Raw genomic sequence first — 54,979 nt, 5'->3', positions numbered from 1 at the left:
GTCGGTCTCCTCCGACCAATGGGGGTTGCGCTCGAAGACCATCTGCTCGCCGTCGCCGGTGTTCTTCACCAGCTTGTACGGGCCCGAGGAGACCGGGTGCTCGGCGTACTTGACGCCGGTGTCCTTGTTCTTGGGCACGGGGGCGAACTGGGTCGAGGTGGCGAAGTAGGGGAAGTCGCCCTCGGACTTCTTCAGCTTGAAGACGATGGTCTTCTCGTCGGGCGTCTCGATGGAGTCGAGGCCCTTCTTCTCCTTGTACGGGCCCTGGTAGGTGTCGCCGCCGATCAGCCAGTCGCGCAAGTAGGGCGCACCGCCGGAGAGTTCGGGGGCGAAGGAGCGCTCGACGCCGTACTTGATGTCGGCGGCGGTGATGGGCGAGCCGTCCTCGTACGTGAGCCCGTCCTTGAGCTTGTACGTCCACGTCTTCGCGTCGTCGCTCGGCGTGCCGGTGTCGGTGGCGAGGTCGGGTACGACCTTGGTGCCCTCGGCGCCGTTCTCGCGGTGCCGGGTGGTGAGCGTGCGGTAGACGAGCGAGGGGAGGTTGCCGCCGCCGGAGGTGTAGAGGCGGGCGGGGTCGAACTGCTTCTGCGGCGCCCTGTTGAGGACGGTGAGCGTGCCGCCCTTCTTCGGGGCGGCGCCCGCGCCGCCACCGTTGCCGCCGCCCTCCTTCGGGCCGCAGGCGACCGCGCCGCCGATCAGGGCCGCACTGACGGCGGCCGCGGCCACGCTGCGGGATATGACGGACAGTTGACGCATGGCGGGTGATGCCTTTCGCGGGATGCGGGGAGGGGAGAGCAGCAGGCATCCACGGAAGGCGGTCGGGAAGAGAGAGCGCACGCATGCGCGCACCGCCCCCGGCGGACGCGGCGCTGTGACGGCGCGGAGTGCGGCGCGGGGAAAGGGCGGTGATCAGCGACAGAGGACGTCGGCAACCGCGTGCGCGGCCACGCCGATCAGCGCCAGCTCGAAGCCGGCGCTCGCGGGGGCGTGGTGGTGCGACATGCGCAGCAGCCTGAACGAATTTTCGCCCGGCGGCAAAGGCGTCTCACATACGAAGACGCCACGCCTCAGGATGTGGGATGCGCGTCCGGGAACGGCCAGGGGTTGGGGCGGCAGGTCCTGCCGTCCGTGGTGAGGAACTTCGTCTGCTGCATCATCACCGGCGCCAGGGCGCCCTCCGCGGAGCACGACTCGTGGTCGTGGCCCAGCCGGTGGCCCACCTCGTGGTTGATCAGCATCTGCCGGTAGGCGTGCATCTCGTCGCCGTAGGTCTGCGAACCCTGCGCCCAGCGATAGGCGTTGATCATCACGCGGTCGGTGGCCGCCGAGTCGCAGGAGACGTTGTCCTCGGTGGTGTCCAGGCCGGACTTGGCGCACCAGGCGGCGGTGGTGCGCGGGCTGGCGAGGGTGATCACGAAGTCCGCGTCGCCGGAGGAGACGCGCTCGAACGTGCGCTTGCCGTCCCGGCCCCAGCTGCGCTCGTCGTTGAGGGTGCGGTGCACGGCCGTGGCGAACAGCTCGCCGTCGAGCGGCAGCCCCTTCTCCACGTCAACGCGGTAACGCAGAAGATCACCCTTACCGGGGGCCTGCTCATGGCCCGGTACGGGCATGAACTCACCGGACGCCGCGGCCGAGGCGTCCAGGGGGTACTTCTTCGCCATCTGCTGCTCATAGCTCGCCGGGGCCACGGCGCCGCCGTTGGGCGTGGGGCGGCTGTCGGACCGGGAAGCGGCGTCCTGGCCCGTCCGCCCGACGTCCGCGGAGCGGGCCTCCGCCTTGTCGTCGGTGCCCTGGTGCACCTGGCTCGCGACGGTGACGGCGAGCACGGCGGTCACCACGGCGGCGGCCACTCCGGTGACCGTGCGGATCACGGCGCGGCCGCCCTTGCCGCGGGAGCCGGCGGCACGGCGGGGTGCCGTCCGCTGCGCGGGCAGGCGCGGCGGCGGGGTGGCGGGGACGGAGAGGTCGCCGGGGGTGAAGCCGGTGGTCGAGCGCGTCCGCCCGGCCGGAGCCGCGGGGGTGCCGGCCGTCTGGGCACGCTGGGCGCCGATGACACCCCAGCCGACCACGGGCTCGCGCAGGTGGGCGCCATGGGCACCGCAGGCGCCGGGGTCGACCTGGCCCGGGCCGGTGAAGCCGGGGTCGGCGGCCTCGCCCGGCTCCGGTCCCGCCGCGGTGAAGCGCGCGTCGAAGTCGGCGGCCAGGTCCACGGCCTCCTCGCCGGAGGCGGAGCCGCGCCTGCGCCCCGTGCCGGGGCCGGGCACCGGCGGGACGGCCTCGTGGTCGCGCGCGGTATGGCCGCGGCGGCGGCCCGTGCCGGGCACGGCGGAGCCGGCCCGGTCGGCACGTGCGCTGTGTTTACCCACGGGGCGGGGCGCTCCGTTCAGATGTCGTGGCGGGGTCCGCGAGCAGTTCCCGGAAGGCGCGGGCCACCGCGTCCGGGTCCTCCATCATGGCGACATGACCCGCCTCGAGCAGCGTCAGCAGCCGCGACTCGCGGAAGGCCCTGCTCGCGCGGCGGGCCATGCGGACGGAGACGAGCTGGTCGCGCATTCCGTACACGAGCAGCGTAGGGGCGAGCACCTTCTCCGCCTGCCGCCACAGCGAGTGCTGTCCCCCGAGGGTGTAGGCGTCGACGATGCCGCGCGCCGAGCGGGCCATCACCTCCCAGAAGTAGGGAAGCTCCAGTCTCCGCTCGTACTCGGCGACGGCCAGGGCGAATCCCTCCGGTGTCACCCGTGCGGGGTCGCCGTAGCAGAGGGCGAGCACCTCCCGGGTGCGCCGCTCGGGCGTCCATTCCTTCGTCATCCGGGCGAAGAGCGAGACGACCCCCGGCACGGCGAGCAGCCCGGTGGGCATCGCGGTGCGCTGCGGGCGCAGCTCGGGCAGCGCGGGCGAGATCAGGGTGAGGGTGCGGACCAGATCCGGCCGGACGGCCGCCACGCGGGTGACGACGGCGCCGCCCATGGAGTTGCCCACCAGGTGGACGGGGCCGCGCCCGGAGGCGTCGAGGTAGCGGATGACCGCGCGCGCAGAGCCGGTGATGGAGTAGTCGCCGTCCTCCGGCGGCGGTGCGTCACCGAAGCCGGGCAGATCCAGCGCCTCGCAGTCGGCCGTGTCCGCGACCCGCTCCATCAGCTCCGACCAGTTCTGCGAGGAGCCGCCGAGGCCGTGGACGCAGAGCGCGGGCGGCAGCCCGGCGCGGGCCGGCGGCCGGGAGCGCACGGTGAGCGTGAGCCCGGGCAGGGCCACGGTGCGCAGCTCCTCGCCGTCGCCCACCCGCGAGGCCCGCGCGGGCGGCACCACGGGCACGGCGTGGGAATCCGGCGACTCGGTCGAAGACATGCGGGCAATGTTACGAGACGATCACGCCCGAACCCTTGTGGCGGCGCTCACAGATCGCCTGGCGGTGCGGGACGGTGTCTCCTAGGCTTCATACCGAGGAGTACGAGGGCGCTCATCCGGATGCTGGGAAGGGATCCCGTATGCCTGTCGACCCGACCGACCCCGACACGTTCGAAGACGTCGAGGAGGCCGACACGATCACCATGGACGTCGAGGCCCCGGAAGCCGACGCCGCCGAGCAGCACACCGACCTCGCGCCGCACCGCGACGAGACGCTGACCCACATCGACCCGGACTCGGCGAACGAGGCCGACCGCGCCGAGCAGGCCCGGGTGGTGGAGCTGGACGAGGACGACTACCGGTGACTCCGTAAGCCCCCCGGAAGGCGGGCTGAGCGGCCTTACGGGCCGATTGCCGGGTATTTGTCGACTTCCCACATCGGCCGGTCCGTGAAATTCTCCGCTCCGACCACGCACGGCCCGGTTACCCAAAAGTACGATGGCGGGCGCGGTGCATACCGTGCAAGGAACAATCATGGAGGCGGCGTGACAGCCATCGAGCAGACCGAGGCGCGCCCGCGGGGCACGCGCCTGCCGCGCCGGGCCCGACGCAACCAGCTCCTGGGCGCGGCCCAGGAGGTCTTCGTCGCGCAGGGCTACCACGCCGCCGCGATGGACGACATCGCCGAGCGCGCGGGTGTCAGCAAGCCCGTGCTCTACCAGCACTTCCCCGGCAAGCTGGACCTCTACCTGGCCCTGCTGGACCAGCACTGCGAGAACCTGCTCCAGGCGGTGCGCACCGCGCTCGCCTCGACCTCCGAGAACAAGCAGCGCGTGGCGGCCACCATGGACGCCTACTTCGCCTACGTCGAGGACGAGGGCGGCGCCTTCCGCCTGGTCTTCGAGTCGGACCTCACCAACGAGCCGGCCGTGCGCGAGCGCGTCGAGCGGGTGTCGCTGGAGTGCGCGGAGGCGATCAGCGAGGTGGTCGCCGAGGACACCGGGCTGTCCAAGGACGAGGCCATGCTGCTGGCCGTGGGCCTGGGCGGCGTCTCCCAGGTCGTCGCCCGCTACTGGCTCGCCAGCGAGAGCGCGGTGCCGCGCGAGACGGCCGTCCAGCTGCTGACCTCGCTGGCCTGGCGGGGCATCGCGGGCTTCCCGAAGGTCGCGCCCGAGCAGCCCTGACCTGGCGTGCCGTGGCCGACACGCCGGCCGTGTTCGCTGCGAGCGTGCAGGGACCGGCCCGGCCCGGCCGTCCACCGGGCTAATGTGTCCAGCGTAGGGCGCGGTCGGCCGCGCACCCCTCCCCCTGGGCCACGCCCTGGGGGACCGCACACCTTCGGAGGGACAGTAGCCGTGGAGGTCAAGATCGGCGTGCAGCACGCCGCGCGCGAGATCGTTCTGGAGAGCGGGCAGTCCGCCGAGGAGATCGAGCGCGCCGTGGCCGACGCGCTCGCGGGCAAGGTCCAGCTGCTGAGCCTGACGGACGACCGCGGCCGCAAGGTCCTGGTCCCGGCCGAGCGCCTGGCCTATGTGGAGATCGGCGAGCCGGCCACCCGGAAGGTCGGCTTCGGCGCGATGTGACCCGCTTCGGGCACATGTCGACGGACGACGAACGGCGGGGCCCCGGTGGGGAATTCACCGGACCCCGCCGTCGTCGTATCCGGCACACCGATGATCGGAACGAGGGTTGCCCGGGCCGGTCATGGGGTAAGACCGCTACGACCGATTTGCACCCGCGTTTCGGCCACAGCACGGGAGGGAATGTCCAATGATCCTCTGGGAAGCGCTCGGCTCGGTCCTCATCGGCCTCGCCGTTTCCTATGGCGCCCTGCACTGGCTTCCCGCGCGCTTCGGGCAGTTCCGCTCCCGCCGCCTGGCGCTGTCCACCGGCCCCGGCGCGGCGCTGTTCGGCGCCCTGCTGACCCACTCGGTGCTGGGCCCCGGCCACACCCTGGCCACCCTGGGGGTGTCGCTGGGCGTGGCCGTCGCCCTGGTCTCCCTGCTGCTCCGGCCGGGCAACGGGGCGCGCCGATCAGCCACGGCCTGACCCGGCCCGCCGGGACACCGGTGGTGTGCCGTGTCGTCCGTGCCCTGCGCCCCGTACGCGCTCCGGTCAGGCCGCCAGACCCAGCGCGGCCATCCGCTTGGTGTGCGCCTCGGTGATCCGGGAGAACATCTTCCCGACCTCCGCGAGGTCGAAGCCGTCGGCCACGCCGCCCACCAGCATCGTCGACAGCGCGTCACGGTCGGCGACCACGCGCTGCGCCTGCGAGAGCGCCTCGCCCATCAGCCGCCGCGCCCACAGCGCCAGCCGCCCGCCGACCCGCGGCTCGGCCTCGATCGCGGCCCGCACCTTCTCGATCGCGAACGACGCGTGCCCGGTGTCGTCCAGCACGGTCAGCACCAGCGCGCGGGTGTCGGAGTCCAGCCGGGCCGCCACCTCGCGGTAGAAGTCACTGGCGATCGAGTCGCCCACATACGCCTTGACCAGGCCCTCCAGCCAGTCCGAGGGCGCGGTCTGGCGGTGGAACTCGTCCAGCGCCGCAGCGAAGGGCTCCATGGCCCCGGTCGGCTGCACGTCGATCGCCTCCAGCCGGTCGCGCAGCCGCTGGAAGTGCTGGAACTCGGCGGCGGCCATCTTGGCCAGCGCGGCCTTGTCGTCCAGCGTCGGCGCCAGCTTGGCGTCCTCCGCGAGCCGCTCGAAGGCGGCCAGCTCGCCGTAGGCGAGGGCGCCGAGCAGATCCACGACGGCTGCTCGGTACTGCGGGTCGGCGGATGCCTGGGCCCAGTCCTGGGCGGCGATCCCGGTGGGCTCGACGGGGTTCTCTGGCGTGTCGGACGTCTCCATGAAGCGAACGATAGCCCGCCACACGGCGCCGGGAACCCCCTGGTCAGGCACTCCCCACCGATCCGGACACAGGATTGTCCGGACACACATGCGCCTTTCCGGGGTACAGTGCTAAAGGACCAGTCGAGTATTCGACGGTCCGCACCCATGCTGTGTCTTCTGGAGGCGAGTCTCCAGGGCTCCAGCGGATGCCCGGTCGGTGGCCCGATCGGCTTCCACAAAACCGACCGCCCTCCGCAGCGGTACGTACGAGACGTATGCACCTGGAGGGATCCGCTCGTGGCACGTGTGCTCGAGCGAAGGCAGTGGTCCCGCGCCAACGGCCCCAGGCCGGCTCTACCGGCGCGGTCAGTACGTCCCCTTCGTACGACCCCCTTCGTTCGCCGCGCGCCACGTCTCACAGAAGAGGCAAGACTCTGTCCACTTTCCGAGACCTCGGGATTCTGTCCGAAACCGCCGAAGCCCTCGAAGCCGTCGGCATCGTGCACCCCTTCCCCATCCAGGAGATGACCCTCCCGGTCGCCCTCTCCGGCTCCGACGTCATCGGCCAGGCCAAGACCGGCACCGGAAAGACGCTGGGCTTCGGCCTGCCCCTGCTGGAGCGCGTCGTCGTCCCGGCGGACGTCGAGGCCGGCCGGGCCCGGCCCGAGCAGCTGACCGACGCCCCGCAGGCCCTGGTCGTCGTCCCCACCCGCGAGCTGTGCCAGCAGGTGACCAACGACCTGCTCACCGCCGGCAAGGTGCGGAACGTCCGCGTCCAGGCCATCTACGGCGGCCGCGCCTACGAGCCCCAGGTCGAGGCGCTCAAGAAGGGCGTCGACGTGATCGTCGGCACGCCCGGCCGCCTGCTCGACCTCGCCGGCCAGAAGAAGCTCAGCCTCGCGCACGTCAAGGCGCTCGTCCTCGACGAGGCCGACGAGATGCTGGACCTCGGCTTCCTCCCGGACGTCGAGCGCATCATCACGATGCTCCCGGCCAAGCGCCAGACCATGCTCTTCTCGGCCACCATGCCGGGCGCGGTCATCTCCCTGGCGCGCCGCTACATGTCGCAGCCCACGCACATCCGCGCCACCTCGCCGGACGACGAGGGCCAGACCCACGCCAACATCGCCCAGCACGTCTTCCGCGCCCACAACATGGACAAGCCGGAGATGGTCGCCCGCATTCTGCAGGCCGAGGGCCGCAACCGCGCGATGATCTTCTGCCGCACCAAGCGGACGGCCGCCGACATCGCCGAGCAGCTCACCCGCCGCGGCTTCGCCTCCGGCGCGGTCCACGGCGACCTCGGCCAGGGCGCCCGCGAGCAGGCGCTGCGCGCCTTCCGCAACGGCAAGGTCGACGTGCTCGTCTGCACCGACGTCGCCGCGCGCGGCATCGACGTCGACGACGTCACGCACGTCGTCAACTACCAGTCCCCCGAGGACGAGAAGACCTACCTGCACCGCATCGGCCGCACCGGCCGCGCGGGCAAGTCGGGCACGGCCGTCACGCTGGTCGACTGGGACGACATCCCGCGCTGGAAGCTCATCAACAAGGCGCTGGACCTGCCGTTCGACGAGCCGGAGGAGACGTACTCCACGTCCCCGCACCTGTACGAGGCGCTGAGCATCCCCGCCGGCACGAAGGGCATCCTGCCCCGCTCCGAGCGCACCCTCGCCGGCCTCGCGGCCGAGGAGATCGAGGACCTCGGCGAGCCGGGCGGCCGCGGGCGCGGCCGGGACGGCCGCCGCGGCGGCCGCTCCGCCGAGCGCGTGGAAGAGGAGCGTCCGGCCCGTACCCGCACCCCGCGCCAGCGGCGTCGCACGCGCGGCGGCGCGGCGATCGACCAGGCGGAGGGTGTGTCGGCTGCGCCTGCGGTTTCGGATGCGGCTTCCGAGGTCGTTTCCGGTGTGGCTTCCGAGGCCCCCGAGACGCCTGCGCGTCCGCGTCGCCGGCGCCGCACGCGTAGCGGTGCGAGCGCTGCGGCGGCTCCGGCCGTCACCGCTCCGGCGGTGGTGGAGCCGGAGGCTCCGGCTGCGGTTGCGGTTGCGGTCGTGACGGAGACGGTGGAGGCCGTGGAGGCCAAGCCGAAGCGCACGCGTACTGCGAAGAAGGCCGCGGCTGCTCCTGTCGCCGAGGTTGCCGAGGTCGCTGAGGTCGCGGAGACCAAGCCGAAGCGGACCCGGACCACGAAGAAGGCCGAAGCCGCGGTGGACACCGCCGAGGCCGCCGAGGTCAAGCCGAAGCGCACCCGCACTGCGAAGAAGGCCGCTGCCGCGCCTGCCGCCGAGGTTGCCGAGGTCGCTGAGGTCGCGGAGACCAAGCCGAAGCGGACCCGGACCACGAAGAAGGCCGAAGCCGCGGTGGACACCGCCGAGGCCGCCGAGGTCAAGCCGAAGCGCACCCGCACTGCGAAGAAGGCCGCTGCCGCGCCTGCCGCCGAGGTCGCCGAGACCGCTGAGGTCGCGGAGACCAAGCCCAAGCGCACCCGCACCACCAAGAAGGCCGAAACCGCGGTCGACACCGCCGAGGCCACGGAGGCGAAGCCGAAGCGCACCCGCACCGCCAAGAAGGCCGCTGCCGCGCCTGCCGACGCCGCGGACGCCGCCGAGGTGAAGCCGAAGCGCACGCGCACCACGAAGAAGGCCGCAGCCGCGGAGACCGAGGTCACCGAGGCGAAGCCCAAGCGGACCCGTACGGCCAAGAAGGCCGCAGCCGCGCCCGCCGAGGCGTAAGGGCTCACAGCCGACGGCCGGTCACCCCGTGAGGGATGGCCGGCCGTCGGCGTATGCGCTCACGGCGGACGTTAGCCTCATGGCATGAGCAGGCCGCCCTTCCTCACCTTGCCCGCGTGCGCCCGCGCACACCGTCTCACCACCGAGCGCGGGGAGTTCGCCGTCCACGAGGCACGCCCCGCCGCGACGCCGCGCGGCACCGCGCTGCTCGTGCCGGGGTTCACCGGCAGCAAGGAGGACTTCATCGCCCTGCTGGAACCGCTGGCGGCGGCCGGGTACCGGGTCGTGGCGGTGGACCAGCGGGGCCAGCACGAGAGCGCGGGGCCGCGCGAGGAGAGCGCGTACGGGCAGGCCGAGTTGGCCCGCGACATCCATGCGCAGACGGCGGCCCTCGGCGGGGACGTGCATCTGCTGGGGCACTCCTTCGGCGGGATGGTGGCCCGTGCGGCCGTGCTCGCCGACGCGTCGCCGTTCCGCTCGCTGACGCTGATGAGCAACGGCCGGGCAGCGATCTCCGATGGGCAGCAGGCCCGTACGCGCTTGCTGATCGAGGCACTCGGCGTGCTGGACATGGAGAGCGTGTGGCAGGAAATGCAGAAGCAGAACGGGGAGAACGCGGCCGATGCGGACGCGCCGCGGGAGCTGGCGGAGTTTCTGCACAACCGGTGGCTGAAGACGATGCCCGAGCAACTCGTGGCGGCGGGCCGTCAGTTGATCGAGGAGCCGGACCGGACGGCGGAACTGGCCCGGGTGCCGCTGGCGAAGCACGTCGTGTCCGGGGCGCTGGACTATGCGTGGCCGGTGCCGGAGATCGACGCGATGGCGAAGGAGCTTTCGGCGTGGCGGACGGTGGTGGAGGGGGCGGGGCACTCGCCCAACGCGGAGCGGCCGGAGGCGACGGCGGAGGCGCTGGTGCGGTTCTGGGAGACGGTGGGGTGACGGTGCGCTGACTTGGGGGGTTCCTTTCCCCACCCCGCCCCTTCCCGAAACTGGGGCTTCACCCCAGACCCCCGGCCCCTCGCGCTGCGCGCGGGGGCGAAGCTCGGGGGCTCTGCCCCCGGACCCCCGGTCCTCAAACTCCCCCAGCTACCGCTGGGAGGTGCCCCCGGACGGGCTGATTTTTCAGCCCGTCCGGCGTTTGAGGGGAAGGGGCGGGGTGGGGAACGAACCCCCTAACACGACGGCCGCTCCGTCACCGTGAACAGCCCGCCCTGCGAATCCCGCAGCGTCGCCTCCCGCCCCACCCGCGAGTGCGTCGGCTCCGTCACCACCGCCCCGCCCGCCGCCAGCGCCGACTCCACCGCCTTCTCCACGTCGTCCACGCGGAAGTACACATGCCAGCGGGGGCGGACCCGCGGGTCCGGGTCCGCCTCGACGCCCCCGCCCCGGATGGAGGCCACCGTCGCCCCACCCGACCGCACGTTCACCGCATCGTCCTCGTACTGGACTTCGCAGCCGTCCGGCCGGCCGCCGGCCCAGTCGAAGATCTCGCTGTAGAACATGGCCATCGCGAACGCGTCCCGCGTACGCAGCTCCAGCCAGGCCGGCGCCGCCTCGCCGCCGATGCGCCACCCGGGCAGGTTCGCGCCCTGCCAGAAGCCGAAGACGGCGCCCGCCGGATCGGCGGCCAGCACCACCCGGCCGCGGCCCACCGCCAGCGGGCCGACCGCCACCGTGCCGCCGCGCTCGCGGACCCGGGAGGCCACCAAATCCGCGTCGGAGACGGCGAAGTACGAGGTCCAGGAGACGGGCACGCCCATGCCGGTGGCGACGTCGCCCAGGCCCGCGACGGGCTTCCCGTCGTCCAGGGCCACGGAAAAGCCCTCGCCCAGGGAGCCCTTGCGGAAGGTCCAGCCCATGACGGCGCCGTAGAACTCCTGCGCCGCGGTGAGGTCACCGGTCAGCAGGCTCACCCAGCAGGGCGCCCCCAGCCCCGCCTGGTCCGTGACCGCCATGGCCGATCGCCTCGCTTCTGTTCCCAGGTTCCCGGGTCCCCGGGTCTCGGTCGGGAAGGCTGGCCCCCGGAGGTTCGTACGAGCATGCCGGGACCACCCCTGTTCAGGGTTTCACTCACGCCCCCCGCGCGCATTCCGGCACGCCCGGAAGCACCGGAACCGCTCCGCTCAGAACCGCGCCCGCAGGTGCTCCCAGAAGCCGTCGCGCAGCGCCCGGCGCAGGTCCGCGTGGCCCCGCAGGGACAGCCCCAGCAGGGCCTCGGCCTCCACCAGCAGCTCCTGGTCGACGGAGCCGGGCAGATAGGGGTGGCCGGGCAGCAGCTCCGCGAGGGAGGTGCGGCCGCGGGCGGCCAGCCACTGGGCCGCGACCCGGGCGCCCACGAACCGGACGTCGTCGCGGGAGGGCGCGGGCCCGGACTGGCTCCGCTCCTCGCCGAGCGGCTCGTACGCGGCCCGCCGCGTCACATACGGCTTGCAGAACTCGAGGTCGAAGGTGCGCTGGCTGTCGACCTCCCACAACAGCGGCTCGGCCTGGTTCCGTCCGCCGACGGCCTCGATGCCCCAGAGGTGGACCCGGGCGCCGTAGCCCTGGGCGGCCTCCACGGCCGAGACGAGGTCCTCGTCGCCGCCGATGAGCACCGCGTCGCTGATCGCGCGGTGCCGGGCCAGCGACTCGAGGTCGGTGCGGATGAGGGAGTCGACGCCCTTCTGCTGGTTGTTGGCGTTGAGGTTGCCGAGGCGGACCTTGACGTCGGGGAGTTCGGCGATGCTCTGCTGCTCGGTGGTGTGGATGCGGCGGCGGGCGCCGTCGTACCAGTAGACGCGGAGGAGCCGGCCGTCGGGGAAGACCGAGCGGGCCCGGTCGATGAACGCCTCGATCAGGCCCTCCGCGTCCAGCTCGAAGGCGCGCCGGTCCTCGGTCCCGGCCACGAGGCGGCCGGCCGCGGCGTAGACGTAGCCGGCGTCGGCGAAGATCGCATGGGTGGCGGGGGTGGTGGCCACCTCGGCCAGCACCCGGGTGAGCAGCTCGTTCGTACGCTCGATCCCGGCGGCGATCTCGGCGAGGTGCTGGGGGCCCGGGCCCGTCCCCCGGGCCGGGTCCACCGACCAGTAATTAGTCATGGCAACATTTTCTTTAGCGTAGGGAATGTTTTCCTCGGTCGCCTCGTTGGACACGTATGGACCGCGCGGCAACGTCGCCGCGCGCCTCACTGTTCATGGAGTTCTCCTCAGGAGGATCAGACGAAGGGAGAAGCCTTGCGCTTCGAAATCATGCGCCTGGACGACGTCAACGGCACCGCCGTCGACAGCACCGTCGTGGACGCCGCCTCCGTCAATCGGATCGTGCAGCAGGCCGCCTCCGTGGGCCAGCGCATCTACATCCGCCCGGCCGACTCCACGGCCCGGTAACGCCTACCGCAGACCACGTACAGAACACCCCCGCACGGACGGACCGTACGGGGGTGTTCTGTGTTGCGCCAGGGGGCGCACGGGGTCAGTGCTTGGTGATGACCTGGGTGATGCCGTTGATGATCTGCTGAACGGCGAGCGCGGAGAGCATCATGCCCGCGAGGCGCGTCACCAGGACGACGCCGCCGTCCTTGATCACACGGATGATGTGCAGCGAGTTCCGCATCACCAGCCACAGGACCAGGTGGATCGCGGCGATGGCGCACCACACCGAGGTCTGCGCGGCGAAGGAGTCCGCGCGCTGCACCGCGAGGATCACCGAGACGATCGCACCGGGGCCCGCCAGCAGCGGCATGCCCAGCGGCACGAGCGCGACGTTGACGTCCTTCGTCTGCTTGGGCTCCTCGGACTTCCCGGTCAGCAGGTCCAGCGCGATCAGCAGCAGGAGCAGGCCGCCCGCGATCATCAGCGCCGGGGTGGTGATGTGCAGGTAGTCGAGGATCTGCCGGCCGCAGACGCCGAAGACGGTGATCACGCCGAAGGCGACGGTGGCCGCCTGCCAGGCCATGCGCCGCTGGACCTTGGCGGGGCGGCCCGCGGTCAGAGCGAGGAAGATCGGCGTGATGCCGGGCGGGTCCATGATCACGAAGAGGGTGAGGAAGAGCGAACCGAAGACAGCGAAGTCGAACACAGTGAGGCCTTGCAGGAGTGGTGCGAGCTGAGAGCAGAAAGCGAGAAGAAGGAAGAGGAAGGAGCAATGGAGTGGAGCGGGGGCGCGGGGCCGTGTGCCACCGCACCCTGCACCGGCTCCGCGCCGGTACCGACGTACGAGCGGTACGGATGCAGCGGTGCCCGTGGGTGGACGGGCGTACGGCCCCGGAGCGCGGGGAGGTCAGCCGCCGGCGCCCGGGACGGGGAACGCGCCCGTCGCGCGGCGCGTGATCTCGCCGTAGATTTCCGGGTCGGTCGTGAACTCGCCGAGCACACAGGACTTGCGGCTGCCGTGGTAGTCGCTGGAGCCGGTGGTCAGCAGGCCCAGCTCGGCGGCGAGGCCGCGCAGCCGGGCGCGGGTGGCGGCGTCGTGGTCCATGTGGTCCACCTCGACCCCGTCCAGACCGGCCGAGGCCAGCTCGGCTATCGCGCCCTCGGACACACACCGGCCGCGCTTGAGGGCGAACGGGTGCGCCAGGACGGTGACCCCGCCGGCTGCCTTGACCAGGCGGATCGCCTCGAAGGGGTCGGTCTCGTGCTTCTCCACGTAGGCGCGCCCGTCACCCGCGAGCCACTCGGAGGTGAAGGCGTCGGAGACGCTGGGGACGACGCCCAGCTCGACCATGGCCGTCGCAATATGAGGTCGGCCAACCGCGACCTTGTTGCTTACCGCGTTTCTCCGCCCGGGAAGCGAAAGTGCCGGCTCGTCGGCCGTCTGCGGCCCGGCGGCTTCCCGTGCGTCGCTCGGGATCCCCGCGATCTCCCGCACGCGCTCCCACGTCACCGGCACGCCGAGCGCGTTGAGCTTGGCGACCATGGCCCGGGCGCGGGGGACGCGGTCGTCGCGCACCAGGTCGCGCTCGCGCGCGAACTCGGGCTCCGCCGGGTCGAAGAGGTAGGCGAGCAGGTGCAGGCTGATGCCGTTCAGCCGGCAGGACAGCTCGGCACCGGTCACCAGGGTGAGCCCGGCGGGGAGGGCCGCGATGGCCTCCGCGTGGCCGCCGACCCCGTCGTGGTCGGTCAGCGCGACGACGTCCAGCCCGGCGGCGGCCGCGTTGCGGACCAGCTCGGCGGGGGTGTCGGTGCCGTCCGAGGCCGTGGAGTGGGTGTGCAGGTCGATGCGCACGGCACGGGCTCCCAACGGCAGACGGAACGGACGGGACCGGTTCAGGATAACCGTCGTTCGAACATGACCCGGCTCGCTTGAGCGCGCCCGCCCGTCGGACACGTCCTAGGGCGAGAGGATGCGCGGCGAGAGCGCCCCGCACGGCACCAGGTCCACCTCGGCCCCCGCGTCGCGCAGGTCGGTGAGCACCAGCTCGTCGTACATCAGCAGACCCGAGCGCTCCGGCCAGACGACCGCCCACAGCCACAGCCCGCGGGCCTCGCCCGCGAACACGGCCCGGTCCTCGGGCGCGCCCTCCACGTGCCAGAGGGGAGTGGGACGGCCGGCCGCGTGGACCTTGGCGTCGGGCGAGCGGTTGACGCACATGTGAGGGCCGGGGTCGGGGCCGTCGATGCCGGCGTAGCGCGCGCCGAGGCCGACGCCCAGCTCCTCCGCCACCAGCAGCAGCTCGCCCGGGCCGCCCAGCGGGCTCGGCCCGGAGCAGGCGACCGCGGTGGCGCGCCCGCCGCTGCGGTCGTCCCCCGCGCAGACCACGCCGGTGAAGAGCCATCCGACGGGCAGGGGCCAGGGCATCCAGACCGGCACCCGGGCCCGCCGCACCGCGACGGCCAGTGCTTCCACGCTCGGCGGGACGACCGGCTGCAGAGGGTGCACCGTGCCGTGCACCCCGCACTGCCAGGAGTCGGCGAAGAGACCGGGCGCTCGCACCCGGCCACCGCACTTCGGGCAACTGGGTTCGCCCCTCATAGCCTCCAACAGTCCTACCAGGCCGCCCCCGCGTCAAGGACGATCACCCGTCCGGAGTCGGCACCCGTGCACCGATCCGGCCGCGGCCTCGGGGCACCCCCGGGCGTCAGTCGAGGGGCACTCCGGCGCGCAGCGGGTCGCGCAGGTCCGTGCCGTGCCGCAGCCAGCGCTCCTGGAGGGCGGCCGCTCCGTGGACGCGCTTCCAGGCGGCCTCGTTCGGGGTCATGGGAAGGAGGGGAAGGAAGCGGACGGGGTCCATCGGGTCGTCCAGCTCCAGGTCCGCCACGATGCCGCCCGGCTCCGCGACGAGCACGGAGGTGAAGGGCGCCCCCGGCCACAGCGGCTCGCCGGTGTCGAGCGAGGCGCCGGGCGCCACCACGACGCCCTCCACCTGGGGGGACGCGGCGAGCACGGCGAGCGGGCGGAGCGCCTTGTCCGTGTCGGCCCGTCCGGTGCGGACGGAGAGGAGCAGCTCGGCGCGGGGGCCGCGCAGCGGGTCCGCGACGGTGGCCATGGGGTCGGTCATGGGCTGGGCGGACATGCCGAGGGTGGCGTAGCGGACGACGTCTCCGCCGTCGTCGTCGGCGTGGAAGCGGAGGACCTCGATCCGATCCGCCCCGAGGAAGGTCACCGCGGCGCGGGCGTCCGGTTCGCCGAGGGCCGTCAGCAGCCGGGCCTCGACCAGTGCGAGAACGTCTGACATGGAGTGAGCATAGAACGCGTATCGAACAGGCAAAGGGGGGCCTTGACGCTTCAGGCGGCTGCTAGCCTTGGCGGGCCTTGACTTCTGGTCAAGGAGACACACGTCGTCCCTCAGCGGGGACCGGCCGGAGGAGGTGGGGCTGCGGTGGATCCTAGTCGACCGTGCAGTACCGACAGTTCTCCCGCCCACCCGCTCCGGACGCGCATCACCGTGTGATCTGAAGCCTTCCGCAGCCGGCCGTCCGCCGGTACTCCAGCACGGAAGTCCCTTCACGCCCGCAGCACTTGGCGGAAGAGCGCCTGCCCTCGCTTTGTTCCGTGTTCTCTGCGTTCTCCGGGGAGTTCCCCCGCGAACTGCCGTCAGCCCCGCGCATCGCACGAAGCGCCGCCCCATGTGCGGACGTACCCCGCCCGGCCCCGGCCGCCCGGATCCACGTCCGCTTCATCGGGCAGCGTTCGCACGCGCCCCGCGCTGGCGGCCGGCCCGTGAAGGAGCCAGCCATGTCGATGATCCGCGACCTGCGTGCCGCCGTCCGTCCCGCTCTGCGCCGCGTCCCCGCCCAGGGCGGCGGCGGTGGCGGCTACGACTCCTCCCGCGACCGCTCGACGGGCAGCGCCGTGGTGGACTGCGCCGTCTACCGCGACGGCAAGCGCGCGAGCCACCACTGCGCCCCGGCCGAGGCCATGCGGCGGGTGCGGGCCGAGGGCGGCTTCGCCTGGATCGGGCTGCACGAGCCCACGGAGCAGGAGTTCGCCGGGATCGCCCGGGAGTTCGGGCTCCACCCGCTGGCCGTGGAGGACGCCGTCCACGCCCACCAGCGGCCCAAGCTGGAGCGCTACGACGACACGCTCTTCACGGTCTTCAAGACCATCCACTACGTCGAGCACGCCGAACTCACCGCCACCAGCGAGGTCGTGGAGACCGGCGAGGTGATGTGCTTCACCGGCCCGGACTTCATCATCACCGTCCGGCACGGCGGCCAGGGCTCCCTGCGCGCGCTGCGCCACCGGCTGGAGGAGGACCCCCAGCTGCTCGTCAAGGGCCCCTCGGCCGTGCTGCACGCCATCGCCGACCAGGTGGTCGACGGCTACATAGCCGTGGCCGACGCCGTCCAGGACGACATCGACGAAGTCGAGATCGACGTCTTCTCCGTCACCGGCAAGGGCAGCTCGCGCGGCGGCGACGCCGGGCGGATCTACCAGCTCAAGCGCGAGGTGCTGGAGTTCAAGCGGGCGGTCACCCCGCTGATCCGGCCGATGCAGCAGCTGAGCGAGCGGCCGATGCGGCTGGTGGACCCGGACATCCAGAAGTACTTCCGGGACGTGGCCGACCACCTCGCCCGCGTCCACGAGCAGGTGGTCTCCTTCGACGACCTGCTCAACTCCATCCTCCAGGCCAACCTCGCCCAGGCGTCCTTCGCGCAGAACGAGGACATGCGCAAGATCACCTCGTGGGCCGCCATCTTCGCCGTGCCGACGATGATCGCCGGGATCTACGGCATGAACTTCGACCACATGCCGGAGCTGCACTGGAAGTACGGCTACCCCGGGGTCATGGTGCTCACGGTCGTGATCTGTGTCGCCATACACCGCGGCTTCAAGCGGAACGGCTGGCTCTGACCACGGGGTCCTACACCCCGGTCTCCGGCACGGCCGGCTCCCGCTTGCGGTCGGCCTGGATCACCAGCGCCAGCCCCGCCAGGATCACCCCGAGCGCCGGCCACGACGCAACCGGCGGCAGCTGCCCCAGCCACAGCGCCGCGATGAGCGCCGCGCCCGGCGTCTCCAGCAGGATCGCGGTGGAGGTGACGGACGGTCCGAGGCCCTTGACCACCCGGTTGATGAGCGAATGCCCCAGCAGCTGTGCGGTGACCGTCAGCACGGCCAGCTTGCCCCAGGTCTCCGCGCTGTAGCCGCCGAGCGCGCTGCCACCGAGCAGACACGCGGCGAGCAGCAGCACGGTGGTGGTGGAGTAGCAGACGTAGGTGTACGCGACGGTGCTGACCGTCCGGCGCACCTCCGCGCCGAGCAGGACGTACCCGGCCGCCGCCATGCCGCCGGCCAGCGCCAGGGCGTCCCCGCCGAGGGCGCGCGGTGACAGCGAGAGGTCGACGCCGGTCAGGATGACGACGCCGAGGAACGCCAGCCCGGTGCCCGCCCACACCAGCGCGGGCGGGCGGTGGCCGCGCAGCCGCAGCAGCAGCGTCGTCCAGATCGGGGTGGTGGTGACCAGGGCGGTGGAGGAGGCGACCGAGGTCATGTGCAGGCTCGGCAGCCACACCCCGAAGTGCACGGCGAGCAGCGCCCCCGCGGCGACCGCCAGCAGGAGCGTCCGGCGGCCCATGCCACGCAGCTCGGCGCGGTGCCGCAGGAGGGCGAAGGGGGTGAGGGCGCCGACGGCCATGGCGTTCCGCCAGAAGGCGACCGCCAGGGCGGGGGCGGCGGTGGCCGCGATCAGCGGGGCCGAGAGGGAGACCCCGGCGATGGCTATCGCAAGGAGGACGACGTCGGTGCGGACGGACGCGGCGTGCCCGGCGGGGGCGGCGGCCTGGGCGCCGGGTATCGCTTCGGGGCTCGTACGGGCGGCTCTCACGTCCTCAGCCTAGGCGCAGGCGCTTAAGGTAAACCCCATGACGCTGACGCAGGCACTGATCGAAGAGGCCACGAAGAAGTCCGGCCTCATCTGGGTGCAGGGCCCGACGGGGCCCAGCCGCGCCCTGTGGCACGTCTGGCACGAGGGCGCCGCGCACGTGGTCGGCGGCGCCGGGGAACAGCCGCTGGACGGCATGGGCCTGACCGACGGCGGCACGGCGACTGTGACGGTCCGCAGCAAGGACAAGGGCGGCCGGATCGTCTCCTGGACAGCGGCCGTCGGCGAGCTTCCGGCGCGCGGGGAGGCGTGGGCGGGGGCTGTGGCCGAGCTGAAGGGGAAGCGGCTGAATGCGGTGGATGCGGAGGGTATCGAGGGGCGGTGGGCGGAGGGGTGCCGCGTGCTGCGGCTGACGCCGACGGGTGCGTCGGCGAACCTTCCGTCGGACGCGCTGGCAGCGGTGCCGCTGCCGACTCCCGCGACGACGCGCCGCCCCATGCCGGCGGCCCTGCCGCGCCTGCTCCGGCGGGGCACGCGGAAGCGGGGCTAGGGGGTGTCTGATGGATCTCCGCGGGGAAGGAGCGGCGTCCGGTGCGTGCTCTCGGCGTGCCGGCCGGAAGCCCTCGTACTGGGCGTACTTGGGCTTTCGGCCGGTGCGCCGAGAGTGCGTGCCGGGCGTCGCGACGCCGCGGAGATCCATCAGACACCCCCTAGGACTTGGGGGTTCTCCCCCACCCTGCCCCTTCCCGAAACTGGGGCTGCGCCCCAGACCCCGGACCGCGCTTCGCGCGGCCGCGCGGCGGAGCCGCACATCGGGTGCAGCCTCAAACGCCGGACGGGCTGGATTTGCCCCCCGCCCCCGGTTACGGGAAGGGGCGGGGTGGGGAAAGGCCCCCCTCACTCCCCCCGCGGAATCTGCAGCTGCTTCCCGTAATCCACCGTCTGCCCCTTCTCCGGCACGGACAGTGCAAAATCCTTCCCCCAGTCGCCCAGCTCCAGCTGCCCCGCACCACCCCCACGCTGCACCCGCAGCGGATACGGCGTCCCCACCAGCGACACATCGAGCGTGCCGCCCGCGCCGCCCCCGCCCGTGATGCGGATCGTGCGGACGCCGCTCACCGCCCCGTGCTCGCCGCGCGCCAGCTTGCCGTGCAGGCCGAGGAGGCCGTCCAGGAGCACGTTCTTGTCGGTGAAGCCCTTGAACTGCTGGTACGAGGGGTCGTCGGCGGGCACCTTGACGTACTTGTCGTCGAGCTTCCCGGCGGACGAGGCCGGTGCGGACGGGGCAGGCGTGGCCCCCCGCGCCCAGAATCCCGCGGGCGCCTTGAGGTACAGGTCGTCCCCGACCCGCAGCAGCTCGAAGGCGGTGGAGTTCGCGGACACCCGCCCCACCCCGCCGTTGTTCTTCAGCCGCATGTCGATGCGGTACGTGCCGCCCTGGCTGACCACGTTGCCGGACACGTGCACGGACTGCGCACCGCCCGCTGCCGTGCGGGCCTTGTCCTCGATGGCCGCCGCCTGGAGCTTGCCGACGCCGTTGGTTCCTTTGTCGGGGTCCTCGCCACCGCCGCAGGCCGTGAGCGCCGCGGACAGGCCGACACACAGCGCCCCCACGAGAGCGGCGTTACGGGTACGCACCTCTGCTCTTGCCTCCTGTTACCGGTGGGATACGGCGCAGCGTACCTGTGCCGCCCGCGAGCGGAAGCCGGGAGTCCGTAGAGGACGTGTACAGGGTCCGTACGAGGTCCGTACGGACCTCTCTCCCGCGCCCGGCGAAGCGGGTCACGTTAGCCTGAATCGGACACCAGGGCACGGGTACGGGCACGGAGGAGGTGGGCGGCCATGGCAGCAGGCGCCCCCCGGATGTTCGTCTCGCACCTCTCGGGCGTGGCCGTCTTCGACCCCAACGGCGACCAGGTGGGCCGGGTCCGCGACATCGTGGCGATGCTCCGCGTCGGCGGCCGCCCCCCGCGTGTGCTGGGGCTCGTCGTGGAGGTCGTCAGCCGCCGCCGCATCTTCCTGCCCATGACCCGGGTGACCGGCGTGGAGTCCGGCCAGGTCATCACCACCGGCGTGGTGAACATGCGGCGGTTCGAGCAGCGCCCCACGGAGACCCTGGTCTTCGGCGAGCTGTTCGACCGCCGGGTGACGCTCGTCGGGACGGACGAGGAGGTGACCGTCCTCGACGTGTCGATCACCCAGCTGCCCGCCCGCCGCGACTGGGAGATCGACAAGGTCTTCGTGCGCCGGGGCAAGGGCGGGGCCCTGCGCCGCAAGGGCGAGACCCTGACCGTCGAGTGGTCCGCCGTCACCGGCTTCTCCCTGGAGGAACACGGGCAGGGCGCGGAGAACCTGCTGGCCACCTTCGAGCGGCTGCGCCCCGCCGACCTGGCCAACGTGCTCCACCACCTCTCCGCCAAGCGGCGCGCCGAGGTCGCCGCGGCCCTGGACGACGACCGGCTCGCGGACGTCCTGGAGGAGCTGCCGGAGGACGACCAGATCGAGATCCTCGGCAAGCTCAAGGAGGAGCGCGCCGCCGACGTGCTGGAGGCCATGGACCCCGACGACGCGGCCGACCTGCTCTCCGAGCTGCCGGAGGAGGAGAAGGAGCGGCTGCTGACGCTGATGCAGCCCGGGGACGCGGCCGACGTCCGCCGGCTGATGGCGTACGAGGACCGGACGGCCGGCGGGCTGATGACCACCGAGCCCATCGTGCTGCGCCCGGACGCCACCGTCGCCGACGCCCTCGCGCGCGTCCGCAACCCCGACCTCTCCCCCGCGCTCGCCGCCCAGGTCTACGTCTGCCGCCCGCCGGACGAGACCCCGACCGGCAAGTACCTCGGCACCGTGCACTTCCAGCGGCTGCTGCGCGACCCGCCGTTCACCCTCGTCGGCGCGCTCACCGACACCGACCTGCGGCCCCTCCAGCCGGACACCCCGCTGCGCGCCGTGACCAGCTACCTGGCGACGTACAACATGGTGTCCGCGCCCGTCGTGGACGAGAGCGGCTCGCTGCTCGGCGCGGTGACCGTCGACGACGTGCTGGACCACCTGCTGCCCGACGACTGGCGGGAGACCGAGCTGCACCACGGCGCGCTCGGCATGGGCGACCTGCCGGAGGCCCCCGATGCCGGGCGGTGAGCGCGGCCGCGAGGCGGGTCCGGGGCTGCGCGGCGACCAGCGCGGCGAGCGGGTGAAGGCGGAGTCGGCGGCCGTGCACCCGCACCCCCACGGCCGGCCCCGCGCCCGGCTCGACCTGCCCCGGGTGAAGCGGGCGCGCTGGCTGCCGGAGTACGACCCGGAGGCCTTCGGGCGGATGTCGGAGCGGATCGCCCGCTTCCTGGGCACCGGCCGCTTCATCGTCTGGATGACGGTCGTCATCATCCTCTGGGTGGTGTGGAACACCACGGTCCCCGGGGACCTGCGGTTCGACACATACCCGTTCATCTTCCTGACGCTCGCGCTCTCGCTCCAGGCGTCGTACGCCGCACCCCTGATCCTGCTGGCGCAGAACCGGCAGGACGACCGCGACCGGGTCAACCTCGAACAGGACCGCAAGCAGAACGAGCGGTCCATCGCCGACACCGAATACCTGACCCGGGAGATCGCCGGGCTGCGCATGGGCCTCGGCGAGGTCGCGACGCGCGACTGGATCCGCTCGGAGTTCCAGGACCTGGTCAAGGAGCTGGAGGAGCACCGCGTATTCCCTCGCGAGAGTGAGGAAGACGACCGCTGAGAGGCTTTCCCCGGGCCCCGTGCCGGGCCGTACCATCGACCTATGGCTACCGACACGTACGGAACCGCCGCGCCGGGTGAGGACGCGATCAGCGCCGCACTCGCGACGGTCAACGATCCCGAGATCCAGCGACCCATCACCGAGCTGGGGATGGTCAAATCGGTGGAGATCGCGGCGGACGGTACGGTCGCGGTCGCCGTCTACCTGACGGTCGCCGGCTGCCCCATGCGCGACAAGATCACTTCGCTGGTGTCCGAGGCCGTCTCGCGCGTCGAGGGCGTCACGGGCGTCACCGTCGAGCTGGACGTGATGAGCGACGAGCAGCGCCGCGAGCTGGCGGCCTCGCTGCGCGGCGGCCAGGCCGAGCGCGAGGTCCCCTTCGCCAAGCCCGGCTCGCTGACCCGGGTCTACGCGGTGGCCTCCGGCAAGGGCGGCGTCGGCAAGTCCTCGGTGACGGTCAACCTGGCGGCGGCCATGGCGGCCGACGGCCTGAAGGTCGGCGTCGTGGACGCGGACATCTACGGCCACTCGGTGCCCCGCATGCTGGGCGCGGACGGCCGGCCCACCCAGGTGGAGAACATGATCATGCCGCCGTCGGCGAACGGCGTGAAGGTCATCTCCATCGGCATGTTCACCCCGGGCAACGCCCCGGTCGTCTGGCGCGGCCCGATGCTGCACCGCGCCCTCCAGCAGTTCCTGGCGGACGTCTTCTGGGGCGACCTCGACGTGCTGCTGCTCGACCTGCCGCCGGGCACCGGCGACATCGCGATCTCCGTCGCCCAGCTGGTGCCCAACGCCGAGATCCTCGTGGTGACGACGCCTCAGCAGGCCGCGGCCGAGGTCGCCGAGCGCGCCGGCTCGATCGCCGTGCAGACCCACCAGAAGATCGTCGGCGTCGTGGAGAACATGTCCGGGCTGCCGTGCCCGCACTGCGACGAGATGGTCGACGTGTTCGGCACGGGCGGCGGCCAGACGGTGGCCGACGGCCTGTCGCGCACCACGGGCACGACCGTGCCGGTGCTGGGCGCGATCCCGATCGACGTGCGGCTGCGCGAGGGCGGCGACGAGGGCAAGCCCGTCGTGCTGACCGACCCGGAGTCCCCGGCGGGCAGCGCGCTGCGCGCCATCGCGGGCAAGCTCGGCGGCCGGCAGCGCGGCCTGTCCGGCATGTCCCTGGGCATCACGCCGCGCAACAAGTTCTGACGCGTCACGTCACGACACGAGTACGGCGCCGGGTGGACTCCACCCGGCGCCGTGCTGTGCGTCAGCGCTCGTAGGACGTGATGTCCTCGATCACCGAGAAGCCCATGCCGTACGCGCTCATCCCGCGCCCGTAAGCGCCCAGGTGCACCCCGCCCTCGGCCGAGCCCGCGAGCACCCACCCGTACTCGGACTCCCGGTAGCGGAAGTCGGTCGGCACCCCGTCCACCGGGAGGGACAGCGTGGACCAGGCCGAGTCGTCCAGGTGGTCCGCCAGCTCCCAGGCGAGGGCCGTCTGCTGGTCGAGCCAGTCCTGGCGCAGGGCCCGCTCCATCTGGGCGGGCCAGGTGCAGGCCAGCAGCCCCGATCCGGCGAGCCAGGCCGCGGAGGAGACCGAGGTGGCCTCCAGCACGCCCGTGCCGTCGGCGCTGCGCCGCACCGGGCGCTCGGCCACGGTCACCACGACCGCGAAGCGCTGGGTGCCCGTGTCGTGCTCGACGCGGCCCATCCGCAGCGACGGCTCGGCGCCGTGGCCCGTCGAGCCGTGCTCCACGGTGCCGTCCGCGGCGGTGCCGACCTGCATCAGCCAGCGGGGTCCGGTGTAGGCCTCGTCCAGGCCGTACCACGGGAACGAGGCCAGGAGATAGCCGTCGACCGAGCGCCGGGGACCGGGCCCGCCTTCCGGCACTCCGTTCGCGTCCACGGCGGACGCGTCGGCCGTGTCACCGGCCCCCTGCGCCCCTACCCGACTCGTCGTCTCCATCTGCGCGGCGCCTCCTCATAGCCCGGTCGTCCTGGGCACGACGGCCTTCCCCGGACGATCGCACCCCAAACAAAGGGAGGATAGCCACCCCCGTCAATGGGGCCCGGGATGCGGCGCGTACTCAGGTGGCGTCGGCGTCGAAGGGCGGGCGCTCGCCCTGGGCGAGGTTCTCGCGCTTCTTGAGCAGGTCCGGGGTGCCCGAGCCGTTCGCGGGGGAGCCCGTGGCCGCCGCGGAGCCCTCGGCCGGGGCGGCGGGGCGGCCGTGCACGGCGTCGTCGAGGTCCGTCATCTCCGACTTGAAGTCGAAGCCGTTGCGGATCTCCTTCAGGCCCAGCTCGTCCTTGTCCAGCACGTGCTTGCGCACGAAGGTCTTGGGGTGGAGGTCCTCGAACTCGAAGTCCTTGAACTCGGGCCCCAGCTCGGAACGGATCTCCTGCTTGGCGTTGTCGGAGAACTGCCGGATCTTCCGCAGCGTGCGCGAGACGTCCTGGATCATCTTCGGCAGCTTGTCGGGGCCGAAGATGAGCACGGCGAGGACGACGAGCGTGACGAACTCGAGGGGTCCTATGTCCAGCACGTCGCACAGCTCCTTGTGGCATCAGTGGCCGAGGTTCCAGGCCGTCTATCACGGTACCTGCCTCCGCGGGGCAGGTGGGAGACGCCCGGGCCAACAGCAGGCCAAGGCTCAGCTCGCTCCGGCCGACCCCAGGGTCATCCGCACGGTCTGCTCCCGGCCGTCGCGCTCGATCGTCAGCTCCAGGCTGTCCCCCGGACGGTGACTGCGGATCTTGACGATCAGCTCCTGGCCGCTGTGCACCGGGACGCCGTCCACCTTCTTGATCACGTCCTGGGGCCGGAGGCCCGCCTTCTCCGCGGGGCCGCCGGGGGTGACGGCGGGGCCCTTGCCGCCGTCGGCGTTCACCCGTGCGCCGTCGCCCGAGTAGCCCATGTCGAGCGACACGCCGATCACCGGGTGGGTGGCCCGGCCGGTGTTGATCAGCTCCTCGGCGACCCGCTTGGCCTGGTTGACGGGGATGGCGAAGCCCAGGCCGATGCTGCCGCCCTGGCCGCCGCCCTCGGACTCGGAGTCGCTCGCGGAGCGGATGGCGCTGTTGATGCCGATGACCCGGGCCCGGGAGTCCATGAGGGGACCGCCGGAGTTGCCCGGGTTGATCGGGGCGTCGGTCTGGAGGGCGTCCACGTAGCTGATGTCGCTGCCGTCCTGCTTGTGGCCGCCCGCGGTGATCGGGCGCTCCTTGGCGCTGATGATCCCGGTGGTGACCGTGCCCGCGAGGTCGAAGGGCGCGCCGATGGCCACGACGGAGTCGCCGACGCGGACCGAGTCGGAGTTGCCCAGCGCCAGCGGGGTCAGCCCGGAGACGCCCGTGACCTTGATGACGGCCAGGTCGTAGCCGCTGTCGCGGCCCACGACGGTGGCCTTGGCGGTCTGGCCGCCGTTGAAGGTCACGGATATGGAGCCACTGGAGGCGGCCGGCTGCACCACGTGGTTGTTGGTGAGGATGTGGCCCTTGTCGTCCAGGACGAATCCGGTGCCGGTGCCCTGGTCGCTGCCGCCGCGCACATGGATCGTGACCACGCCCGGCAGGGCGCGGGCGGCGATCCCGGCGACGCTGCCGGGGTCGCGGTCGGTCTTGTCGGCCCGCGACTGCGGCAGCGTGACGTGCCCGCCCATGCCCCCGTCGCGCTCGAGGACGGCTCCGGCGACCCCGCCGATCCCTCCGGCGACGAGCGCCACGACGGCGGCCCCGGCGAGGATCTTCCCCCGGGAGAGCCCCTTGCCGGCCGGCTCCGGCTCCGGCGCGGGCCGGATGCCGGTGGCCCAGGGGTCGTACTGCCAGGGGTCGGGGGCCTGCACCGCGGGCGCCACCGGGGCGGCGGGCGGCAGGGGGGTGCCGTGCGGGGGCGTGACGGTGGGCCGCTGCACGGGAGGCGCAGGCGCCCAGGGACCGGGACGCCCGTAGGGCGGGGTCCCGTACGGATCGGGCTTGTGCAGGGGGACGGGCGCGGGCGCCGCCGGGGCGGCGGGGCTCTCGGGCACGGGTGCAACCGGGGCCGGGGCTCCGTCCGCGGGCAGGGCCGGGGCAGGGCCGTCGGCGACGGGCTGCGCGGGGGCAGGGGCGGCGGGGGCCGGAGCCGCATCCGCGGGCTGCGTCGGTGCCGGAGCGGTGTCCACGGCCCGGGGCGGGACCAGCGCGGAATCCACCGGCTGCGCCGGGATCGACACGGAGCCGCTGCCCACCGGCTGCGCCGGAGCAGGCAGGGGAGTCGACTCACCAGCTCCCGGCTGAGCGGGGGCCGGCACGGAGCCGCCCTCGGCAGGCGCGTGGGCCGAGAGGTGGTCGCCGTCCGCCAGCTGCGCCGGGGTCGGCGCCGAGGCGGTGGGCTGGGGTGGGATCGACACCGTGCGCGGCTCACCGGTCATGCGATCCGCCCGCGCCTCCGAAGAAGGCGGAGCATCCGCTTCCGCCGCGACTCCGTGCGGTGCCGCACCGCTTGCCTCGGGGCCCGCGGCCATGCGCGACTTGCCCTCGTCCATCCCTCAACCACCCGTTCGTCCGAAGGCGCGCTTGCCGGTAACAGGCGCGCCTCACCGACGATTACACCAGGTCCCGGGATGTCTGCGGAGAGGGGAGTCGGCCGGAGGTCAGCGGGCGGACGGGGCCGAGGAGCGGGCCAGGGACGTACGCACCAGCGGCGGGAGCACCGGGGCGTCGGACGGGCGCAGCAGCGCCAGCGCGGAGAAGGCCGGGGCCGTGCCCGCCGTACGCGCCTGCTCACCCTCCCGGGCGGAGCCCGGCGTCGCGGAGCCCGGCGCCATCGCCAGCGAGGTCGTGGCCACGCTCGACCCGGCACCGCGGGCCCGGGGCGACTCCACGGCCGTCTCCAGGGGCTGCGCCCCCACCAGCGCCAGCGCGGCCAGCGAGACCGTGCCCGCCGCGGCGAAGGCGAACCGCCGGCTGCGCGAGCCGCCGCGCGCCGCCGGGCCGCGTTCGAAGTCGTGGATCCGGAAGCCTCCGTCACCGGGCCGGGCCGCCACGGCCGGCAGGAACGCGAACGCCTCCGTCCCGGCGCCGAAGCCGCCTCTTCCCCGGCCGTCACCCGGGCCCCGCCCGGACTGCGGGCCGTCGCCGGTCACGGCGCCCGGAAGGCCGTGCAGCCGGGCCAGCAGCGCATCGGAGACCGGCGGAGCGGCCGCCTCGGCGAACATGCTCTTGAGCCGACGCTGAGCATCGGCTTCCGCTTTGCACTTGCAGCACGTGGCGAGGTGCGCCAGCACCCGCTCACGGGCGTCGTGCCCCAACTCCCCGTCGACCAGCGCCGCAAGACGGTCGCCGAGGTGCTGCTCGGCGGGGGACTGACCGCCTGAACCGCTCACGCGAGACCGACCTCCCCACCGATCGGGACGCGCGTGGCCACCCCGGCCACCGCGCGCTGCTCGGCCCGGGCGGCGGGCGAGCGGTGCTGAAGGGCCTTGCGCAGGTGCGAACGGCCGCGGTGGATCCGGCTGCGGACGGTGCCGAGCTTCACGTCGAGCGTCGCGGCGATCTCCTCGTACGACAGGCCCTCGATGTCGCACAGCACGACTGCCGCGCGGAACTCCGGGGCCAGCGTGTCCAGCGCCTGCTGCACGTCGGCATCGAAGTGGGTGTCGTTGAAGTGCTGCTGCGGGGAGGGCTCGCGGCTGGGGAGCCGCTCCGCGGCGTCCTCGCCCAGCGCGTCGAAGCGGATGCGCTGGCGGCGGCGGACCATGTCGAGGAAGAGGTTGGTGGTGATGCGGTGCAGCCAGCCCTCGAACGTCCCCGGGGTGTACGTGGACAGCGAGCGGAAGACGCGGACGAACACTTCCTGCGTCAGGTCCTCGGCGTCGTGCTGGTTGCCCGTGAGGCGGTAGGCGAGACGGTAGACCCGAGCACTGTGGGTGCTGACGATCTCCTCCCAGGTGGGAGGCGTCCAGGCCGGTGCATCCGCATCGGTGGCGAAGGTCGCGGTGGTCGCGGAGTCGGTGGCGCGGATGGGGGTACCTCCCACGCCCTTAAGGCGGTGGGGGCGGTCAGCGGTGTCGGTCACGGATTTCGGCTCGGGAGCGGACCTGCGGAGGCGCCTGAGCACGCCCCGGCGGTCGCCACCCGCAGCCGCACCTCCCCTGTCGGCTCTGGTGGTGTCCAGTGGAGCCCCTACCATATCCACCTCGCCCGTTAGCTCCGGATAAGTATTTTTGACCCGCTTTTTGGTCTTGCTCTGTCCCGATCCGTCCCGACGGGCCCGCGCCGCCGGTCCACCGGCTTCCCCGGCCCCCTCCGATCTCCTCAACGCACGGTCCCATCTGCGGGTTCCCGGGCGCAGCGGATACAGTCACCGTTGCGTCGACTACGGGGACAGGAGAGGGCCATTACCGGCAACCAGCAGACGAGCTGGGCGTTCGCCGATGTGTTCGTCGCCGAGGACGAGGCGCTGCGCTGGGCCCGGGACCGGGCCTACGAGGCAGGGCTCCGCTCGGTGTCGAACGGCACCGGCGCGGCGCTGCGCCTGCTCGCCGCCGCTGTGGACGCCAAGGCCGTCGCCGAGATCGGCACCGGCACCGGGGTCTCGGGCATCCACCTCCTGCACGGCATGCGCCCGGACGGCGTGCTGACGACGGTGGACAGCGACCCGGAGTGCCAGCAGTTCGCCCGCCAGGCGTTCCGCGCCGCGGGCTTCGCGGGCAACCGGGCGCGCTTCATCCCGGGCCGTGCGCTGGAGGTGCTGCCGCGGCTCGCCGACGGCGGATACGACCTGGTCTTCTGCGACGGGGACCGGACGGAGTGCCTGGAGTACCTAGCCGAATCGTTGCGCCTGCTGCGTCCGGGCGGGCTGGTCTGCTTCGAAGGGGTCTTCGCGGACGGCCGCACGGTCGACTCCGCGCTGCCGCCGGCCGAGGTGCAGCGGCTGCGCGAACTGCTGCGGGCCGTGCGCGAGTCCACGGCGCTGGTGCCGTCGCTGCTGCCGGTGGGCGACGGGCTGCTGTGCGCGGTGCGGCGCGGCGGCTGACGGCGGGGCGCGGCGCGGCGCGACTGACGGTGGGGGCGGAGGCGGCCGGGCCGCGCGCGTGGGGCCGCCCGCGCCGGAGGGTGACGCACCGTGGGTGCCGTACCTGGGGCGCCGCCCCCAAGGGCTGTACCGGGAAGCCGTTGCCCGGACCGCCGGGGAGAACCGTGCCCGGACACGGCGCCGCCCCGGGGCCGGAGTGGACCGGCAGCCGGGGCGGTGCGGAAAATCGTCGGCCTGATGTGTCAGGCGGTGACCTTCTCCAGGGCCTCGCCGAGAGCCTTGGCCTCGTCAGGGGTCAGCTCGACGACGAGACGACCGCCGCCTTCGAGCGGAACCCGCATGACGATGCCCCGCCCCTCCTTGGTCACCTCGAGCGGGCCATCGCCCGTCCGCGGCTTCATGGCCGCCATGCTCGTTCCCCTTCCTGAAACCAGCTCATCGTCAGCCGACGGCCCTCTGGAAGGGCACGCGTCACCGGCATCGAACACATTGCTTCCAGGCCATTATCCCGCATCGCGCGACCCAATGACCAACATCAGTCCGCATCCCTTCGGCAACGCGCTGCCGCAAAACCACTCAATTCGGGGATCGTCCCGTGCTCCTGTGTCGCCTCCGTACCCCTTCCGAGACCCGATTGTTTGACGCAGGTCACATATCCGCTCTCGTATCCGCCCCTGATGATCTCCGGCATGCTGACCCTGACCGCTGGCCGACCCAGGGAGGGGCCCACACCATGGCCGATGCCGTGCTCTACGAAGTGACCGACGGACTCGCGACGATCACGCTCAACCGTCCCGACGCCATGAACGCGCTGAACACGGAGACGAAGGCCGCCCTCCGCGACACCCTCCAGCATGCGGCCGCGGACCCGGCCGTACGGGCGGTGCTGCTCACCGCCACCGGGCGGGCGTTCTGCGTCGGGCAGGACCTCAAGGAGCACGTCGCCCACCTGACCGCGGACCGCGAGAACGGCACGCGCGTCACCATGGACACCGTCAAGGACCACTACAACCCCATCGTCACCGCGATCACCCGGATGCCGAAGCCGGTGGTGGCCGGTGTCAACGGCGTTGCGGCCGGGGCCGGGGCGGGCTTCGCCTTCGCGGCGGACTACCGGGTGGTGGCGGACTCGGCGTCCTTCAACACCTCCTTCGCCGGTGTCGCGCTCACCGCCGACTCGGGCGTCTCCTGGACCCTCCCCCGCCTCATCGGCCACGGCCGGGCGGCCGACCTGCTGCTCTTCCCGCGCAATGTGGACGCGGCGGAGGCGTACGAGCTGGGCATCGCGAACAAGGTCGTGCCGGGCGCGGAACTGGCGGCGGAGGCGGAGGCCGTGGCCCGTCGACTGGCGGCGGGCCCGACCGCGGCGTACGCGGCGATCAAGGAGTCGCTGGCGTTCGGGGCGGGGCACTCGCTGGCGGAGACGCTGGGCAAGGAGGAGGAGCTGCAGGCTCGCGCCGGGGCGTCGGAGGACCATGCGATTGCGGTGGACGCGTTCCTGAAGAAGGAACGCCCGCGGTTCGTAGGCCGGTAGGGAGTTCTGGGGGCTCCGCCCCAGACCCCCGGTCCTCAAACGCCGGACGGGCTGGAAAATCCAGCCCGTCCGGCGTTTGAGGACACCGCGCGCAGCGCGGTCAGGGGGGCTGGGGCGCAGCCCCAGTTTCGGGAAGGGGCGGGGTGGGGAAATCAAACCGCCCCCCGCACATGGCACCCCGCCAAGTGATCGTTCACCACCCCGCACGCCTGCATCAGCGCATACGCCGTCGTCGGCCCCACAAAGCGGAAGCCCCGCTTCTTGAGGGCCTTGGCCAGTGCCGTCGACTCCGCCGTGACCGCCGGGACATCCGCCGTCGACCGGGGCGCGGGCCGGGAGACGGCATCCGGCGCGTGCGACCACACCAGCTCGTCCAGCTCCCCGCGTGCCAGCCCCGCCGCCGCCCGCGCGTTCCCGATCGTGGCCGCGATCTTCGCGCGGTTGCGGATGATCCCGGGATCGGCCAGCAGCCGCTCCGCGTCCTCGTCCGTGAAGGCCGCCACCTTCTCGATCGAGAAGCCCGCGAACGCCGCCCGGAAGCCCTCGCGGCGGCGCAGGATCGTCAGCCACGACAGCCCGGACTGGAACGCCTCCAGGCATATCCGCTCGTACAGCGCGTCGTCGCCGTGGACCGGCCGGCCCCACTCCGCGTCGTGGTACGCGCGGTAGTCCGCCATGGACTCCGCCTCCAGGCCCCACGGGCAGCGCGCCAGCCCGTCCGCGCCCAGGACGACCCCCGCGCCGCTCACTGCTGCTCCCCCTCGTGTCCGTCGGCCGGTGCCTCGTCCGCGGGAGCCTCCTCCGCCCGGCCGGAGCCCCGGCCGGCCCCCCGGCCGCCGCTCACGGCCGCCGCCTGCGCCCCGGCCAGCGCCGCCTCCAGCTCCGCGATGCGGGCGTCCCGCTCGGCCAGCTCCGCACCGAGCCGGTCCAGGGCCTCGTCGGTCTCGGCCATCCGGTAGCCCCGGACGGCCATCGGCAGGCGCAGCTCCTCCACGTCGGCCCGGCGCAGCGGCCGGGCGCCGGGCAGGGGCCAGGCCATGCGGTCCTGCCCGGCCTCGGGCAGGACTCCGTCTCCGCCGCCTCCGGCGACGGCGAGCGTGACCGCGGCGACCACCACGACCAGCGCGATGAGCAGGAACCAGAACACGGCCTTCTCCCCGAAGTCCTCCGTCAGCCAAATCGTCCACCCCGATCGTGCCATGCCCCACTGACAGTTAAGGTCGCTGGCGGACCACGGAGAGGGAGTACGGAGAAGATGCTGCGGCTGGGACGACGCGAGTTCGGCACTCACGAGCCGGTGATCATGGCGATCGTGAACCGGACGCCCGACTCCTTCTACGACCAGGGCGCGACGTTCCGCGACGAGCCCGCGCTCGCCCGGGTCGACCAGGCGGTGGCCGAGGGCGCCGCCATCATCGACATCGGCGGGGTCAAGGCCGGGCCGGGCGAGGAGGTCACCGCCGAGGAGGAGGCCCGCCGCACCGTCGGCTTCGTGGCCGAGGTCCGGCGCCGCCACCCGGACGTCGTGATCAGCGTCGACACCTGGCGGCACGAGGTGGGCGAGGCCGTCTGCGAGGCGGGCGCGGACCTGCTGAACGACGCGTGGGGCGGAGTCGACCCCAAGCTGGCCGAGGTGGCCGCCCGTTACGGGGCGGGCCTGGTGTGCACGCACGCGGGCGGCGTCCAGCCGCGCACCCGGCCGCACCGGATCGCCTACGACGACGTGATGGCCGACATCCTGCGGGTGACAACCGGCCTCGCCGAGCGGGCCCTGGAGCTGGGCGTCCGGCGCGACGGCATCATGATCGACCCCGGGCACGACTTCGGGAAGAACACCCGGCACTCGCTGGAGGCGACCCGGCGGCTGGGCGAGATGACGGCCACGGGCTGGCCCGTGCTCGTCTCGCTGTCCAACAAGGACTTCGTCGGCGAGACGCTCGACAAGCCGGTGAAGGAGCGGGTGCTCGGGACGCTGGCGACGACCGCGGTGTCGGCCTGGCTGGGCGCGCAGGTGTACCGGGTGCACGAGGTGACCGAGACGAAGCAAGTGCTGGACATGGTGGCGTCCATCGCGGGCCACCGGCCCCCCGCGGTGGCCAGGCGGGGCCTGGCATAGGCGCGGAGTGCGGGGTTCCGGTAGCCGGGGGTGCCCACCCGTCGGGCACCCGGGGTCAGCTCGCCCTCACGACGTCCCCGCTTCCTTCGTCACCACCCCGATCGCCTCGTCCACGTCGTCCGTCACGTGGAACAACTGGAGATCCGCCATCCCCACCTTCCCCTCCGCCACCAGCGTGTCGCGCAGCCAGGCGACCAGCCCGTTCCAGTAGTCCGCGCCGAAGAGCACGATCGGGAAGCGGGTCACCTTCTTCGTCTGGACGAGCGTCAGGGCCTCGAACAGCTCGTCCAGCGTGCCCATTCCGCCCGGCAGCACCACGAAGCCGCTCGCGTACTTCACGAACATCGTCTTCCGCACGAAGAAGTACCGGAAGTCGACCCCGAGGTTCACATACGGGTTGAGCCCCTGCTCGAAGGGCAGCTCGATGCCGAGCCCCACGGAGATGCCGCCCGCCTCCATCGCACCCCTGTTGGCGGCCTCCATCGCGCCGGGGCCGCCGCCCGTGATGACCGCGAAGCCCGCCTCGACCAGGCCGCGGCCGATGGCCACCCCGGCCTTGTACTCGTTCGTGCCCGGCAGCGTGCGGGCCGAGCCGAAGACGCTGATGGCCGGTGGCAGTTCGGCGAGGGCGCCGAAGCCCTCGACGAACTCGGACTGGATGCGCAGCACCCGGAAGGGATCCTCGTGGACCCAGTCCGCCGTCCCCCGGGTGTCCAGCAGGTGCTGGTCCGTGGTGCCCGCCTGCATCTGGCCGTGCCGGCGCACGACCGGCCCCCGGCGCTGCTCCCGTCGCCCCCGCGACGCCTCGGGACTGCCCATACCGTGCTCCCTCCGCCGTGTATCGTCCGACCCGCAGATCGTCGGATTCGCTGCGCCTCAGCGTAGGCCCGTGAGCCAGTGCCGCAGCCGCTCCTCACAGTGGACGATCTTGTCGGTGGCCACGTGCTCGTCCCGCTTGTGCGCGTAGAGGGCGTCGCCCGGGCCGTAGTTGACGGCGGGTACGCCCAGCGCGCTGAAGCGGGCCACGTCCGTCCAGCCGAACTTGGGCTGTGCCGTCCCGCCCACGGCCTCCATGAAGGCCACGGCCACGGGGTGGGTGAGGCCGGGGCGGGCGCCGCCGGAGTGGTCGTCGACCGTGAACTCGGCGACGCCGCAGTCGGCGAAGACCTCGCGGACGTGCGCCAGGGCCTCCTCCTCGGTGCGGTCGGGGGCGTAGCGGAAGTTCACCGTCACGGTGCACTCGTCCGGGATGACGTTGTTGGCGACGCCGCCCTCGATCCGCACCGCGTTGAGCCCCTCGTGGTACTCGAGGCCGTCGACGACCGGGCGCCGCGGCTCGTACCCGGCGAGGCGGGCGAGGATCGGGGAGGCGGCGTGGACGGCGTTCGAGCCCATCCAGCTGCGGGCCGAGTGGGCGCGCTCCCCGGTCGTGCGCAGCAGCACCCGCAGGGTGCCCTGGCAGCCGCCCTCGACCTGGGTGTCGGAGGGCTCCAGCAGGACGGCGAAGTCGGCGGCCAGCCACTCGGGGTGGGCCTCGGCGACGTGCCCGAGGCCGTTGAGGTGGGCGGCGACCTCCTCGTTGTCATAGAAGACGAAGGTGAGGTCGCGGTTGGGCTCGGGGACGGTCGCGGCTATGCGCAGCTGCACGGCGACGCCGGACTTCATGTCACTGGTGCCACAGCCCCACAGCACGCCGTCTTCGTCGAGGCGGGAGGGCACGTTGTCCGCGATGGGAACGGTGTCGATGTGACCGGCCAGCAGGACGCGCTCGGCGCGGCCGAGGTTCGTGCGGGCCACGACGTTGTTGCCGTAGCGGTCGACGGTGAGGTGCGGAAGGGCGCGCAGGGCGGTCTCGATGGCGTCGGCGAGGCCCTTCTCGTCACCGCTCTCGGAGGGGAAGTCGACGAGCCGCGCGGTGAGGGCGGCGGCGTCGAGGGACAGGTCGAGTGCGGCATGCTCCATGCCGCGAGCCTAACGCGACCGGCCTCGACGGTGTCCGACGGACCATACCGGGCGGGCCGTACCGGGCCGATCGGACACCCCCTTGGGTCCGGCGCGGCGCCGGACGGTCTCTGAAGTAACGTGGCCCGCATGTCCGGGATCATCGTCACCCGCCGTGGCCGCCTGCTGCGTACCGTGGCCGCCTGCGCCGTGCTGCTGGCGCTGATCGGCTATCTGGTGGCGCAGCTGCTGACGGGCGGGCCCGGCGCGCCGCGCTGCACGGTGCGGGCGGACGGGCAGTCGTACTCCCTCTCCCCCGAGCAGGCGGTGAACGCCGCGACCATCTCGGCCGTGGGCTCGGCCCGCGGGCTGCCCGAGCGGGCGGTGACGATCGCGCTGGCCACGGCGATGCAGGAGTCGGGGCTGCGCAACATCCACCACGGCGACCGCGATTCGCTGGGCCTGTTCCAGCAGCGGCCGACCCAGGGCTGGGGCACGGCGCGGCAGATCACCGACCCGGTCTACGCGGCCGGGAAGTTCTACGACCACCTGGTCGAGGTGCCGGGCTACTCGCGGCTGCCGCTGACGGTGGCGGCGCAGAAGGTGCAGCGCAGCGGGTTCCCGCAGGCCTACGCCAAGCACGAGCCGGACGCCTCGCTGCTGTCGTCGGCGCTCACGGGCCGCGCGGCGGGGACGTTCAGCTGCACCCGGAGCCCGGGCGACGGGAAGCCGGGCGACCCGGCGGCGGTACGGACGAAGCTGACGCGCGAGTTCGGCGCGGGCGTGCTGCCCGCGGTGTCCGCGGGCGGTCCGGCCGGCGACGGCCGGAACGGGGCCGCGCGGGCGGGGCACACGGTGACGGTGCCGGTGTCCGTGCAGCCCGACCGTCCGGCCGCGGCGGACGGGAGCCCGCCGCGCGGCTGGGAGGTGGCCTCCTGGGCGGTGGCGCACGCGGCGGAGCTGCGCATCGAGCGGGTCTCCTTCGCGGGCCGGGTGTGGACGGCGAAGAATTCCGCGGACGGCTGGCAGAAATCCGGGGCGGGAGCGGGTTCTGATACCCCGTCGGCGGTGCGCATCATCACCGCTCAGTAGTACGAGCGTCCCCTCCCCGGAGTTACCCGACGCATACGCGAGTTGTCACGCCCGGTACCGCCCGCACGGATTCTCGACGCACCCTCACATCCCTTGTGACTAAAGGCTTTTAAGCCTTCCGCATTGATTGACAACCTGCCCGGTTTGCCGGGGTTTTGCCGGAGCAGATAATGCGATGCATTACCCACTCTTTACCTGGGCCCACCGCAACCTTCGCCGGACTCACGCGGTAGTCACTGCGTCCGCACGCCGGACAGCAACCGACCTCTCTCACTCCCCGTCGAAGGAGCAACATGTCCCTCCCCCTCACGCGCCGGATCGCCCGGGTGGCCCTGCTCGTCGCCGCGGGTGCCGCTCCCGTCGTCGGCGCTGCCGGCTCGGCGAGCGCCGCCGACCTCGCCAAGGCGGCGGACCTGGCGCCGGTGAGCGCGCTGGACACCACCACCGCCAGCCACACCGTCGGTGCGGCCTCCGAGCAGGCCGGCTCCGTGGCGTCGGGCGTCGGGAACAAGGCCGTCCACACCACCACCGAAGCGGTGGGCAAGGCCGGCCACGAGACCGTACCGGCCGCCAACCACCAGGCCGGCAAGCTCGTGGGCGGTGCCGCCCAGGCCCTCGGCGGCACCACGCAGGGCCTGACCAAGGGCGGCCTGCCCAACACCGGGCTCGGCGGCTGATCCGACGAGCGCAAGCAGCACCCCAAGCAGCAACAGGGGCCCGGGAGTTCACCTCCCGGGCCCCTGTGCTGTGCCTGCGTAGCCGTTGTGCGTAGCCGCTACTCGGCCAGACGGCGGACCGCCGCCTCCACCCGCTCGTCGGTGGCGGTGAACGCGATCCGTACGAAGCTCCCGCCCGCCGGACCGTAGAAGTCACCCGGCGCCACGAGGATGCCGCGCTTGGACAGCTCCCCGACCGTGTCCCAGCACGGCTCGTCGCGGGTCGCCCACAGGTACAGCGACGCCTCGCTGTGTTCGATCCGGAAGCCCGCGCCCTCGAAGGCGGCGCGCAGCGCGGCCCGGCGGTGGGCGTAGCGGGCACGCTGCTCGGCGACGTGCGCGGAGTCGCCCAGCGCCACGACGGTGGCCGCCTGGACGGGCGCGGCGACCATCATCCCGCCGTGCTTGCGGATCTGGAGCAGCTCGCCGAGGACGGCGGCATCGCCCGCGATGAACGCGGCGCGGTAGCCGGCCAGGTTGGAACGCTTGGACAGCGAGTGGACGGCGACGATCCCCTCGTACGAGCCGCCGCAGACGTCCGGGTGCAGCACCGAGACCGGGTCGGCCTCCCAGCCCAGCTCCAGGTAGCACTCGTCGCTGAAGACCAGCACGCCGTGCTCGCGGGCCCAGGCCACGGCGCGGCGCAGCTCCTCCTTGGACAGCACCCGGCCGGTGGGGTTGGACGGCGAGTTCAGCCAGAGCAGCTTCAGGCCGGCCGGGTCCAGCTCCCACGGGTCGTCGTAGACGACGGGCTCCGCGCCCGCGAGCCGGGCGCCCACCTCGTACGTCGGGTAGGCGAGCCGCGGGTAGGCGACCTTGTCGCCGGGGCCGAGGCCGAGCTGGGTGGGCAGCCAGGCCACCAGCTCCTTGGAACCGACGACCGGCAGCACATTGGCGTGCGTCATGCCGCGGGCGCCCAGGCGGCGCTCGGTCCAGCCGGTGAGCGCGTCGCGCAGCTCGGCCGTGCCCCAGACCGTGGGATAGCCCGGGCTGTCGGCGGCGTCGGCGAGCGCCCGGCGGATCACGGCCGGCACCGGGTCGACGGGGGTGCCGACCGACAGGTCGACGATGCCGTCGGGGTGGGCGGCCGCGGTGGCCTTGTAGGGCTCGAGCCGGTCCCAGGGGAAGACGGGGAGGCGGGAAGAGACTGCGCTCATGGTGCTGGCTGCTCGCTCTCTTGCGCTGAGGGGGCTGACCTCCGGGCCGCGCCGTACGGCCTGGAGGCGGTCGGCGAACGCCGCGGCCCCGTACGGCGGTGGGCCGTACGGGGCCGCGGCGGCTGCCGTGGTCAGTGCTCGGGGTTGATGTCCGCCGGCAGCGCGGCGATGAAGGGGTGGTCGCGCTCGATCAGGCCGAGCTTGGAGGCGCCACCGGGCGAACCGAGCTCGTCGAAGAACTCGACGTTCGCCTTGTAGTAGTCCTTCCACTCCTCCGGCGTGTCGTCCTCGTAGAAGATCGCCTCGACCGGGCAGACCGGCTCACAGGCGCCACAGTCGACGCATTCGTCCGGGTGGATGTACAAGGACCGGGAGCCCTCGTAGATGCAGTCGACGGGGCACTCCTCGATGCACGCCTTGTCCTTCACGTCGACACAAGGCTGCGCGATGACGTAGGTCACGCTGTCGTTCCTCCTCGGTAGGGCTCATTTCGCGCGGGAGCGCGGCGTCGTCGATGCCCACACCTAGTATCTCCCTCCCCGGGCACATGACGAACAAGAGGGGCGGGCGCAGCTGTGGAATTCACCACGGGCGGAAGGCCGGCAGTGCGGATCAGCGTGGCAGATGTGGGAAAAAGGGTCTCCGTGCGGCGGCTGAACGACTCCGGCGACTCCCCGGAACGCTTCACCGACACCGTCGGCGTGCTCGATTCCTGGGACCGCGGTGTGCTGCGGATCACAACGAGATCAGGTCAAACAGTTGAAATCCGGGAACAGACCCTCGTCGCCGGAAAGGTGATCCCGGCGACTCCCCCGCGCCGTCGCGGCCCCGCGGCCTCCCTCCGCGAACTCCAGGAGATCGCGGCCCGCGGCTGGCCCGCGCGGGAGACCGCCCGGCTCGGGGACTGGACCCTGCGCGCCGCGGGCGGCTTCACCGCCCGGGCCAACTCGGTCCTGCCGCTCGGCGCCCCCGGCCTGCCGCTGCCCGCCGCGCTGGACCGGGTCACCGCCTGGTACGCCGAGCGCGGGCTGCCCGCGTGCGTGCAGGTCACCACGGGGGACCCGGCCGAGGACGAGCGCCTGGACGCGGAACTGGCCGGGCGCGGCTGGACCGCCGAGCGGCACGCCCTGATGCGCACCGCCGCCCTGGCGCCGATCGCCGACACCGAGGCCGACACGAGCAGCGTGCGGCTGACCCGCGAGCCGGACGAGGCGTGGCTGGCCGCGTACGGGCGCACGGGCGGGGACCCCGGGGCGGCGCTGGCGGTGCTGACCGGCGGGCCCTCGGTGTGGTTCGCGACGGTGCCGGGCGAGGGTCCCGGGGAGGGCCCGGCGGCCATAGCGCGCTGTGTGGTCGACGGCCGGTGGGCGGGGTTCGCGGCCCTGCACGTGAGCCCGGACCGGCGGCGGCAGGGCCTGGGCACCCTGGTCATGGCCCGCCTGGCCGAGCAGGCCCTGGGCGAGGGCGCCTCGGCCGCTTATCTCCAGGTGGAGCAGGAGAACGCCGGGGCCGGCGCGCTCTACGGCGAACTGGGCTTCAGCACGCACCACGCCTATCACTACCGGCGCGAGCCGCGCGAGCAGCTGGGCTAGCCGGCGCGGTCGCACCATGGACAGTGGCGGTGGCTGCACCACCGCCCCGAGGGGGTACGAGGCACCCATGTACGAGGACACCACCGCCCGCCGCCGGAGCTTCGCCGAGGCGGCCCGCGACGACCGCCCGGATCTGGCACTGCTGTGCCTGCTCGTCGCCGCGGAGGCGCGGGCCGGGCTGTGCGAGGAGGCCGTGGACGCGGCGCAGATCGAACTGGACCGGCTGGCCGGGCTGCTGCCCGCGCTGGGGCGGGGGGCCGAGCCCCGGCGCTGGGCGCGGGCGCTCGAGGACCTGCTCGGCGAGCGCTGCGGCTTCCACGGCGCCCCCGCCGACTACCGGCGGCTGGGGTCCTCGCTGCTCGACGAGGTGCTGCGGCGGCGGCGCGGCCTGCCGATCCTGCTGTCGGTGGTCTGGATGGAGGTCGCCCGGCGGGCGGGGGCCCGGGTGTACGGAGTGGCGCTGCCCGGCCACTTCGTCGTCGGCTTCGGCGACCCGTACGGGCACCACGTGCTGGTCGACCCCTTCGACGGCGGGCGGCTGCTGTCCGAGGACGACGCGCGGCTGCTGGTCGCGGGCGCGACGGGGGCGCCGCTGGCGCCCGAGATGTTCTCGCCCGCGGATCCGCTGGAGATCGTGCTGCGGGTGCTCAACAACATCCGCGCCTGGGCGGCGGCCCGCCCCGAGCGCAGCGACGTCCAGCTCTGGGCCGTCGACCTCTCCCTCCTCCTGCCCAGCCATCCGGCGCGGCTCCGCTACGAGCGGGCGGAGCTGCTCGTGGAGCGCGGGGAGTTCGCACGGGGGGCGCGGGAGCTGGAGGAGTACGCGGAAGTGATCGCTCCGGTGGAGCCGGACACGGCGGAATCAGTCCGCCACCAGGCGCTCGCCGCGCGGGCCATGCTGAACTGACGCCCCAGCCCCTCCGGCGCTTGAGGAGCGGGGGTCCGGGGGCGGAGCCCCCGGGTCACAGCCACCCCTTGTCCCGCGCGATCCGCACCGCTTCCGCCCGGTTCCGGGCACCCGTCTTCTGGATCGCCGTCGAGAGATAGTTCCGCACCGTCCCGTGCGACAGATGCAGCGCCTTCGCCAGCTCCGCATTCGTCGACCCGTCCGCGGACGCGCTCAGCACCGCCCGCTCCCGGTCCGTCAGCGGATTGGCGCCCTCCGCCAGCGCGGCCGCCGCGAGCGTCGGGTCGATGACGCGCTCCCCCCGCAGCACCCGCCGCACCGCCTCCGCCAGCTGCGCGGCCGGCGCGTCCTTGACCAGGAAGGCGTCCGCGCCGGACTCCATGGCCCGGCGCAGATAGCCGGGGCGGCCGAAGGTGGTCAGGATGACGACCTTCAGCGTCGGCAGCTCCCGCCGCAGCAGCCCCGCCGCGTCGAGCCCCGTCATCCCCGGCATCTCGATGTCGAGCAGCGCCACGTCGACAGGCGTGGCGCGCGCCGCGCCGAGGACCTCGTCGCCCCGGGCGACCTGGACGACGACTTCGATGTCGTCCTCGAGCCCGAGGAGCGCCGCGAGGGCCTCCCGGACCATGGACTGGTCCTCGGCGAGCAGGACCCTGATGGTTCGCGAGCTGTCATGCGGTGCGGTCACAGCGCAAGAGTAGGGCCCACGCGATCACATGTTCACACCTGGCGTTCACACCTCCGCGGCCACGACGGACCGCGAGAGCGGGACGTACGCCCGCAGCCGGAAGCCGCCGCGCGGCCCGGGGCCGGTCTCCAGCCGGCCGTCCGCGAGGGCCAGTCGCTCGGTCAGGCCGGTGAGGCCGTTGCCGGGCGGGCCCGAGGGGCCGTGGCCGTCGTCGGTGACGGTCAGGCACAGCTCGTCCCCCGCCTCCTCGAGCGTCACCTCGCAGCGGCGCGCCCCGCTGTGGCGGACCACATTGGTCACCGCCTCCCGCAGGGCCCACGCCAGCGCGCCCTCCTCGTCGGGCGGCAGGTCGGGGTGGCGCTCCTGCGCCCGGTCCAGGTCGGCCACGACCCCGGCGGCCATCAGGGCCGTGCGGGCCCCGGCCAGCTCCGCGTCGAGGGTGGGGCGGCGAAAGCCGCTCACCGCCTCCCGGACGTCCACCAGGGCCTGCCGGCTCACCCGCTCGATGTCCGCGACCTGCTGGGCCGCCTGCTCCGGCCGGTCCGGCAGCATCCGCCCGGCCAGCTCGCTCTTGAGCGTGATGAGCGAGAGCGAGTGGCCGAGCAGATCGTGCAGGTCGCGGGCGAGCCGCAGCCTTTCCTCGTTCGCGGCGAGATGGGCCACCGTCGCCCGCGCCTCACGCAGCGCACGGGTCGTCAGGGCCATCTGCCGCACCCCCACCATCGCGGCGCCGCCGAGCAGCGCCGGGATGATGAGCGCCACCAGGAACTCGCCCTGCGTGCCGGGCTGGGTCTCGCCGATGGCCACCAGTACCCCCGTAACCAGTGGAATCGCGATGCGAGAGAGCTTGGCCGGCAGGGCCGCCCCGCAGCCGATGCTCGTGAAGACGAAGAGCACGAGCCAGGGGGCTCCCAGCGTCAGCGACAGCGTGACGGCCAGCGACAGCAGCACGCCGATCGAGGCGAGGACCTGCACGCGTTCCAGCGCCCGCGAGGTGTGCCGGAACACCAGGGCGAGGTAGGCCGCCACGAAGGCCACCAGACCGGCGCCGCCCAGGATGTCGCCCACCGCGCTGTGATGGTCGCCGAGGACGTCCTCCGCGGGAGCCGCCAGGTAGGCGAACCAGATGGCGACCCACATCAGCTTGATCACCGCCTGGCGGCGGTCCTCGGGCCGGGCGCCGACGCCGTTGGCGAACGACGGGTCGTCCTGGATCTCCAGCACGGCACGCCATGGGTTCCGGCGCCGCTCCCGACCCGTCATCGCTCCTGCTCCCTGTGTCCTCTGCGTCGTATGCCTTCGTCCCCCCGGTCGGCTCACGCCTTGTGCGTGTCCTTGCGGTACAGCCACGCGGCGGCACCGCTGAAGAGCACAAGGTAGACGAAGAGGAGCGCGACGTCCTTGGCGTGCGGCGCGTCGCCCGTCTCGATCGCCTGGCCGAGCGCGGCGTACGCGTGGGTGGGCACCCACTCGGCGATCTTCTGCAGCCAGTCGGGGAAGGTCGTGGTCGGCATCCACAGGCCGCCCAGGATCGACAGGGCGAAGTAGATGATGAAGGTGATCGGCCGGACGGCGTCGCCCGTGGCGAGGTAGCCGACGGCCACGCCCAGCGCGGCGAAGACGACGCTGCCCGCCCAGATCACGCCCGTCAGCGCGAACCACTGCCAGGCGGCGTCGAAGCGCACGCCCTTCACGATCGCCGCGACGGCGAAGACCACGAGGATCGACGGGAGCGAGACCACGGACGCCGAGGCGACCTTCGCCGTCACATAGCCGCGCCCGGGCAGCGCGGTCAGCCGCAGCTGGCGCACCCAGCCCTTCTCGCGCTCCTTGGCGATGCGCTCGCTGTTGCCCATGAGGACGGCGGTGATGGCACCGAAGGAGGCCATCGAGACCATCATCAGCAGCGGCAGGGTCAGGTGGGTGCCCTTGACGATCTCCTTGGTGCTCGCACCGCCGGCGATGACCAGGTAGAGCATCGCCGGGTAGAGCACGGAGAAGAACATGAACTTCTTGTTGCGCAGGGTGCGCGTGATCTCGAGCTTGATCAGAGTCTTCACTTGGCCGCCTCCTCGGCGGTGGCAGCGTCGGTGATGGCGATGAAGGCCTGTTCCAGGCCGAGGCCCGCGACCTCGAGGTTGCGCGGGTAGAAGCCGAGCCCGTACACGGCGTGCACGGTCGCGTCGGCGTCCCGCGACTGGATGCGGACCGTACGGCCCGTTATCTCCAGGGAGGTGAGGAACGGCAGCTCGCGCAGCGCGCCCTCGGCGATGTGGCCGTCCAGGTCGAAGACGATGCGGCGGGCACCGGCCTTCGCCTTGATCTCTGCGGCGGAGCCGTCGGTGAGCACCCGGCCCTTGTGGAGCACGATCACGCGGTCCGCGATCGCGTCGGCCTCCTCCAGGTAGTGGGTGGCGAAGAGGATCGCGCGGCCCTCGTCCGCCTGGCGGCGCATCGTGCTCCAGAAGGTCTGGCGCGAGGTGACGTCCATGCCCGTCGTGGGCTCGTCCAGGACGATCAGCTCGTTGGCGCCCGCCGTGGCCATGGCGAAGCGCACGCGCTGCTCCTGGCCGCCGGAGAGCTTGTTGACCATCCGGTCGGCGATCTCGGTGATGCCCGCCAGCTCCATGACCTGGTCGACGGGGTAGGCGCGCGGGTGGAGGTCGCACGCGAGCTGCACGATCTCGCGGACCTTCACCTCCTCCATCAGACCGCCGGACTGGAGCATCGCGCCCACCTTGCCCTGCGCGATGGCGTCCTGCGGCGACGTGCCGAACAGCTCGACGCGGCCGGCGTCGGGGTTGCGCAGCCCGAGCAGCAGGTCGAGCGTCGACGACTTGCCGGCGCCGTTCGGCCCGAGCAGGGCGACGGTCTCGCCCGCGTACAGGTCGAGGTTGAGATCGGAGACGGCACGCACGGTGCCGTAACTCTTGCTGACGTTGTGGAAGCTGACCACGGGGGCGCCGGTCGGGCGCCCATCCCCCGTGAACACATGTGCAGTAGTGGTCATGTGCACAAGGATCGCCGCCGGAGGGGGTGCCGCGGCAGTGTCAGCCGTCGTGAGCTGGCTATGACAGATGTCATGGGTCGTCATGAGTCGTCGTGAGGGTGACGAACGCGCGAGCCCCCGCGCCCGGGTGGGGCGCGGGGGCTCGTACGGGCCGTGCGGGACGGCGGCCGGCGTCAGCTCAGCGGGATCGTGGCGGTGCGCTCGGCGCCCTTGCCCCGCAGCGCCTTGCCGAGGGCGCCGGCGACGTCCGTCGGCTGGACGGGCGTCTTGCTGCCGTTGCCGCGCTGGATGAGTACGCCGTCGAAGGTCTTGCCGCACAGCTCCTTGAGCGCGTCGAGGTCGTAGTTCTCGACGAGCTTCCCGTTGACCTCGCGGACCGAGAGGATCTTCGGCAGCGAGCGGTCCGGACCGAACTGGATCTTGTGCGCCGGGTCGGTCTGGACGGTGACGAGGCCGGACATCGCGGGCTCCGCGAACTCCTTCATCATCCGGTCGACCTCGGCGTTGCCCACCTTCGGCTGCTGGGCGGAGCTGGTCAGCTCGACGGGCTTGTCCTTGCCGGTGGCCGCGCGGTCGCGGTAGGCCTGGGAGACCGTCTTGACCGAGGCGTCCACGTCCATGCCCTGGTACGGCTGCCCGTAGACGGCCACGGCCTTGCCCGGCTCGAACTTGATCGTGCCGTCCTTGACCTGTCCCGTCTGCCCGGCGAGCGCCTTCAGCGCGGCGGCGATCTTCTCGTCGTCCGCGACGATGGTGGGCTCGGCGGTGTGGGTGCCGCCGACGAGCGAGCCGAGGACCGTTATGGGGTTGTAGTCCTTCACGGCCGCGGTGCGCACGGTGGCCTGGGTGTCGATGGACAGGCCCGCGACGTCCGGCTTCAGCTCGGCCGTCCTGCCGCCGACGGAGACCTTCAGGGGCGCGGTGGCGCGGTCGCCGAGGGCGGCGTCGAGCTTCTGCACCGCCTGCTCCTTGGACTTGCCGCCGATGTCGACGCCGAGCACGGTGGTGCCGTTGGGCACGTCCTCGTGGTTGAGCAGCAGCCCCGCGCCGTACGCGAGACCGACCAGGCCGACGAGACCGCCGCCCAGGAGCACGAGCTTGTTGCGGCCCTTCTTCTTGGGCGCGCTCTTGGCCGCCGCGCCCTTGGCCGCGGGCTTGGCTGCGGCGGGCTTGGCAGCGCCGGGCGGGGGCGGAACCGGCTTGGGCTTGGGCACGGGCACGCGGGGCGCGCCGCCGTCCACCGGCGGCTTGGGCACCCGGCCGCCCTGGCCGCCCGCCGGGGGCACCGGCGGCACGCCGCTGACCAGCGTCTCGCCGGACGCGGGCACGGGCGCGGGCACGGGCTGCCTGGGGGCGCCCTTCTTCTTGTTCTTGCCCTTGGCGGGGCCGTTGCCGGGCTGGCCGGGCCGGCCCGCCGCCTGCACCGCGGGGGTGCCGGCACGGGGGGTGTCGGTGCGTCCGGGGGCGAACGCGGCGCCGCCGGGGGCCTGCTTGCCGTTTCCGGCGGCGGGGCCGCCCGGCCACGGGGCGGCAGCGCCCGGCGCGGGTGCACCGGCCTGCGGGCCGGACGTCCGGCCCGCGGCGCCGGGCGCCTTCGGCACGCCGCCGTTCCCGGCGGGCTCACCCGGCCACGGGGTGGCGCCGGTTGTCGAGGGGTCACCCGGCCACGGCGTGGCGCCCGTCGTCGACGGGTCGCCCGGCACGGGGGGCTGGGGCATGGAGGCCGTGGTGGACGGGTCGCCCGGCCACGGAGCGGCACCCGATGCCAAGGCGTTGCCACCCGGCACGCCACCCTGCGCGTTCACAGCACCCGGCACAGCGTCACCCGGCCACGGCGTGGCCCCCGTCGTCGACGGGTCGCCGGGTACGGGCGGGTGCGGCATGGCACCCGTGGTGGAGGAGTCGCCCGGCCACGGCGTGGCCCCCGTCGTCGACGGGTCGCCCGGCAGCGGGGGCTGCGGCATCCGGCCGGTCGTGGAGGTGTCGCGCTCCCACCGGGGGGCACCCGGCGCCGAGGCGTTGCCACCCGGCACGCCACCCTGCGCATTCGCAGCACCCGGCACAGCGTCACCCGGCCACGGCGTGGCCCCCGTCGTCGACGGGTCACCCGGCGCCGGAACCTGCGGCATCGCTGCCGTGGTGGACGGGTCGCCCTGCCACGGAGCAGCAGCACCGCCCTGCGCGGGGCCGCCCGGCACCGGAGCCTGCGGCATCGAGCCGGTCGTGGCGGGGTCGCCCTGCCAAGGGGCGGCAGGCGGCGGCGTGTCGGCGGAACGGCCGTTCTGCCAGGGGTCGGACGAGGAGCCCATTCCGGGCGTACCGCCCTGCATCGGGGCAGGGCGTCCGGCGCGCGCGCCCGCACCCGCACCCGCACCCGCACCCCGGCCCACGCCACCGCGGCGCGGCAGCGGCGGCTGCTTGCCCGCTCCCGACGCGGGGGTGGACTTGCGCGGGGCGAACCAGTCGCTGGTCTTCTCGCCCGAGTCCGCGGCGGGCGCGGCCGGTGCCGCACCCGGCGCCCTGGGCGCGGGCTTGGGGCGGGTGGGCAGGCTCTGCTTGCGCTCGCCCGCGCCACCGCCCGGCGCCGCGGCGGCGCTTGCGGCACCCGGCGCACTCGGCGCACTCGGTGCCGCCGGGGCGGGCGCGGCGGGCGGGGCCGCGGCTGCGTCCCTGCCCTCGGGCGCGTCCTTGCCGTCCTTGCCGACGGGCGTCCGCATGACCACGGGCGGGATGGGCCGCGAGCCCGGGATGTTGATGCGGATCCGCGTCGTCATCGTGGTCTCGGTCTTCGGCTCATCCGGCCGGCCGCCGGCCGCGGCGGCCGGGGTGCCGGGGGCCGCGGCCCCCGGGTCCGGTTCCCCGCCGGGGGCGGTCCCGTAGGGCGGGGTGCCCGAAGGGTAGGCGGCACCGCCGCGCCCCTTGGGCCCGGAGGACGAACTGTCAGATGCACGGCTCAAAGCAGGATCTCCCGGTTACTCTGTGCCGCCCTCGTTGACCTCGCTTTGGGTCGCCCATCGCCGGAGGCCAGGGGAGGCTCGGCGGCGCGCACCACCATACTGGGCACCACGGGCACAGACTTGACGACGGCTGCACGACCCCACGCCCGGCCGAGTACCGGCCGGCCGGGAGGTCAGGCTGAAATCAACACGTCACTTGCCAAGTCGGGCCGCAGGCCCGTCCGGTTGCGACACCTTCGGGACCGTGGCACAGATCACAGCCACGACCATCCCACCCAGCAGAAAAGCATATGAACCGATTCCGGCCTCGAAGAGGAAGTCGCCCTCGGGCCGGCTGGCACTGAGGAACAGCACCGAGACGAGCCATCCGCCCGCGGGCACCGCGCCGCCCGCCCTGCTGCCCATGGCCTTCAGCCCGCCGTAGCAGAGCCCGCCGACGGCGAGCAGCGCGAGCAGCAATCCGCCCGGGAACCAGCCGCCTTGAACCAGCGATCCGGCGGTGCCCACGAGCAGCCCGAGCAGCAGCAGTCCGGCATAAGCCGCAAGTCGCCGCGGGCCGGGGACGGTGAAGAGGTCGCCGGTCATGCGCCGACCCCCGCGAAGAGGTCGTCCTCGCGCCCCGATTCGCCCACGGCGGCCCGGCCGCGGACCAGCTTGTAGTACTCGGTGGGGAAGAGAGGTTGCCCCAGATCGTTGGAGAGTGCGAAGAATGGGCCGTCCACGGCGATCTGCGTGGCATGGGCGCGCATCGCGGCGGCCTTCCGCCCGGCGTAGGCGGTCGTGTCGACCGCGGCCGTCACCTCGGCGTCGGGCACCACGCCCGGGACGTCGGAGGGCGAGGCGATCCCGGGGAAGAGATCCTTCTCCCGGCCCGCCTCGCGCAGCCGCGCAAAGCCGTCCTCCACAACGGACATCGGCACACAGTTCCAGTAAATCTTCGCGATGCCGTGCGGATCGCCCAGATCCCGGCGGAACGCCGGCTCGGCGGCGAGGTCGGCCGCCCGCATGGCGACGCGGTGCGCCTGGATGTGGTCGGGGTGGCCGTAGCCGCCGTCGGGGTCGTAGGTGACGAGCACCTGCGGCCGCACCTCGCGAATCACCTCAACGAGGTAAGCAGCGGCCTCGTCGACGTCCGCCCGCCAGAAGCAGCCGGGGCGGTCGTTCTGCGGCGAACCCGTCATCCCGGAGTCGCGGTAGCACCCGGGGCCGCCCAGCAGGCGGTGGTCGGTGACGCCCAGCTCCTTCATCGCGGCGGCGAGTTCACCGCGGCGGTGGGCGCCGAGCGCGTCCTCCCGGTCCGCGGCGAGATGCTCCAGTCCGGGCGGGATCACCTCGCCCTCCTCGCCGAGCGTGCAGGTCACGAGCGTGACATGGGCGCCCTCGGCGGCGTATTTGGCCATGGTCGCGCCGTTGTTGATCGATTCGTCGTCCGGGTGCGCATGCACCAGGAGGATCCGGCGGCCGGGAAGGTCGGTCATGGGAACAGCCTACGAGCCGGACGGACCGGGCGGGGCCGCCGCCCACGCGGGCAGCGGACCCGCCGTGGGGGCCCGTCAGAACTTGATGCCGCTGATCATGTTCTGCACGCTCGTCGTCAGCTGGTTGAGCGTCGGGGCGATGGACGAGCTGGCGAGGTAGAAGCCCAGCAGCACGCAGATCGCGGCGTGGCCCGCCTTCAGCCCGGACTTCCGGACCAGTAGGAAGACGATGATCGCCAGCAGCACCACCGCCGAAATCGAGAGTGCCACAGCGGCTCACCTCCAGGGAAACGCGCGGTCGGTCGGACGGCATACGTATGCCCGAGGGCATGAACCACCGGGGCGTCACACCCACTATGCGCGAGCGATCATAACTTTCCGTGCGTGCGCATGACTCGGTGCACAGGAGCAAACACGGGGCGCACGGCGAGTTCTCGCCGCACTGGGTGAACCCGGTGGTAAGGGCCCCAGGGGGTGTTCGACGGGCAGGACCTGTGCCCACCCGCCAAACACCCCCTAGGCTCCGCCGCATGACCGGACAGCTCTCGTTCCCTCGGCAGCACGCCCGTACACAGCGTTTCTCGCTCGGCGCGCCGCGCTCGTTCAGCGTGTCGCCGGACGGCTCACGCGTCGTCTTCCTCCGCTCCCGCAGCGGCACCGACCGGGCCAATGTGCTCTGGGTGCTGGATCCCGGCTCGGGGCGCGAGTACCCGGCGGCGGACCCGGCGGCCCTGCTCGGCGGCGCCGGTGAGGAACTGTCCGCCGAGGAGCGGGCGCGCCGCGAGCGCAGCCGCGAGGGGGCGGCGGGCGTGGTCGGCTATGCGGTGGACGCCGCCGTGGAGTTGGCGGCGTTCGCCCTGTCGGGGCGGCTGTTCGTGGCCGAGCTGCGCAGCGGCACGACCCGTGAACTGCACGTTCCGGGCCCGGTGGCCGACCCCCGGCCGTCCCCCGACGGCCGCCACGTGGCGTATGTCGCGGAGGGCGCCTTGCGGGTGGTGGAGACCGAAGGCGACGGCCACGACATGGCGCTGGCCGAGCCGGAGAGCGGGACCGTCGTCTGGGGGCTGGCGGATTTCATCGCGGCCGAGGAGATGCACCGTTCGCGCGGCTTCTGGTGGTCGCCGGAGAGCGACGCCCTGCTGGTCGCCCGCGTGGACGACGCGCCCGTGCGCCGCTGGTGGATCGCCGACCCGGCCAACCCCGGCAGCGCGCCCGCCGAGGTCGCCTACCCGGCGGCCGGCACCCCCAACGCGGAGGTGTCGCTCGCCCTGCTGGGCCTGGACGGCTCGCGGACGGACGTCGAGTGGGACCGCGAGCGCTTCCCCTATCTCGCGCAGGCGCACTGGTCGGCCGACGGGCCGCCGCTGCTGCTCGTCCAGGCCCGCGACCAGCGGACCCAGGCATATCTGACGGTGGACACCGCCACGGGCGCCACCCGCGTGCTGCACCTGGAAGAGGACCCGAAGTGGCTTGAACTGTTCGCCGGTGTGCCCGCATGGGCGCCCGGCGGCAGGCTGGTGCGGATCGCGGACGAGGCCGGGGCCCGGGTCCTGATGGTGGGCGACCGGGCGCTGACCGGGCCTCAGCTGCATGTGCTGGCCGTGCTGGACATCAGTGAGGACGAGGTGCTGATCGCCGCCTCCGCCGGACCGGAGGCGGCAGACCCGGAAACCGGCCAGGCACACGTCTACCGCGTCAACGAGCTGGGCTTGGAGCGCCTTTCGGAGGAGCCGGGGCGGCACTCGGCGGTGCGCTCGGGCGCGGTCACGGTGCTGTCCTCGGCGACCGTCGACCGGCCCGGCGCCGAGGTGACGGTGCTGCGCGACGGCAAGCGGGCCGCCACGGTGGCCTCGTACGCCGAGCGGCCCGTGCTCACCGCGCGGCCGCGGCTCACCCGGGCGGGCGCGCGCGCCGTCCCGTGCGCGGTGCTGCTGCCGAGCGGGCACCAAGCGGAGGACGGTCCGCTGCCGGTGCTCATGGACCCGTACGGCGGCCCGCACGGGCTGCGCGTGGCCGCCTCGCACAACGCCCACCTGACCTCGCAGTGGTTCGCCGACCAGGGCTTCGCCGTGATCGTGGCCGACGGCCGGGGCACGCCGCACACCTCCCCGGAGTGGGAGAAGGCGATCCACGAGGACTTCGCGGGCGCCACCCTGGACGACCAGGTCGAGGCGCTCCACGCGCTGGCCGGCGAGTACCCGCTGGACCTGGGCCGGGTGGGCATCCGCGGCTGGTCGTACGGCGGCTACCTCGCGGCGCTGGCCGTGCTGCGCCGTCCCGACGTCTTCCACGCGGCCGTCGCGGGCGCCCCGGTCACCGACTGGCGGCTGTACGACACCCACTACACCGAGCGCTACCTGGGCCTGCCCCAGGACCGCCCGGAGGTGTACGCCCGCAATTCGCTCGTCACCGACGAGGGGCTCTCGGCGCCTGCGGAGGAGGCCCGTCCGCTGATGGTCGTGCACGGTCTGGCGGACGACAACGTGGTGGCCGCGCACACCCTGCGGCTCTCCTCGGCCCTGCTCGCGGCGGGCCGCCCGCACGAGGTGCTGCCGCTGTCCGGGGTGACGCACATGACCCCGCAGGAGCAGGTCGCCGAGAATCTGCTGCTGCTTCAAGTCGACTTCCTGAAGCGGTCCTTGGGCATGGAACGAGACTGACCGGGCGAAGCGGGATCCGCGCGGATCTCTTACGAGTGGCGCTTGCGACGGCGTGCTTGACGGAGTGTCAAGCACGCCGTCACCTCGATCTGCACAACCTTCGTTCAAGATGCGGAACAACGCCCCACAGTCCACCGCAGCCCCCTTGACTGCGCAGTTAATCCATTGCGAAAGTCCGCTCAACCCAGCGCATGCAGTGGCAGGCGAGGGGCCGACGTTGTCGACAGGGCTGGGGATTGCGCGATGACGAGTCCTTCCCGTACCGAGGTGGCCCGAACCGAGGTGGCCCGCGGCGAGCTGGTGGGCAGATCGCCCGGGCAGCTGATGTGGCGGCGCTTCAAGCGCGACCGTTCCGGAGTCGTCGCCGCCTGGGTCGTGGTCTTCTTCTTCCTGGTCGCCCTGGGCGCCCCGCTGATCTCCATGCTCTACGGCAAGGACCCGACGACCACCTACGGGCTCGACGAGACCGGGCTGCTGAACCAGTTCGGCTATCCGATCGCCCCCAACGGCGGTATCTCCGGCCGGTTCTGGTTCGGCCTCGAGCCCACGCTGGGCCGGGACGTGCTGACCCAGCTCGTCTACGGGATCCGCACCTCGCTCCTGATCGCCACGGCGGCCACGGTCCTGTGCGTGGTGACGGGCGTGCTCATCGGGGTGACGGCCGGGTACCTCGGCGGCCGGACCGACTACTTCCTGGGCCGGTTCATCGACCTGCTGCTCGCCTTCCCGCAGCAGCTGTCCTTCGTCGCCTTCACGCCCGTCGTCTACTCCCTCTTCGTCAGCCCCGGGAAGGAGACCCCGACCTACCTCCGGGTGATCACGCTGATCCTGGTCCTGTGGGTGCTGGGCTGGATGGGGCTCGCGCGGCTGCTGCGCGGCCAGGTGCTCAGCCTGCGGGAGCGGGAGTTCGTCGAGGCGGCGAAGGTCACGGGGGCCTCCCCCTGGCGGATCATCACCAAGGAGCTGCTGCCCAACCTGTGGACGCCGATCCTGGTCCAGTCGACCCTGATGCTGCCCGCCCTGGTGACCGCCGAGGCCGGCCTCTCCTTCATCGGCGTCGGCGTCGTCGAGCCCACCCCGGACTGGGGGCGGATGTTCAGCAACGGCGCCAAGTACTACGAGAGCGACGTCACCTACATCGTCTTTCCCGGGCTCGCGATGATCGTCTTCGTGGTCGCCTTCAACCTGCTCGGGGACTCCGTCCGGGACGCCTTCGATCCCCGGGCCCGGCACTGACCCGCCCGGCAAGCCCGACACCGACCCGCCCGGCGGGCCCGAACCGCACTCCACCGTCTACCGACAGGCAGGTGCAGCTCATGAGGACGACAGTCGACCGCAGGGCCCGCTACACGGCCGCGGCCCTGGCCGCCGGGGCCCTGGTGCTCTCCGCTTGCAGCAGCGGCGGCGGGGGCGGCGGCAGCGGTGACAAGAGCGCCGGGCCCGGCGAGGACAAGAACGTCTCCGCCAACTACTCCCTGGGCACGTCCTCCGACTCCGCCGGGCCCGCCCCCGAGCCCTCGGGGGCCAAGAAGGGCGGCACGGTCGAGGTCCTCCAGCGCGATGCCTTCCACCACCTCGATCCGGGGCAGATCTACTACGGCGACATGCTGATCAGCCAGCTGCTCTACAACCGCGCGCTGACCGGCTACAAGATCGATGAGAAGGGCAAGGTCAAGGTCGTCGGCGACCTCGCCACCGACACCGGCACCCCCTCCGACGGCGGCAAGACCTGGAAGTTCACGCTCAAGGACGGGCTGAAGTGGCAGGACGGCTCGCCGATCACCTCCCAGGACGTGCGCTGGGGCATCGAGCGGCTCTACGCCTCGTTCGAGACGGACGGCCCGCAGTACATCCAGCAGTGGCTCTCCGGTGACGGCACCACCTACCGCAAGGCGCTGCCGGACGGCCCGTACAACGGGCAGCACCTGCCGTCCTCTGTGCTGGACACCCCCGACGACAAGACCGTCGTCTTCCACTTCCGGTCGCCGCACGCCGACGCGCCCTTCGCCACCGCGATGCCCAACATCGCCCCGGTCAAGGCCGACAAGGACGGCAAGCAGAAGTACGACAACGCGCCCTTCTCCTCCGGCCCCTACCAGGTCGCCGACTACAAGGTCGGCAAGTCGCTCACCCTGGAGCGCAACCAGCACTGGGACCCGAAGACGGACCCCATCCGGACCCAGTACCCCGACAAGTTCGAGATCAGCTTCGGCCACCAGGCCACGGACTCCACCCGGCGCCTGCTGGCCGACCAGGGCGCCGACAAGAACGGCATGTCGTACACCAACGCCGTCGCCCCGGAGATGGTCGAGAAGGTGCTGAACGACCCCGGCACCAAGTCCCGCCGCTTCATCGAGATCCAGCCCTACCTGGACGTCATCAACATCAACATGGACCGCGTCAAGGACATCAAGGTCCGCAAGGCGCTCGCCTACGCCATGCCCAGCAGCCAGATCATCCAGCAGATCGGCGGAGCGACGGCCGGCAAGCTGGCCACCAACCTGCTCTCTCCCTCCATCGACGGCTACCAGCCCTCCGACCCGTTCGGGAAGAAGGACAAGCCGGCCGGCGACCCGGACAAGGCCAGGGCGCTGCTGAAGGAGGCCGGCAAGGAGGGCCAGGAGATCGTCTACGCCTACGCCAACACCGACGTCCAGCAGAAGGTCTCGGTGGTCGTCGCGCAGGGCCTGGAGCGGGCCGGCTTCAAGGTGCAGAAGAAGGAGATCGACGCCAACGTCTGGGAGAACTCGATCGCCGAGGTGAAGAACGGCTTCGACATCTTCCGCACCGGCTGGGGCGCGGACTGGCCGGTCGCCTCGACCGTCGTCCCCCCGCTCTACGACGGCCGGGTGATCGCCGACGGCGCCCAGAACTACTCGCACCTCAACGACCCTGCGGTCATCAAGGAGATCGACCGGATCAACGCCGTTCCCGATGTGAAGAAGGCGGCGCCCGAGTGGCAGAAGCTCGCCGACAAGATCCTCACCGATGACGTGCCGGCCGTGCCCACCTACGCCAACCTCCAGTTCACCCTGTGGGGTTCGGGCCTGGGCGGCGTGAAGTACCACCCGGTGTACGGATACCCCGACCCGAGCAGCGTCTTCGTGAAGTAGCGGCGTCTTCGTGAAGCAGGGGGGACACCCCCTGGCACCACCCGCCCGGCCGGGGCCCCTCCCCGGGTCCCGGCCGCCGCCCCGCACCGCCGACCGGAGGCACGCGCAGCCATGCTGAGATTCCTCGCCCGCCGCACCGCCGGCGCGCTCGTCATCATCCTGCTGATCAGCGCGATCACGTTCTTCCTGTTCTTCGCGCTGCCCTCCGACCCGGCCCGCATGTCCTGCGGCAAGAACTGCACCGCCGACGCCCTCGCGGTCATCCACCACAACCTGGGCCTCGACAAGCCGGTGCCGGTCCAGTACTGGCACTACATGGCGGGCATCTTCGCTGGCCGCGACTACTCGGTCGGCCACTGCCCGGCCCCCTGCTTCGGCTACTCCTTCTCCAACCAGCAGCCGGTCTGGGGCACCATCGTGGACCGCTTCCCGGTCACCCTGTCGCTCACCCTCGGCGGCGCCGTGGTCTTCCTGACCGTCGGCATCGGCATCGGCATGATCGCCGCGGCCTTCCGGGGCACCTGGATCGACAAGTTCTTCAGCTCCCTGTCGCTGATCGGCAACTCGCTCCAGATCTACTTCGTCGGCGTCATCGCCCTCGCCGTCTTCGTCACCGGACTGCACTGGCTGGACAACCCCGCCTACTACCCGGTCACCGAGAACCCGGCGAAGTGGTTCGCCGGGATGCTGATCCCCTGGCTGGTGCTCTCCATCATCTTCATCGCCAACTACAGCCGGATGACGCGCTCCCAGATGATCGAGCAGCTCTCCGAGGACCATGTGCGCACGGCCCGCGCCAAGGGCCTGAGCCGCCGCACGGTCTTCTTCCGCTATGCCTGGCGCGGCGCGCTGGCCCCCATCGTCACGATCTTCGGCATCGACCTCGGCTCGCTGTTCGGCGGGGCCATCATCACCGAGTTCACCTTCAGCCTGCACGGGCTCGGCCGGCTGGCCGTGTCCTCGGTGAGCGAGACCGACCTGCCGACGCTGATGGCCGTGATGCTCATCGGCTGCACGGCGATCGTCGTCGCCAACATCGTCGTCGACGCCGCGTACGCCTTCATCGACCCGCGCGTGCGGCTCGCCTAGGGGGACCCCGGACCGTGACCACTGACGCATT

Annotated in this window: 56 protein-coding genes and 1 pseudogene (2 of these 57 only partly in view); 24 read left to right on the top strand and 33 right to left on the bottom strand. The window is 72.7% G+C overall.

Features of this window, described 5'->3' with window-relative positions; translation table 11 throughout:
- From AC1Z4A_RS21260 to AC1Z4A_RS21245, 4 genes are all read right to left on the bottom strand, one after another.
- Positions 1–756 carry the 5' end (the start) of an ABC transporter substrate-binding protein gene (locus AC1Z4A_RS21260; protein ID WP_483681120.1) on the bottom strand. 963 nt of this gene lie to the left of the window's left edge, so 756 of the gene's 1,719 nt are visible here — the first part of the coding sequence; it begins with the start codon at positions 754–756; its stop codon lies off the left edge, out of view.
- A 153-nt stretch (positions 757–909) separates the two neighbouring features.
- Entirely contained in the window at positions 910–1,002 is a 93-nt protein-coding gene (locus AC1Z4A_RS21255; RefSeq protein WP_483681118.1) for an Ms4533A family Cys-rich leader peptide, read from the bottom strand.
- A 65-nt stretch (positions 1,003–1,067) separates the two neighbouring features.
- Entirely contained in the window at positions 1,068–2,366 is a 1,299-nt protein-coding gene (locus AC1Z4A_RS21250) for a DUF3152 domain-containing protein (RefSeq protein WP_483681116.1), read from the bottom strand.
- Entirely contained in the window at positions 2,359–3,345 is a 987-nt protein-coding gene (locus AC1Z4A_RS21245) for an alpha/beta fold hydrolase (protein ID WP_483681114.1), read from the bottom strand. The genes AC1Z4A_RS21250 and AC1Z4A_RS21245 overlap by 8 nt, the downstream gene beginning before the upstream one ends.
- 140 nt (positions 3,346–3,485) lie before the next feature.
- Here AC1Z4A_RS21245 and AC1Z4A_RS21240 point away from each other — a divergent pair, with 140 nt between their 5' ends.
- The 4 genes from AC1Z4A_RS21240 to AC1Z4A_RS21225 all read left to right on the top strand — a co-directional run bounded on the left by AC1Z4A_RS21240 (position 3,486) and on the right by AC1Z4A_RS21225 (position 5,394).
- On the top strand, positions 3,486–3,710 hold the full coding sequence (locus tag AC1Z4A_RS21240; protein ID WP_483681112.1) for a hypothetical protein: 225 nt from the start codon (positions 3,486–3,488) through the stop codon (positions 3,708–3,710).
- Positions 3,711–3,890: 180 nt separating this feature from the next.
- Positions 3,891–4,529, top strand: coding sequence for a TetR/AcrR family transcriptional regulator (locus AC1Z4A_RS21235; protein ID WP_483681110.1), 639 nt, complete (start codon positions 3,891–3,893; stop codon positions 4,527–4,529).
- A gap of 171 nt (positions 4,530–4,700) precedes the next feature.
- A complete protein-coding gene (locus AC1Z4A_RS21230) occupies positions 4,701–4,928 on the top strand; it encodes a DUF3107 domain-containing protein (RefSeq protein ID WP_483681108.1) in 228 nt (75 codons plus the stop codon).
- A 187-nt stretch (positions 4,929–5,115) separates the two neighbouring features.
- Entirely contained in the window at positions 5,116–5,394 is a 279-nt protein-coding gene (locus tag AC1Z4A_RS21225; RefSeq protein ID WP_483681106.1) for a hypothetical protein, read from the top strand.
- A gap of 66 nt (positions 5,395–5,460) precedes the next feature.
- On the opposite strand, the gene AC1Z4A_RS21220 is transcribed toward AC1Z4A_RS21225, so the two are convergent.
- Entirely contained in the window at positions 5,461–6,195 is a 735-nt protein-coding gene (locus AC1Z4A_RS21220) for a ferritin-like fold-containing protein (protein ID WP_483681104.1), read from the bottom strand.
- A 506-nt stretch (positions 6,196–6,701) separates the two neighbouring features.
- Between AC1Z4A_RS21220 and AC1Z4A_RS21215 the strand changes: the two genes are divergently transcribed.
- Complete coding sequence (locus tag AC1Z4A_RS21215) at positions 6,702–8,909, top strand: DEAD/DEAH box helicase (RefSeq protein ID WP_483681102.1); 2,208 nt, start codon at positions 6,702–6,704, stop codon at positions 8,907–8,909.
- Positions 8,910–8,993: 84 nt separating this feature from the next.
- Entirely contained in the window at positions 8,994–9,848 is an 855-nt protein-coding gene (locus AC1Z4A_RS21210; protein WP_483681100.1) for an alpha/beta fold hydrolase, read from the top strand.
- 233 nt (positions 9,849–10,081) lie between these two features.
- Here the strand turns inward: AC1Z4A_RS21210 and AC1Z4A_RS21205 are convergent, their stop codons facing one another.
- Together AC1Z4A_RS21205 and AC1Z4A_RS21200 are read right to left on the bottom strand one after the other, a co-directional pair.
- Positions 10,082–10,864, bottom strand: a complete 783-nt coding sequence (locus tag AC1Z4A_RS21205; RefSeq protein ID WP_483681098.1) for a VOC family protein — start codon at positions 10,862–10,864, stop codon at positions 10,082–10,084.
- 168 nt (positions 10,865–11,032) lie between these two features.
- Entirely contained in the window at positions 11,033–11,986 is a 954-nt protein-coding gene (locus tag AC1Z4A_RS21200) for an NYN domain-containing protein (protein WP_483681096.1), read from the bottom strand.
- A 135-nt stretch (positions 11,987–12,121) separates the two neighbouring features.
- Between AC1Z4A_RS21200 and AC1Z4A_RS21195 the strand changes: the two genes are divergently transcribed.
- On the top strand, positions 12,122–12,274 hold the full coding sequence (locus tag AC1Z4A_RS21195) for a hypothetical protein (protein ID WP_483681094.1): 153 nt from the start codon (positions 12,122–12,124) through the stop codon (positions 12,272–12,274).
- An 85-nt stretch (positions 12,275–12,359) separates the two neighbouring features.
- Here the strand turns inward: AC1Z4A_RS21195 and AC1Z4A_RS21190 are convergent, their stop codons facing one another.
- From AC1Z4A_RS21190 to AC1Z4A_RS21175, 4 genes are all read right to left on the bottom strand, one after another.
- On the bottom strand, positions 12,360–12,965 hold the full coding sequence (locus tag AC1Z4A_RS21190; RefSeq protein ID WP_483681092.1) for a MarC family protein: 606 nt from the start codon (positions 12,963–12,965) through the stop codon (positions 12,360–12,362).
- 201 nt (positions 12,966–13,166) lie between these two features.
- Entirely contained in the window at positions 13,167–14,111 is a 945-nt protein-coding gene (locus AC1Z4A_RS21185; protein ID WP_483681090.1) for a PHP domain-containing protein, read from the bottom strand.
- Between the two features lie 105 nt (positions 14,112–14,216).
- On the bottom strand, positions 14,217–14,858 hold the full coding sequence (locus tag AC1Z4A_RS21180; RefSeq protein ID WP_483681088.1) for a DUF6758 family protein: 642 nt from the start codon (positions 14,856–14,858) through the stop codon (positions 14,217–14,219).
- A gap of 106 nt (positions 14,859–14,964) precedes the next feature.
- Positions 14,965–15,561, bottom strand: a complete 597-nt coding sequence (locus AC1Z4A_RS21175; RefSeq protein WP_483681085.1) for a suppressor of fused domain protein — start codon at positions 15,559–15,561, stop codon at positions 14,965–14,967.
- 500 nt (positions 15,562–16,061) lie between these two features.
- On the opposite strand from AC1Z4A_RS21175, the gene AC1Z4A_RS21170 reads away from it, so the two are divergent.
- A complete protein-coding gene (locus tag AC1Z4A_RS21170; RefSeq protein ID WP_483681081.1) occupies positions 16,062–17,180 on the top strand; it encodes a magnesium and cobalt transport protein CorA in 1,119 nt (372 codons plus the stop codon).
- Positions 17,181–17,190: 10 nt separating this feature from the next.
- Here the strand turns inward: AC1Z4A_RS21170 and AC1Z4A_RS21165 are convergent, their stop codons facing one another.
- The gene (locus AC1Z4A_RS21165) at positions 17,191–18,153 is read right to left on the bottom strand and encodes a DMT family transporter (RefSeq protein ID WP_483681079.1); all 963 of its coding nucleotides are present in this window, start codon (positions 18,151–18,153) and stop codon (positions 17,191–17,193) included.
- A 37-nt stretch (positions 18,154–18,190) separates the two neighbouring features.
- Between AC1Z4A_RS21165 and AC1Z4A_RS21160 the strand changes: the two genes are divergently transcribed.
- Positions 18,191–18,700 carry a hypothetical protein gene (locus tag AC1Z4A_RS21160; protein ID WP_483681077.1) on the top strand — a complete coding sequence of 170 codons (510 nt, stop codon included), beginning with the start codon at positions 18,191–18,193 and terminating at the stop codon, positions 18,698–18,700.
- Positions 18,701–19,047: 347 nt separating this feature from the next.
- Here the strand turns inward: AC1Z4A_RS21160 and AC1Z4A_RS21155 are convergent, their stop codons facing one another.
- Positions 19,048–19,788: a hypothetical protein gene (locus tag AC1Z4A_RS21155; RefSeq protein ID WP_483681075.1), complete on the bottom strand. Its 741-nt coding sequence runs from the start codon at positions 19,786–19,788 to the stop codon at positions 19,048–19,050.
- Positions 19,789–19,992: 204 nt separating this feature from the next.
- Between AC1Z4A_RS21155 and AC1Z4A_RS21150 the strand changes: the two genes are divergently transcribed.
- The 3 genes from AC1Z4A_RS21150 to AC1Z4A_RS21140 are packed head-to-tail and all read left to right on the top strand — an operon-like array spanning position 19,993 to position 23,089.
- The gene (locus AC1Z4A_RS21150; RefSeq protein WP_483681074.1) at positions 19,993–21,291 is read left to right on the top strand and encodes a magnesium transporter MgtE N-terminal domain-containing protein; all 1,299 of its coding nucleotides are present in this window, start codon (positions 19,993–19,995) and stop codon (positions 21,289–21,291) included.
- On the top strand, positions 21,278–21,886 hold the full coding sequence (locus tag AC1Z4A_RS21145; RefSeq protein WP_483681072.1) for a DUF1003 domain-containing protein: 609 nt from the start codon (positions 21,278–21,280) through the stop codon (positions 21,884–21,886). Before AC1Z4A_RS21150 ends, AC1Z4A_RS21145 begins: the two co-directional genes overlap by 14 nt.
- Before the next feature lie 42 nt (positions 21,887–21,928).
- Entirely contained in the window at positions 21,929–23,089 is a 1,161-nt protein-coding gene (locus tag AC1Z4A_RS21140; protein WP_483681070.1) for an Mrp/NBP35 family ATP-binding protein, read from the top strand.
- A gap of 61 nt (positions 23,090–23,150) precedes the next feature.
- On the opposite strand, the gene AC1Z4A_RS21135 is transcribed toward AC1Z4A_RS21140, so the two are convergent.
- The 5 genes from AC1Z4A_RS21135 to sigE form a co-directional block, all read right to left on the bottom strand.
- On the bottom strand, positions 23,151–23,849 hold the full coding sequence (locus AC1Z4A_RS21135) for a hypothetical protein (protein ID WP_483681067.1): 699 nt from the start codon (positions 23,847–23,849) through the stop codon (positions 23,151–23,153).
- 121 nt (positions 23,850–23,970) lie between these two features.
- Positions 23,971–24,426, bottom strand: coding sequence for a sec-independent translocase (locus tag AC1Z4A_RS21130; RefSeq protein ID WP_483681065.1), 456 nt, complete (start codon positions 24,424–24,426; stop codon positions 23,971–23,973).
- 108 nt (positions 24,427–24,534) lie between these two features.
- The gene (locus tag AC1Z4A_RS21125; protein ID WP_483681063.1) at positions 24,535–26,292 is read right to left on the bottom strand and encodes a S1C family serine protease; all 1,758 of its coding nucleotides are present in this window, start codon (positions 26,290–26,292) and stop codon (positions 24,535–24,537) included.
- Between the two features lie 222 nt (positions 26,293–26,514).
- Positions 26,515–27,246, bottom strand: a complete 732-nt coding sequence (locus tag AC1Z4A_RS21120; protein ID WP_483681062.1) for an anti-sigma factor family protein — start codon at positions 27,244–27,246, stop codon at positions 26,515–26,517.
- Positions 27,243–28,052, bottom strand: coding sequence for an RNA polymerase sigma factor SigE (gene sigE / locus AC1Z4A_RS21115; RefSeq protein WP_483681061.1), 810 nt, complete (start codon positions 28,050–28,052; stop codon positions 27,243–27,245). Before sigE ends, AC1Z4A_RS21120 begins: the two co-directional genes overlap by 4 nt.
- 177 nt (positions 28,053–28,229) lie before the next feature.
- Between sigE and AC1Z4A_RS21110 the strand changes: the two genes are divergently transcribed.
- Complete coding sequence (locus tag AC1Z4A_RS21110) at positions 28,230–28,898, top strand: O-methyltransferase (protein ID WP_483681060.1); 669 nt, start codon at positions 28,230–28,232, stop codon at positions 28,896–28,898.
- 242 nt (positions 28,899–29,140) lie between these two features.
- Here AC1Z4A_RS21110 and AC1Z4A_RS21105 read toward each other — a convergent pair whose 3' ends face one another.
- Entirely contained in the window at positions 29,141–29,308 is a 168-nt protein-coding gene (locus AC1Z4A_RS21105) for a DUF3117 domain-containing protein (protein ID WP_179198936.1), read from the bottom strand.
- A gap of 323 nt (positions 29,309–29,631) precedes the next feature.
- Here AC1Z4A_RS21105 and chcB point away from each other — a divergent pair, with 323 nt between their 5' ends.
- Positions 29,632–30,432, top strand: coding sequence for a 2-cyclohexenylcarbonyl CoA isomerase (chcB, locus tag AC1Z4A_RS21100; RefSeq protein ID WP_483681059.1), 801 nt, complete (start codon positions 29,632–29,634; stop codon positions 30,430–30,432).
- Positions 30,433–30,584: 152 nt separating this feature from the next.
- Here the strand turns inward: chcB and AC1Z4A_RS21095 are convergent, their stop codons facing one another.
- Together AC1Z4A_RS21095 and AC1Z4A_RS21090 are read right to left on the bottom strand one after the other, a co-directional pair.
- Positions 30,585–31,181, bottom strand: coding sequence for a DNA-3-methyladenine glycosylase I (locus AC1Z4A_RS21095; RefSeq protein WP_483681057.1), 597 nt, complete (start codon positions 31,179–31,181; stop codon positions 30,585–30,587).
- On the bottom strand, positions 31,178–31,633 hold the full coding sequence (locus AC1Z4A_RS21090; RefSeq protein WP_483681055.1) for a DivIVA domain-containing protein: 456 nt from the start codon (positions 31,631–31,633) through the stop codon (positions 31,178–31,180). Before AC1Z4A_RS21090 ends, AC1Z4A_RS21095 begins: the two co-directional genes overlap by 4 nt.
- Positions 31,634–31,687: 54 nt before the next feature.
- On the opposite strand from AC1Z4A_RS21090, the gene folP reads away from it, so the two are divergent.
- A complete protein-coding gene (gene folP / locus AC1Z4A_RS21085; RefSeq protein WP_483681053.1) occupies positions 31,688–32,548 on the top strand; it encodes a dihydropteroate synthase in 861 nt (286 codons plus the stop codon).
- A gap of 66 nt (positions 32,549–32,614) precedes the next feature.
- On the opposite strand, the gene AC1Z4A_RS21080 is transcribed toward folP, so the two are convergent.
- Together AC1Z4A_RS21080 and dapE are read right to left on the bottom strand one after the other, a co-directional pair.
- Positions 32,615–33,367: an LOG family protein gene (locus AC1Z4A_RS21080; protein WP_483681051.1), complete on the bottom strand. Its 753-nt coding sequence runs from the start codon at positions 33,365–33,367 to the stop codon at positions 32,615–32,617.
- Between the two features lie 57 nt (positions 33,368–33,424).
- Positions 33,425–34,510 carry a succinyl-diaminopimelate desuccinylase gene (dapE, locus tag AC1Z4A_RS21075; RefSeq protein WP_483681049.1) on the bottom strand — a complete coding sequence of 362 codons (1,086 nt, stop codon included), beginning with the start codon at positions 34,508–34,510 and terminating at the stop codon, positions 33,425–33,427.
- A gap of 129 nt (positions 34,511–34,639) precedes the next feature.
- Here dapE and AC1Z4A_RS21070 point away from each other — a divergent pair, with 129 nt between their 5' ends.
- Both AC1Z4A_RS21070 and AC1Z4A_RS21065 read left to right on the top strand, forming a co-directional pair.
- Entirely contained in the window at positions 34,640–35,581 is a 942-nt protein-coding gene (locus AC1Z4A_RS21070; RefSeq protein ID WP_483681047.1) for a VldE C-terminal domain-containing protein, read from the top strand.
- Between the two features lie 293 nt (positions 35,582–35,874).
- Positions 35,875–36,258 carry an ATP-binding protein gene (locus AC1Z4A_RS21065; RefSeq protein WP_483681046.1) on the top strand — a complete coding sequence of 128 codons (384 nt, stop codon included), beginning with the start codon at positions 35,875–35,877 and terminating at the stop codon, positions 36,256–36,258.
- Between the two features lie 98 nt (positions 36,259–36,356).
- On the opposite strand, the gene dapC is transcribed toward AC1Z4A_RS21065, so the two are convergent.
- Together dapC and fdxA are read right to left on the bottom strand one after the other, a co-directional pair.
- A complete protein-coding gene (gene dapC / locus AC1Z4A_RS21060) occupies positions 36,357–37,454 on the bottom strand; it encodes a succinyldiaminopimelate transaminase (RefSeq protein ID WP_483681045.1) in 1,098 nt (365 codons plus the stop codon).
- A 131-nt stretch (positions 37,455–37,585) separates the two neighbouring features.
- Positions 37,586–37,915, bottom strand: coding sequence for a ferredoxin (gene fdxA / locus AC1Z4A_RS21055; protein WP_030366150.1), 330 nt, complete (start codon positions 37,913–37,915; stop codon positions 37,586–37,588).
- Between the two features lie 114 nt (positions 37,916–38,029).
- Here fdxA and AC1Z4A_RS21050 point away from each other — a divergent pair, with 114 nt between their 5' ends.
- Together AC1Z4A_RS21050 and AC1Z4A_RS21045 are read left to right on the top strand one after the other, a co-directional pair.
- Positions 38,030–39,046: a GNAT family N-acetyltransferase gene (locus tag AC1Z4A_RS21050; RefSeq protein ID WP_483681043.1), complete on the top strand. Its 1,017-nt coding sequence runs from the start codon at positions 38,030–38,032 to the stop codon at positions 39,044–39,046.
- 67 nt (positions 39,047–39,113) lie between these two features.
- Positions 39,114–39,953: a transglutaminase-like and tetratricopeptide repeat-containing protein gene (locus AC1Z4A_RS21045; RefSeq protein WP_483683668.1), complete on the top strand. Its 840-nt coding sequence runs from the start codon at positions 39,114–39,116 to the stop codon at positions 39,951–39,953.
- Between the two features lie 55 nt (positions 39,954–40,008).
- Here AC1Z4A_RS21045 and AC1Z4A_RS21040 read toward each other — a convergent pair whose 3' ends face one another.
- From AC1Z4A_RS21040 to AC1Z4A_RS21005, 8 genes and pseudogenes are all read right to left on the bottom strand, one after another.
- On the bottom strand, positions 40,009–40,641 hold the full coding sequence (locus AC1Z4A_RS21040; RefSeq protein WP_483681042.1) for a response regulator transcription factor: 633 nt from the start codon (positions 40,639–40,641) through the stop codon (positions 40,009–40,011).
- A gap of 45 nt (positions 40,642–40,686) precedes the next feature.
- Complete coding sequence (locus AC1Z4A_RS21035; protein WP_483681041.1) at positions 40,687–41,904, bottom strand: histidine kinase; 1,218 nt, start codon at positions 41,902–41,904, stop codon at positions 40,687–40,689.
- A 53-nt stretch (positions 41,905–41,957) separates the two neighbouring features.
- Entirely contained in the window at positions 41,958–42,701 is a 744-nt protein-coding gene (locus tag AC1Z4A_RS21030) for an ABC transporter permease (protein WP_483681040.1), read from the bottom strand.
- Entirely contained in the window at positions 42,698–43,651 is a 954-nt protein-coding gene (locus tag AC1Z4A_RS21025; RefSeq protein ID WP_483681039.1) for an ABC transporter ATP-binding protein, read from the bottom strand. Before AC1Z4A_RS21025 ends, AC1Z4A_RS21030 begins: the two co-directional genes overlap by 4 nt.
- A gap of 2,453 nt (positions 43,652–46,104) precedes the next feature.
- Positions 46,105–46,608: pseudogene (locus tag AC1Z4A_RS21020) on the bottom strand (hypothetical protein); the annotation flags it as partial.
- A 192-nt stretch (positions 46,609–46,800) separates the two neighbouring features.
- The gene (locus tag AC1Z4A_RS21015; protein WP_483681038.1) at positions 46,801–47,193 is read right to left on the bottom strand and encodes a DUF6113 family protein; all 393 of its coding nucleotides are present in this window, start codon (positions 47,191–47,193) and stop codon (positions 46,801–46,803) included.
- Positions 47,190–48,086 carry an N-acetyl-1-D-myo-inositol-2-amino-2-deoxy-alpha-D-glucopyranoside deacetylase gene (gene mshB / locus AC1Z4A_RS21010; RefSeq protein WP_483681036.1) on the bottom strand — a complete coding sequence of 299 codons (897 nt, stop codon included), beginning with the start codon at positions 48,084–48,086 and terminating at the stop codon, positions 47,190–47,192. The genes AC1Z4A_RS21015 and mshB overlap by 4 nt, the downstream gene beginning before the upstream one ends.
- A 75-nt stretch (positions 48,087–48,161) precedes the next feature.
- Positions 48,162–48,356 (bottom strand): hypothetical protein, encoded by a 195-nt coding sequence (locus AC1Z4A_RS21005; protein ID WP_483681034.1) that lies wholly within the window; start codon positions 48,354–48,356, stop codon positions 48,162–48,164.
- A gap of 260 nt (positions 48,357–48,616) precedes the next feature.
- On the opposite strand from AC1Z4A_RS21005, the gene AC1Z4A_RS21000 reads away from it, so the two are divergent.
- From AC1Z4A_RS21000 to AC1Z4A_RS20980, 5 genes are all read left to right on the top strand, one after another.
- Positions 48,617–50,746, top strand: coding sequence for a S9 family peptidase (locus AC1Z4A_RS21000; protein WP_483681031.1), 2,130 nt, complete (start codon positions 48,617–48,619; stop codon positions 50,744–50,746).
- Between the two features lie 243 nt (positions 50,747–50,989).
- Entirely contained in the window at positions 50,990–51,982 is a 993-nt protein-coding gene (locus tag AC1Z4A_RS20995; protein WP_483681029.1) for an ABC transporter permease, read from the top strand.
- Between the two features lie 80 nt (positions 51,983–52,062).
- The gene (locus AC1Z4A_RS20990) at positions 52,063–53,859 is read left to right on the top strand and encodes an ABC transporter substrate-binding protein (protein WP_483681027.1); all 1,797 of its coding nucleotides are present in this window, start codon (positions 52,063–52,065) and stop codon (positions 53,857–53,859) included.
- A 111-nt stretch (positions 53,860–53,970) separates the two neighbouring features.
- Positions 53,971–54,948: an ABC transporter permease gene (locus tag AC1Z4A_RS20985; RefSeq protein WP_483681024.1), complete on the top strand. Its 978-nt coding sequence runs from the start codon at positions 53,971–53,973 to the stop codon at positions 54,946–54,948.
- Between the two features lie 14 nt (positions 54,949–54,962).
- Positions 54,963–54,979: the 5' portion of an ABC transporter ATP-binding protein gene (locus AC1Z4A_RS20980; protein WP_483681021.1), read on the top strand. It continues 1,006 nt past the right edge of the window; 17 of the gene's 1,023 nt are visible here — the first part of the coding sequence; the start codon lies at positions 54,963–54,965; its stop codon lies beyond the right edge, outside the window.

Source organism: Streptomyces sp. 17_S59, assembly GCF_056930295.1.
Note: the sequence above shows the minus strand (reverse complement) of the source record. Positions and strands in the feature narration are given on the sequence as shown.

Coding starts and splice junctions, on each gene's coding strand:
- AC1Z4A_RS21255 (WP_483681118.1), bottom strand. CDS start 1,002: ATGTCGCACCACCACGCCCCCGCGAGCGCCGGCTTCGAGCTGGCGCTG.
- AC1Z4A_RS21245 (WP_483681114.1), bottom strand. CDS start 3,345: ATGTCTTCGACCGAGTCGCCGGATTCCCACGCCGTGCCCGTGGTGCCG.
- AC1Z4A_RS21240 (WP_483681112.1), top strand. CDS start 3,486: ATGCCTGTCGACCCGACCGACCCCGACACGTTCGAAGACGTCGAGGAG.
- AC1Z4A_RS21225 (WP_483681106.1), top strand. CDS start 5,116: ATGATCCTCTGGGAAGCGCTCGGCTCGGTCCTCATCGGCCTCGCCGTT.
- AC1Z4A_RS21220 (WP_483681104.1), bottom strand. CDS start 6,195: ATGGAGACGTCCGACACGCCAGAGAACCCCGTCGAGCCCACCGGGATC.
- AC1Z4A_RS21215 (WP_483681102.1), top strand. CDS start 6,702: ATGACCCTCCCGGTCGCCCTCTCCGGCTCCGACGTCATCGGCCAGGCC.
- AC1Z4A_RS21210 (WP_483681100.1), top strand. CDS start 8,994: ATGAGCAGGCCGCCCTTCCTCACCTTGCCCGCGTGCGCCCGCGCACAC.
- AC1Z4A_RS21205 (WP_483681098.1), bottom strand. CDS start 10,864: ATGGCGGTCACGGACCAGGCGGGGCTGGGGGCGCCCTGCTGGGTGAGC.
- AC1Z4A_RS21200 (WP_483681096.1), bottom strand. CDS start 11,986: ATGACTAATTACTGGTCGGTGGACCCGGCCCGGGGGACGGGCCCGGGC.
- AC1Z4A_RS21180 (WP_483681088.1), bottom strand. CDS start 14,858: ATGAGGGGCGAACCCAGTTGCCCGAAGTGCGGTGGCCGGGTGCGAGCG.
- AC1Z4A_RS21175 (WP_483681085.1), bottom strand. CDS start 15,561: ATGTCAGACGTTCTCGCACTGGTCGAGGCCCGGCTGCTGACGGCCCTC.
- AC1Z4A_RS21170 (WP_483681081.1), top strand. CDS start 16,062: ATGTCGATGATCCGCGACCTGCGTGCCGCCGTCCGTCCCGCTCTGCGC.
- AC1Z4A_RS21160 (WP_483681077.1), top strand. CDS start 18,191: ATGACGCTGACGCAGGCACTGATCGAAGAGGCCACGAAGAAGTCCGGC.
- AC1Z4A_RS21150 (WP_483681074.1), top strand. CDS start 19,993: ATGGCAGCAGGCGCCCCCCGGATGTTCGTCTCGCACCTCTCGGGCGTG.
- AC1Z4A_RS21145 (WP_483681072.1), top strand. CDS start 21,278: ATGCCGGGCGGTGAGCGCGGCCGCGAGGCGGGTCCGGGGCTGCGCGGC.
- AC1Z4A_RS21140 (WP_483681070.1), top strand. CDS start 21,929: ATGGCTACCGACACGTACGGAACCGCCGCGCCGGGTGAGGACGCGATC.
- AC1Z4A_RS21135 (WP_483681067.1), bottom strand. CDS start 23,849: ATGGAGACGACGAGTCGGGTAGGGGCGCAGGGGGCCGGTGACACGGCC.
- AC1Z4A_RS21125 (WP_483681063.1), bottom strand. CDS start 26,292: ATGACCGGTGAGCCGCGCACGGTGTCGATCCCACCCCAGCCCACCGCC.
- sigE (WP_483681061.1), bottom strand. CDS start 28,052: ATGGTAGGGGCTCCACTGGACACCACCAGAGCCGACAGGGGAGGTGCG.
- AC1Z4A_RS21105 (WP_179198936.1), bottom strand. CDS start 29,308: ATGGCGGCCATGAAGCCGCGGACGGGCGATGGCCCGCTCGAGGTGACC.
- chcB (WP_483681059.1), top strand. CDS start 29,632: ATGGCCGATGCCGTGCTCTACGAAGTGACCGACGGACTCGCGACGATC.
- AC1Z4A_RS21090 (WP_483681055.1), bottom strand. CDS start 31,633: ATGGCACGATCGGGGTGGACGATTTGGCTGACGGAGGACTTCGGGGAG.
- folP (WP_483681053.1), top strand. CDS start 31,688: ATGCTGCGGCTGGGACGACGCGAGTTCGGCACTCACGAGCCGGTGATC.
- AC1Z4A_RS21080 (WP_483681051.1), bottom strand. CDS start 33,367: ATGGGCAGTCCCGAGGCGTCGCGGGGGCGACGGGAGCAGCGCCGGGGG.
- dapE (WP_483681049.1), bottom strand. CDS start 34,510: ATGGAGCATGCCGCACTCGACCTGTCCCTCGACGCCGCCGCCCTCACC.
- AC1Z4A_RS21070 (WP_483681047.1), top strand. CDS start 34,640: ATGTCCGGGATCATCGTCACCCGCCGTGGCCGCCTGCTGCGTACCGTG.
- AC1Z4A_RS21065 (WP_483681046.1), top strand. CDS start 35,875: ATGTCCCTCCCCCTCACGCGCCGGATCGCCCGGGTGGCCCTGCTCGTC.
- dapC (WP_483681045.1), bottom strand. CDS start 37,454: ATGAGCGCAGTCTCTTCCCGCCTCCCCGTCTTCCCCTGGGACCGGCTC.
- AC1Z4A_RS21045 (WP_483683668.1), top strand. CDS start 39,114: ATGTACGAGGACACCACCGCCCGCCGCCGGAGCTTCGCCGAGGCGGCC.
- AC1Z4A_RS21035 (WP_483681041.1), bottom strand. CDS start 41,904: ATGACGGGTCGGGAGCGGCGCCGGAACCCATGGCGTGCCGTGCTGGAG.
- AC1Z4A_RS21025 (WP_483681039.1), bottom strand. CDS start 43,651: ATGACCACTACTGCACATGTGTTCACGGGGGATGGGCGCCCGACCGGC.
- AC1Z4A_RS21015 (WP_483681038.1), bottom strand. CDS start 47,193: ATGACCGGCGACCTCTTCACCGTCCCCGGCCCGCGGCGACTTGCGGCT.
- mshB (WP_483681036.1), bottom strand. CDS start 48,086: ATGACCGACCTTCCCGGCCGCCGGATCCTCCTGGTGCATGCGCACCCG.
- AC1Z4A_RS21000 (WP_483681031.1), top strand. CDS start 48,617: ATGACCGGACAGCTCTCGTTCCCTCGGCAGCACGCCCGTACACAGCGT.
- AC1Z4A_RS20995 (WP_483681029.1), top strand. CDS start 50,990: ATGACGAGTCCTTCCCGTACCGAGGTGGCCCGAACCGAGGTGGCCCGC.
- AC1Z4A_RS20990 (WP_483681027.1), top strand. CDS start 52,063: ATGAGGACGACAGTCGACCGCAGGGCCCGCTACACGGCCGCGGCCCTG.
- AC1Z4A_RS20985 (WP_483681024.1), top strand. CDS start 53,971: ATGCTGAGATTCCTCGCCCGCCGCACCGCCGGCGCGCTCGTCATCATC.